Consider the following 57671-nt stretch of genomic DNA (forward strand, 5'->3'; position numbering starts at 1 on the left):
GGAGCTAAATTTAGCGGGTTCCAACGGAACTGACCATCATTTATTTCACTAATTTTACCAATACCCGGAAATGGTAAATGTGCAAATGCAACGAAGGTTTGCTCTTGAGCAAAACGTTTAAAAATTGCTAAACGAGTTTCACTGGCTTTGACCGGATCGACATCAAAATCAACAGATAACTTGGGTTGTTCAAACTGTAAATGATATGAATGAACCACATCCCCGAGGATAGCAAAACTTTTAGCTTGCGACTTTAAGATAAAAGAATAATGCCCCGGTGTATGCCCAACACTCGGTAGTACTTCTAATCCATTAATCACAGAACCAACGCTAAAAGTCTTAAAACTCCGCATGGTCTGATAAGGCGCAATCGCAGCTTTAATTTTTGCAACGGTTGCTAAATAACCGTCACGTTTTTCGGCAGCTAAAGTGTCAACGGTGTTTTCACTTAACCAATACTGACTTTCTTGTTCATTGACGTAAACCGTTGCATTTGGAAACACGGCCTTGCCTTGTTTCGCAATGCCACATGCATGATCTGGATGTAAATGGGTTAAGAATACACTGCGTACACGATTAAGCTTATAGCCAGCTGCTTCAATATTTTGTGCAATAGAACCTAAGTTCGGACCAAAACAACTGGCTGCACCACTATCGACAAGACTGATGCCGCCTTGTCCATCATCAATCAGGTAGGCATTGACACTGGTTTGTATGCCTTTGCTCTGATCAACCGCAAGCTTTTGAAATAAGGCACTGACTTCTTCTGGAGTTAAGTTTTGTTTAAACAAATCAGGACTTAATTCGAGTGTCCCATCTTTTAAAGCAATGACTTTATACGCACCCACTTGGAAAGAATAAAATCCCACGGGCTGAGTCACATTCGTTTTGATTTCCGTTTGAATAAATGCCGGCTCTGCACTGACAAACTGGCTGGTTAAAAGTGTTGCTGCAAGCACAGCAAAACTAAAGTTTTTCATTGTTGACCTATATCACTTTTATTATTTCATGCAATGAAGCAAATGCTTCAAAATTAAAAATTTTAAACGTCTGTATTGTGCCTGAAATTCAGGCAAATTTTAAGTCTCATACTGGATAAACATAGCACTAACTTGATACAGGCATATGTAAATCATCCTAAACTTTTAGGCCTAATAAAATAAAAGCTGAATGCAAGAAAACTTTAAGCTTGGCATGCTATATTTTCGCCAGTTTTTAAATCTATACGTCTGTACAGTACTATGAGTGAAATTTCCCCGTTTAAAGGTAAATCTGGACTTAAACGAATTTTTAATGCAACGCAATATTCCCTCGACGGATTCAAAGCTGCTTATCAAAATGAAGCTGCATTTCGACAAATTGTCTGGATGAATATTGTGCTTATTCCCACCAGTTGCTTACTCGATGTGAGTCGTGTTGAACATGTCCTTATGGTAGTGGTGTGTTTATTTGCCTTAATTGTTGAGTTATTCAATTCTGCTATTGAAGCCGTGGTCGACCGGGTATCTTTAGACAAGCATCCACTTTCTAAAATTGCCAAAGATATGGGAAGTGCAGCTCAATTTGTCGCTTTAGCAATTATTTTTTTTACTTGGTTAATTATCCTTTTGCCTTAAATAAAGGGGGTCTCATTATATTTGCAGGGTTATGCCCTGCTTTTTTATATCGACACACTTCAATAAATGGATTTAAGAAGATTTTAAAGCCATAAAAAAAACCCAGCTTTCGCTGGGCTTTTTTTCGAATCAGTTCAATGCTTAGTGAGCAGCGAATTGGTTCATTGTGTTTTTCGCATCGTCACCCGCTTTAAGCGCGTTGTCACCAGCGAAGATTTCTTTGTGGTCGTCACCGATGTCTGAACCAGCCATTGCTTGGTGTTTCACACATGCAATACCACCGCGGATTTCTTTACGTTGTACGCCAGCAACATAAGCCAACATACCTTCAGAACCGAAGTAACCTTGAGCAAGTTCATGTGTAGAAAGCGCAGCTGTGTGGTAAGTCGGAAGTGTAATTAAGTGATGGAACACACCCGCTTCACGAGAAGCATCTGCTTGGAATGTACGAACTTTTTCGTCAGCTTCAGCAGCTAATTCAGAGTTATCGTACTCAGCGCTCATTAATTTAGCGCGGTCGTATGCAGATACGTCTTTACCTTCAGCAACCCAACGATCGTACGCTTGTTGACGGAAGTTTAATGTCCAGTTGAATGATGGAGAGTTGTTATAAACAAGTTTCGCATTTGGAACAACTTCACGTACACGGTTAACCATGTGAGCAATTTCTTCAACGTTTGGAGTCGCAGTTTCGATCCAAAGAAGGTCAGCACCATTTTGAAGGCTAGATACACAGTCAAGTACAACGCGGTCGATTTGCGTGTCTGGACGGAACTGGTACAAGCCAGAAGCAAGACGTTTTGGACGGTGAAGTTTACCGTTACGTTTGATTAGGATTTCGTCTTCTTGAGCTTCTGAAATGTCAATTTCAGTTGTGTCTAAGTAGCTGATGTATTGAGAAGCGATGTCGCCTGGCTCTTTAACCACTGGGATTTTTTGAGTCAAGTCAGCGCCTTCAGAGTCAGTACGAGCAACGATGATACCGTCATCAAGACCCATTTCTAAGAATGCATAGCGAAGAGCGTGGATTTTCGCAATGAAGTCTTCGTGTGGAACTGTAACTTTACCAGCTTGGTGACCACATTGTTTAGCGTCAGATACTTGGTTTTCGATTTGTAGTGCACAAGCACCCGCTTCGATCATTTTCTTAGCTAGTAAGTAAGTCGCTTCTTCGTTACCGAAACCAGCGTCGATGTCCGCAATAATTGGCACAACGTGAGTTTGGAAGTTGTCGATTTGAGCAGTGATTTCTGCAGCTTTAGCAGTATCACCTGCTTCGTTTGCTTTTTTAAGCGCACGGAATAAGTCGTTTAATTCTTTCGCATCAGCTTGGCGAAGGAAAGTGTAGATTTCTTCGATCAATGCAGGAACTGAAGTTTTTTCGTGCATAGATTGGTCAGGAAGTGGACCGAATTCTGAACGAAGAGCTGCAACCATCCAACCAGAAAGGTAGATATAACGACGTTCAGTTGTACCGAAGTATTTTTTGTTCGCAATCATTTTTTGTTGTGCGATAAAACCGTGCCAGCAACCTAATGATTGAGTGTATTTGCTAGAATCAGCATCATAAGCAGCCATATCACGACGCATAATAGCAGCTGTATATTTCGCAATGTCTAAACCAGTTTTGAAACGGTTTTGCATTTGCATACGTGCAGCATCTTCTGGGCTAATATCGCGCCAAGTGCTTCCGAATTTTGCTTTTAATTCACGGATTGCATCAATCGCTGTTAAGTATGTAGACATGATATGTTCCTGTAATAATATTAGGATTTTTCTGCAACGTAAGGCTAAAATCATACCCTCGAATGATTGTTCAGATTTAGAACACTTCGTTGCGATAGACACAGAGTAGATTGACTAAAAAAATTAATCCAATATTCTGCATTAATTTTCAGTATTTATTTAAAAAATATGTAGATTAAAGTCGTATTATAATAATTAACCAATATTTATAAGTATTTGTATTTAAATACTTTTATTAATATATTTTGCTAATTTTTTTGTCTATTTTTCAAACATTTTGATGAATTATTCTTCATTAGACTTAAGTCGACTGACCATTCACTTTTAAAAAAAACAGCATTTTTTACGCCATTTTTGCCCAAACTTACCAAACTAAATGCATGGTTATTCCGTCCTCAAATGATCATGTAAATGAGATATTTCATCTTACTTTTGAGTTTTATGAACATCACTTCGCATAATCAAAATTGCTCCGTATTTTTATTATATTTATTTAAAAATATCGGTCTAAACAGGTAATAAGTATTTAAGAAATATGCGCTGGGACTTCAACAAATTTGTCTTAAAACTGCCGAATTTTAGTACAAAAGTACACGTCATTTTTTCATCCATTTTTTACACAAGCCTTAGTAGTTATGGCATAATCAGATAAATTTCATGATTTTATTGTCGGTATTTATTTTATGAATCTGGAGCGGGTCGATCTCAATCTATTAATTTATCTTGATGTACTTCTTCGTGAAAAAAATGTGACTCGTGCTGCCGAGCAACTGGGTGTAACTCAGCCCGCGATGAGTAATATTTTACGTCGTCTACGCAACTTATTTAATGACCCACTTCTTATTCGTTCTTCAGAAGGTATGACACCTACAGAACGTGCGCTTGAATTACAGCCACGTATCCGTGACGCACTTTCTGACCTTTCGATGATTTTGGAACCCCGTACCGAGTTCCGACCTTACACTTCAAATCGTGTTTTCCGCATCATGACTTCAGATTATGCTGAAGCAACACTGGTGCCGCGCCTAGTAAAAGCTTTGCGCTCCGAAGCGCCAAATGTGGTTCTGGACTTTTTAACGCCTAGTGATGTGTCTTATCGAGATATGGAACAAGGTAAAGTCGACTTGGCGATTAACCGCTTTAATGAAATTCCGCAAAGTTTCCACCAAGTTTTGGTCTGGCGTGACAGTTTTTCATGCCTTTTAAATGCCAAGCATCCTGCTGCAAATAATTTAAACCTGAAAAGCTATCTAGATGCACAACACATTTGGGTATCTAAAACAGGTATGGGTGTCGGTTTTGGTGTCAATCCTGAAAAACAAGCGGGTCTAGGTTGGATTGATCAGGCTCTAGAACGTATTGGCCAAAAACGTAAAATTTCAGTTTTTACTCGTCATTATCAAATGCCTGGCTTATTGGCCTCGAATGTTGATTTGGTTGCGACTCTGCCAAGCCGTATCGCTCGCCTTCAAGCCAAAAGTCAAAACCTGTTACTTCGCGATCCACCATTCTATATTCCTGAATTTGAATTAAAAATGGCTTGGTGTCCATTACTTCATCATCACCCTGCTCATCGCTGGTTACGTCAACTTATATTGTATGTTGCACGTCAAATGATTGAAGAAGAAAACCGCGAATACTTAATGAATAACTCTCAGTTTTCACAGTATCAGTAATTAATTCTTTAATTCCTTATTAATTCAAACGTATACTGTCACTATATAGGTAGTAGTTAAGACTACTACCTTGCCCATTTTTGTGTTAGAAATACAGAAAAATAGAATGAATCACAAACAGGTGTATTCGTGAGCCTTTTCCAAAATATTGTCATTATTATTCTCCTGATCGTCGGTGCAGGTTTTCTTTCATTAACAGAAATTGCCCTTGCGGGTGCACGAAAAGTAAAACTTAAAATTTTGGCTGAATCTGGAGATTCACGTGCACAACGTGTGCTTGACTTACAAGCCAACTCAGCAGACTTTTTCGCCGCATCACAAATTGGCTTAAATGCTGTGGCAATTCTTGGCGGTATTTTGGGTGAAGGTGCTTTTCGTCCTTACTTCATTAGCTTAGTCACTCGTTTTTATCAGGGCCCGTGGACTGAAACTATCGGTTTCACCCTGTCGTTTACTTTAGTCACATCCTTATTCATTCTATTTGCTGATTTGATGCCAAAACGTTTGGCGATGATCGCACCTGAAAAAATTGCCGTTGCTGTTGTTGACCCGATTCAAATCTTTATTAAAGTGTGTAAGCCAATGGCGTGGGTGATTAATGCCATTGCCAATTTGTTGTTTCGTTTATTCAAAGTGAATACAACACGTGATGACAATATTACCTTTGACGACATTTCAGCCGTGATGGATGCCGGTGCTCAAGCTGGTGTACTACAAAAGCAAGAACACCACTTTATTGAAAACGTATTTGAGCTGGAAGAACGTAACGTCCCTTCAAGTATGACTACACGTGAAAACGTGGTGTACTTTACCCTCAAAGAATCTGAAGCCAGTATTCGTCAAAAACTCGCTGAATTTCCATATTCGAAGTTTTTGGTCTGTAGTGAAAATATTGATGACGTGATTGGCTATGTGGATGCCAAAGATATTTTGGTTCGTATCCTCAACAATCAGTCACTTTTACAACTCAACGAAAATACTATTCGTAATGTTCTCACGATTCCAGATACCTTAACACTGTCTGAATTACTCGATCGTTTCCGTTCAACCAAAGAAAAATTTGCCGTTGTAATTAACGAATATGCATTGGTTGTTGGCGTTATTACCCTCTCCGACATTATGATTACCGTGATGGGCGACTGGGTAACACCGATTGAAGCAGAACAACAAATTATTAAACGTGATGCGGATTCTTGGCTTATCGATGGCAGTACACCAATTGAAGATTTAAAGCATGCCCTCGCTTTAGATGAAATGCCCGATGAAGAAAACTATGAAACCCTTGCGGGCTTTATGATGTTTAAACTACGTAAAATTCCACGTCCAGCGGACTTTGTTACCTATCATGGCTACAAATTTGAAGTTGTGGATGTAGACCACTTTAAAATTGACCAATTATTAGTGACCCGCTTACAACAGACTGAAACTGAACTTGATACACCAGAAGAATCGGATTAATTCGATTCTTCTTTTTTCTAAAACAATAAAATATAAATACGATGGAATACGAAGATGTCTTTTTCACTTAAAGCGATTTTGACTTGCTTTAGTTTTTATACTGGGGCTTATCTAATCTATTATTTTTTCAAAGCTCATCCACAACCTTTATTTCTATTGCTCGGTGTTGCACTGATCGTCACTGCTTGGTTTTTAACGCCTTATCCTTATGAACGCGGTCGACAACAATATGACGAAACCATGCGTTTTGGTCTGTTTTTTTATAATCCCTTAATTTTTTGGTTCCGATTTTTTAGTTGGCCGATTCGGACGCTACTCTCTATTTTTGCTTAAGACTTATTGTGATTAAACTGGATCTGCACAGCATTTACAGTTCTCTACAGATGTTGAATATATGTAAACAGACCACTTTTTGAATAAAAATTAAAATAAATCGAAAAAGTACCCCTCCTTAATACCTTCATTATTAATGACTATTTTTCATCAAAATAGTGATGTATTTCACATTTTCTCACCTTTGTTTTGACTGATAAAATTTCTCTTTATGCTCTGCCCTTGGATTTAAAAACAGCTTTATATTTCAAAGGAATGAACCATGTTAACCGTACTCGGTTTGGGCATGATCTTGTGCTTTATGTATTTGATCATGTCGAAACGCTTAAGCCCACTTGTCGCACTGACTTTAATCCCCCTACTTTTTGCCTTGATTGCGTGGTTACTTGGTTTTTATTTTGACAGCTTGTCACACATACAAATAAATGAAATTGGCGACATGATGATTGAAGGTGTAAAAAAACTTGCACCGACTGGCATCATGCTGCTTTTTGCGATTCTGTATTTTGCCATCATGATTGATACCGGATTGTTCGACCCTTCGGTGAAATTTATTTTAAAAATGGTCAAAGGTGATCCCTTAAAAGTCGTTCTTGGAACCATTACCCTGACGTTAATTGTCTCTTTGGATGGAGATGGTTCTACAACATATATGATCTGTGTTGCGGCCATGCTGCCACTCTATAAGCGCTTAGGTATGAGCCCACTGATTATGGCATGTTTGATTATGCTCTCTAGTGGAATTATGAATCTTACACCTTGGGGTGGGCCTACAGCCCGCGCCGCCAGCGCACTTCATGTCGACCCAAGTGATGTTTTTGTTCCGATGGTTTTACCGATGCTATTTGCCATCGGCTGGTTGTACTTTTTGGGAACCATGTATGGTCGAATGGAAAGAAAGCGTCTGGGAATTGTCCAATTGGATATCAGTCATGGTGAAAACATTCAAATCTCCGATAATCCAGAAGCCAACCGCGCAGATCTACGTTGGTTTAATGCACTGTTAACCGTCGTTCTGATGATTTGTCTGGTTTTTAGTATTTTACCTATGCCTATTTTATTCATGGTGGCTTTATGTATTGCGCTAGTCGTCAACTACAAAAATGTCGACTTGCAAAAAAAGTTAATCGCACACCATGCAGGTAGTGCTTTAAACGTGGTCGATATTATTTTTGCTGCAGGTATTTTTACGGGAATTTTAGCCGGAACAGGTATGGTAGAAGCCATGTCAAAAGAGCTTGTGGCGATTATCCCTCAAAGTATGGGTCCCTATTTAGCACCGATTACCGCTGTCATCAGTATGCCGATGACTTTCTTTATGTCGAATGATGCTTTCTATTTTGGGGTTTTGCCAATTCTTTCAGATGCAGCAGCTCATTATGGAATTGCACCTGTAGAAATGGCACGTGCCTCCATCGTAGGGCAACCTGTACACCTACTCTCTCCACTTGTCCCTTCGACCTATTTACTCTGTGGACTTGCGGGTATCGAGTTTGGACAACATCAGAAATTTACCATTATCTGGGCTGTAATCACGTGTTTTGTCATGTTAGCAGCGGGTCTAATCTTTGGAATGTTTCCGTTTTATTCGAGCTTAACTTAAAAAGTTAAAGATAAAAAAAGCACCTGATGGTGCTTTTTTTATGCTTAACATTACGAAACTGGCAAGTGTTTTACACTCACAGGTTCATTTGTAGTGATTAATGCTTTGAAATTAATGCTTCTAGAACAGCTTCATAATGAATACGAATGTCATCTTCTAAAATTTTATAGACATTGTCGAATTGCACCATTGGCCAGCCTTCTTTCCAAAATGGGAAAATATTATGCAGGTCATGAGTCACCGTTGCGTCTTCACGTACAATTGCTTGTGCAACTTGTGACAATACTTGTGCAGTTTCAGCACCATCAATCGCTAAATAATCGATACCACGAACTTTCAAAATACGGATACGGTCTTTCTTATAGCGAATTTTTTTACTTTGGCCTTCATTTAAGCCTAAAGCCAAAGTCACAGCTTCAACAAATTTATCTTCAAATGCTTGATTTAATTTCACCAAAGCTTGTTTATGAGCCTCTTGACGACCAGCTTTCCCCCCACTACGAATCACTTCATTTGCTTCAGTATTTAAAACATCTGATTTCATCGACTGAAGAAAGTCTAGAATTTCGATATCGCTTAATGTTTCAGGAGAATGATCAGTCATAAACTGCCTATAAAAACTTAATATTCAATAATCATATATTTTCGCATAAAAGCAGCATGAAAACTGCGACCTTCACTATAGAAATTGCGTTTTCTCTTATAATGTTCAGATATACAACATGATTTAGAAAAAAATTCTGTCAAAAATATCGAAATCAACTATATTATTTTCACGCTTTAATATTAACGTCACAATATGACTCAAAAGAAACAGGCTGCGCTTTACCTTCAACAACTGAAACAGCAATATCCAGCAGCCTTTAAACATAATTATTTATTTTATAGCCAACTGAAAACTCAAGGCATTTTAGACGAACTCAAAGAGCTTATTCCTTGGGTTTTGGCGGCGATGATTTTTATTTCTTTGAGCATGAGTATTGGTCATGCAGTGCAACTGTATTTTCCTGATATGAGTGAGTTTCGAGCTCATGGTATTGCTGTACTGAGTATTATGCTGTTTTTCATGCTGGTTGTGCCCTTAGTCATCAAGCAAATCAAACACAGTTCAATGTCCCTGTATCAAAGTTTGAAGAATACGCCGTTCAGACTTGCGATCGTGATTTTATTACAATTACTCAATATCGCCTTTTTACAAAGCACCTTCGTTCAATCTGTATTGTTCTTTTTCGCCATGAGTTTCGGCTTTGTGCGTTTTTATAAAGAAAATCTATTCAAAGGTGGAAGTAACACCCAAGAATACTATTTTCTGCAAGAGACACGTCGTATTGCTTATTGGTCGTATAAACAAATGCTTAAAGCAAAATTACGTTTAACACTCAGCAATCCAAATCAAGCAAATCATAAACAGTTATCTGAGCGCTTTACCCATTTCCAAAATTTACACATACAAATGCTGCACCAGGAAAATCAGCTGTGTAAAAAGCTAAAGCACCAAAATGTTGAACATTATCTTGATGAGTTAATGAAATAAGTCGACTTTGGTGTATTGAAAAAAACTTTAATTCACTGCTCAAAATGTCATTCCATACATCAATATTTTTGAATATTTTCAACTTATATGCATGAATTGATTGATTTTAAAACAAACACCATCAAATACACTTGCCAAGCTTCATTTCGTCCTCTATTATTGCGCACATGCCCGAGTGGTGAAATCGGTAGACACAGGGGATTTAAAATCCCCCGCCCACAAAGCGTGCCAGTTCGAGTCTGGCCTCGGGCACCATTCTTATACTTCTAAGATTGGTGCAATAAAAGATCCAGCAATTTGCTGGTTTTTTTATGCCTAAAATTTATAAATCTATTATTATTCAATGCCAATACCTTCAGATTTTGATTTCCCTGCAATACAACTCAAGCATCCCGATGCCTTTTATCAACGATTGCTGTTTGCGCATTTCAAAATTATCAATCTCACACCCACTGCACCTATTTTAATCTTTAGCTTTTGCCTGATACTTTTAATCTCGCTTGGCAGCGCTGTACTTGGCCAGATGCTATCAACGGCACTTTCAATTCACGACACAAACATGGCGTTCAATCTTGGTATATTGATTATTCTTCCTTTGAACTATTGCTATGTCTGGTATGCACATTATCAAGCACGTTTTAGCAGCAAGTCCGCAGTTCAACGTCTGCAAATACAACTGTATCTCCTTGGGGGATTCACACTTATCCTCGCTATTAACTTTAAATATCTACAAACAGATGTATTAAACCTCATCAGTCTCTGTGGACTTTTTTTCAGTCTGTTTTTATGTGTATTTACTGAATTATTTTATAAACCTGAGAGCAGCGCCATTGAACGGGTAAAACTACAAAAGCTTCGCCAACTGGCATTTTGGTCTTATCAACAATCCTTAAAACAAAAAGTGCATCAAACGTATTTCTACACACTACACTTACAAGCCATGCAAGAAGAACAAAAACTATCAGCATCCATCAAATCATCCTTTAAAGATTTTTTAGACAATGCTGAATGACTTTTTAAAACTCTAGTCACAAAAAAGCCCTGTCACTACAGGGCTTTTTTTAAAGTTCAATTACCATTCTCGGTTAGCAACCAACTCTTCCATTTCAATATCCATATGGCCTTCATCTTGCAGCACCATCATCATGGCTTCTGCAATATAATCTGCAGCCGTATCATCCAAAGACGAATCTAAATCTTCAAATTGAGGTTTCATCTTATTGAGCTGTGCAACCGTTTCATTGGCAAAATGGTAGATATCAGTTGAACTTAAATCTGCTTTTGCAATTTTCTTCGCAAATTGAACAACCAATAACTTCACCTCTGCAACCAACACATCTGGGTAATATTCATCATCAAACATGGGTAGCAGTAAATCTGCAAACATACGAAACTCTATCACAAAACATTCAGGGCGCTTATATAACACAAATACTACAATTCACCAAATTTATTGGGATTTAGTATTTTCAAATCAGTCTACATTCTGCATGGCTTGCCAAACACGTATCGCATCTACTGTTGCTTTGACGTCATGTGCGCGAACCATACATGCACCTTGTTGAATGCTGAGTAAATGCGCTGCAACCGATCCTACAGCGCGATTTTGTGCATCTGCACCGCCAAGTGCTTCACCGATAAAACGCTTACGAGATAATGCCGAAAGGATCGGATAGCCCATGTCATTCAATTGATAGAATTGCTGTAAAAGCTTTAAGTTTTGCTGCGCATTTTTTGCAAAACCAAAACCCGGATCAATCATAATATTTTCTGCACGCACGCCTGCGTCCAATGCATTTTTCACGCGTTGCTTTAATTCATCAATGACGTCAGCCACAACATCTTGATACTGATCTAGATTATTCATCGTGGTGGGTTCGCCGCGCATATGCATAATGATCACTGGAATATTCAGTTTTGCAGCTGTTTCTAAGGCATTCGGCCGAGTTAATGCACGTACATCATTCCAGATATGCGCACCTGCCTGAACCGCTGCCTCAATCACCTCAGGTTGTGAGGTATCGATAGAAATCACTACATTGTGTTTAGATAAGGCTTCAACGACTGGTACGACCCGTCGAATTTCTTCTTCAACCTCAACAACAGATGCGCCTGGACGTGTTGACTCACCACCGACATCAATCACTGTCGCGCCATCCACTATCATTTGTAAGGCATGTGCTATAGCTAGGTCTTTACCATTATGTTTGCCACCATCACTAAAAGAGTCCGGTGTGACATTTAAAATCCCCATCACATGTGGCTCTGATAAATCTAATTGCAAATTACCACAGTTTAAAATTTTATTAGGCAAAGACACCAACTTCATAGTACACATCCCAGATTTTGCTGCGCTTATTTTAACGCTAAGTTTGCTCAGCATTGCGCTCACATGCATTTATTTTCATATAAAAAAACCACCCGAAGGTGGTTTTAAAATTTTATGCTTTTGGCAATGACGGTAATGGTGGTGGAACATCTGGACCATCCGTTGGTGTAACATCAATCACTGGATTTTCAGCGATGTACACTTTTGGTGGTTGAGGTTCACGACCTTCCATAATGTCACGGATTTGATCACGATCAATGGTTTCCCATTCAAGCAATGCTTTCACCATGGCATGTGCAATATCTTTGTTATTTTCAAGAATATCGCGAGCAACTTTATATTGCTCATCTAAAATACGGCGAACTTCACGGTCAACTTCAAGCTGCGTTGCTTCGGAAATCACACGACTTCCTAAACCACCCATGAATGACTGCTGTGAATCATCTTCGTAAACCATGACGCCCATTTTATCGGACATACCATATTTAGTAACCATTGCTCGTGCCATTTTCGTTGCACGTTCAAAGTCATTTGAAGCACCAGTCGACATTTGGTTAATGAAGACTTCTTCTGCAATACGACCACCAAACAAAATTGAAAGTTCATTCAACATTTTGTCTTTGTAATGGCTGGTTTGGTCATGTTCAGGCAACTGCCAAGTCACACCCAGTGCCCAACCACGCGGCATAATTGTCACTTTATGCACAGGGTCTGTACCCGGCAATATTTCAGCAACAATTGCATGACCTGCTTCATGATAAGCCGTCGCACGACGTTCTTCTTCGCGAATCACCATCGATTTACGTTCAGGACCCATGTAAAGCTTATCTTTTGCATCTTCAAAGTCATGCATATCGACCGTATTCTTGTTACGACGTGCAGCAAACAGTGCCGCTTCGTTTACAAGGTTAGCCAACTGTGCACCCGAGAAGCCCGGTGTACCACGTGCTAAGACTTTGACATCTACACCAGTCACAGAAGGTAATTTTTTCAAATGTACATTCAGGATTTGCTCACGACCTTTAATATCAGGTAGAGACACCATCACTTGACGGTCAAAACGACCTGGACGAAGTAAAGCTTTATCCAATACGTCAGCACGGTTTGTTGCAGCAATGACGATAATACCTTCGTTGCCTTCAAAACCATCCATTTCAACCAACATTTGGTTTAATGTTTGCTCACGCTCATCATTACCACCACCTGTACCTGAACCACGGTGACGACCAACGGCATCGATCTCATCGATGAAAATGATACATGGTGCATGACGCTTTGCTTGTTCAAACATGTCACGGACACGAGACGCACCCACACCCACGAACATTTCAACAAAGTCAGAACCCGAAATACTAAAGAACGGTACTTTCGCTTCACCCGCAATCGCTTTAGCAAGTAAAGTTTTACCTGTACCCGGAGGACCAACCATAAGCACACCTTTCGGAATGCTTGCACCAAGTCGTTTGAACTTAGATGGATCTTTTAGGAAGTCAACGATTTCAACAACTTCTTGTTTAGCTTCATCACAGCCCGCAACATCAGTAAATGTCACTTTGATTTGGTCTTCAGAAAGCATTTTTGCTTTTGACTTACCAAAACTCATTGGGCCATTCTTACCACCAGCTCCACCACCCATGTTGCGCATAAAGAACATGAATAACAGAATGATTAAAAGAACAGGGAAACTTGCAATCAGAAGTTGCATCAAAATACTTTGACGCTGTGGCGCTGTACCTTCAACAACAACATTGTTCTTGATTAGGTTCGGCATAAGTTCAGGATCTTGAACCGCAGGACGGATACTTTCAAACTCAGAACCGTTTGATTTTTCGCCACGAATTCTTTCGCCATCAATGGTGACTTGTTTAATCTGACCCGCATTTACGGCTGCCACGAACTCAGAATAGTTCATCGCGGTCGGTTGATTGCGGTCACTGACGTTGCTGAAGATTAAAACCAGCACGCCTAGGATAACCAGCCACAACACGGCATTCTTAAAAAGATCGCTCAAAGCTTTATTCCCATTTCTATCTAATTCGTTCAATCCCATTTACATGGGTGACTCTAATACTTACGCTGCAGAGTAGCTTCGCAATAATTTAAAAACGTACAAAATGCACAATTTTTAACGAGTTGGCAAGTAAACTTTACTTGAAAGCTTTCTTACGTCCCTGCCCGATTAAAAACACTTCTTTAGATCGAGCACGTGAAGCCGCCGGTTTTGCTGTTTTCAGCACATCAAATGTGTCTACAACTTGCTTACGGTATTCATCAAATCCAACACCTTGGAACACTTTAACAACAAATTGTCCATTTGGTCCAAGAACCTTTTGAGCAAAGTCGATTGCTAATTCACAAAGATAGATCTGACGCGGTTGATCTACAGCCTTATTACCTGATGTATTGGGGGCCATATCTGAAATTACAACGTCTACAGTACGTCCATCTAAAATTTTTAACAATTCATCGAACACTTCTTGTTCACGAAAGTCACCTTGCAAGAAGGTCACATCGGGTAAAGCATCCATGGGTAAAATATCAGAAGCAATTACCAAACCTTTGTCGCCAACAAGTTTACCGGCAATTTGCGACCAACTACCTGGTGCAGCACCTAAGTCGACAACGGTCATGCCTGGCTTGATCAATTTGTATTTTTCTTGAATTTCAAGCAATTTATAAGCGGCACGCGCACGATATCCTTCCTTTTGTGCTTTTTTCACAAAGGGGTCATCAAGATGCTCACGCATCCAGTCACGACTACTTTTGGATAATTTCTGGTTAGTAATGCGGGTAGCCATAACTCTCTAAATAAAAAAAACTTCTCAGTCTTGATTGTACGTGAAATTCAGCACTTTTGCAGTAGACATGTGTATCTAAAAAGCATCTTAAATCATGTTTTTTTCAATAATCTTCATCGAGAAAATGCCGATTAAATACAGCGCTTCAACTTTGATTTTGCTATACTAGGTCGTTTTTAAAATTAGGTTATATTTATGGCGGCTTTATCTATTCAAGAACGTAAACGCTTACGTCAAATTGGTCACACCCTAAACCCAGTTGTAATGGTTGCGGACAAAGGCTTATCAGAAAGCGTTGTTGAAGAATTAAACCGTGCGTTAAACGACCATGAGTTAATTAAAGTGAAAGTTGTGGCAGAAGACCGTGAAGCTCGTGCTGCAATGATTACTGAAATTGCGACTGTTTCAGGTTCTGAAGTTGTTCAAACGATTGGTAAGATTGCTTTGATTTACCGCAAAGCGGCAAAACAAAATGCAAAACTGTCTAACCTTGTTCGCTACGCACACCTGTCTAACTAAGCATTTATGGCAAGTTTCGAACTCAGCGCTTTTGATCGTCGCTTTCAGGCTGTATCAGTCGTTGGTGCTATCGAACAACAAAGCCCATATACTTTAAATGTGGGTTATTGGATTCGAGACCCAAACCAACTGATTCAATGGCCAGAATTGGTATCATCTCACCCACGAATCGATTTTTTGTGGGAACATACCTGCTTAGAAGTTTTTATTGGTGTACGCAACGAAGACTTTTATCGTGAAATCAACCTCTCCCCTTCACAAGCTTGGCAGGTTTACCAGTTTGAAGAATATCGCTATCCAGAAGATATGCCGCCACAAGCTGCTTACGATATCGAACTGAATCAGTTGAAACGGACGCACTATGGCTTAAATGTCAGTCTTGATCTGACAGAATTTTTGCTGAAGTACAAACTTAAATGGGAAGATCTCTATATTGGTCTAACTGCTGTACTGAAAACCCCTCAAGGTAAACAGTACTATGCCATGCAGCATAGTAGTCCAAATGCTGACTTTCACAACAAACGTGATTGGCTACATCAGTTCTAAACTTTTTAATGTTTTGATCTTCGATAAAAAGCAAAAGTACGATCTTTTGCTTTTTTATTGCCTGCTTATTTTTAAATAAGTGCTTTGTACTTAAATGTACTATTCACAATAAGGGAGCCATTAATGGCTCCCTTATGCATATATAGCGTTAACTTTAAGTTTAATTCGCTCTCACCCAATCCAGCTCCGGAATGACTAGACTTAGCTTAAGCGCTTTAAAATTCATGTCATTCACAATTAACTTTTAAGATCTGTGGTTTGATCCGTAACTTCAGCTTTTACTGGTGAAATTTTTTTCCACGCTTCCAAAGTATGTTCCTTAGAACGCTTAAATGTTTCTGTTAGATGATCTTTGTGTTTTCCTGAAATTTGGGTCACATCTTCTTTCAGCTCTTTTCCAAGTTTTGAAAGATCATCAATAACCGTATTAAACTCAGTTTTCACAAATTCTTTGAGTTCACTAAAATCTTTTTGCGATGAACCAAATTGAACTTTTAGCTGATCAAGTTTATTCAACACATCTTGCTTCAACTGACGCAATTGATCTTGCACACTGGCATTCAACTGCTTTGCCTCTGCTCCGATCTTTTCTTTGCTTTCAGTGACCGCTTCTGTGGCTTGGACACTCGCTTCTTTTGCAACTTGTTCAAGCTTTTCAGCACCTTCGATAACGACTTCTTTCAGGGAGGATTTAGCCGCTGTTTGTTTTTGTTGTGTTGCCATGACTTTGTACCTATAGTTTTTGCTGACCGAACCACAATAGCGCTTATTGATAAATTTTAATTTATGATTTGTCTGACAATAATTAATTGCTTACATTTTTCTACGATTTTGCAAAACCAAACTTTATTCTAAAATGCAAGCGCTTTATCTGCTTTATTCCTAATATTTACAATGGACTTTCAGTGGCTTTCTGCGTATAATGCCGTGTTAAGTTCAAGCGAGCAGATGTAAGGAGGGTAGGTTTTTAAGCAGCCTTCCTTTTTTTTCGTCTTCTCGCTTTTTTACAGCCTAAATTTCAGGAGCTTTGGTTTGAGCACCCCAGCAATTTTAGCCCTTGCCGATGGTACTATTTTTAAAGGTACTTCAATTGGCGCATCGGGTAGTACGACTGGTGAAGTCGTTTTCAACACTGCCATGACTGGCTATCAAGAAATTTTGACTGACCCAAGTTATGCACAACAACTTGTGACCCTAACTTACCCACATATCGGTAACACAGGTTGTAATGATGAAGACGCTGAGTCAGGTCGAATTCATAAAGTATGGGCCAACGGATTGATCATTCGTGACCTACCTTTATTGCATAGCAACTTCCGTGCTGAGCAATCACTAAGTGATTACCTTAAACAACACAATGTTGTTGCTATCGCAGATATTGATACTCGTAAATTAACGCGTATTCTGCGATCAAAAGGTGCGCAAAACGGTTGTATCCTTGCTGGTGAAAACGCGACTGAAGAAGAAGCGTTAGCTAAAGCACGTGCTTTTGGTGGTCTTAATGGTTTAGACCTTGCAAAAGAATGCTGTGATCCGACCGGTTTCGAGTGGACTGAAGGCTCTTGGGCGCTTGGTAAAGGTTTCGCTCAACCAGAACTTAAATTCCATGTTGTAGCATACGACTACGGTGTCAAAACCAACATCTTACGTATGCTCGCAGACCGCGGTTGTAAATTGACTGTCGTGCCTGCGCAAACTCCTGCTGCTGATGTACTTGCGCTGAATCCAGATGGCGTGTTCTTATCGAACGGCCCCGGCGATCCAGCAGCATGTGATTATGCAATTGAAGCTGTAAAAACAATTGTAGAAGACGCACGTAATGTACCTGTATTCGGTATTTGCTTAGGTCACCAAATTCTTGCACTTGCATCAGGTGCAAAAACTGTGAAAATGCCTCACGGTCACCACGGTGCTAACCATCCTGTACAAAACTTAGAAAATGGTACAGTGATGATTACTTCTCAAAACCACGGCTTCGCAGTGGATGCAGAAACTCTTCCTGCAAACTTGAAAGCTACGCACAAATCGCTGTTCGACCAAACCCTTCAAGGGATTCATCGTACAGACAAACCTGCGTTCAGTTTCCAAGGTCACCCAGAAGCAAGCCCTGGTCCACATGACTGCGCACCACTGTTCGATCATTTCATCGAACTTATCGAAGCATCTAAGAAGTAATTAAGGAAGCATCATGGCTAAACGTACAGACATTAAAAGCATCTTAATTATTGGTGCTGGTCCGATTGTGATCGGTCAGGCATGTGAGTTTGACTACTCAGGTGCGCAAGCATGTAAAGCCCTTCGTGAAGAAGGCTACCGTGTTATTTTGGTGAACTCTAACCCAGCGACCATTATGACTGACCCTGCGATGGCAGACGCAACTTACATCGAGCCGATCACTTGGCAAACTGTAGCTGCAATCATTGAGAAAGAACGTCCAGACGCAGTTCTTCCGACAATGGGTGGTCAAACAGCATTGAACTGTGCCCTCGCCCTTGATGAGCACGGCATTTTAGAAAAATACAATGTTGAATTGATCGGCGCGACTAAAGAAGCAATTGAAAAAGCCGAAGACCGTAAACTCTTCGACCAAGCAATGCGTAAAATTGGTCTTGAATGTCCAAAAGCTGACATCGCTGAATCAATGGAAGAAGCGTTAGAAATTCAAGCACGCTTCGGTTTCCCTGTGATTATCCGTCCATCATTTACGATGGGTGGTTCAGGCGGTGGTATCGCATACAACAAAGAAGAATTTATCGAGATCTGTGAACGCGGTTTCGACCTTTCTCCTACTCACCAACTTTTAATTGATGAATCATTGATTGGTTGGAAAGAGTACGAAATGGAAGTTGTTCGTGACAAAAACGACAACTGTATCATTGTATGTACCATTGAAAACTTTGACCCAATGGGCGTGCACACAGGTGACTCAATCACTGTTGCCCCTGCACAAACATTAACAGACAAAGAATTCCAACTTTTACGTAATGCCTCTTTAGCAGTACTTCGTGAAATTGGTGTAGAAACGGGTGGTTCGAACGTTCAGTTCGGTATTAACCCGAAAGATGGCCGTATGGTTGTGATCGAGATGAACCCTCGTGTTTCTCGTTCATCTGCTTTGGCATCTAAAGCAACCGGTTTCCCAATTGCAAAAATTGCAGCGAAATTGGCAGTCGGTTATACCCTTGATGAATTGAAAAATGACATCACTGGCGGTACAACTCCTGCATCATTCGAACCTGCGATTGACTATGTTGTGACTAAGATTCCTCGTTTCAACTTCGAGAAATTCCCACAAGCTGATGCAACTTTAACTACACAGATGAAATCTGTGGGTGAAGTCATGGCAATTGGCCGTAACTTCCAAGAGTCAGTACAAAAAGCGCTTCGTGGTCTTGAAGTGGGTGCTGCTGGCTTTGATGAAAAAATCGAAGTGGGTACTGAAGGTGCGAAAGAGAAAATCCTTCAAGAACTTAAAGTGCCTGGTCCTGAGCGTATTTGGTACGTTGGCGATGCATTCCGTCATGGTTTCACGTTAGATGAAGTGTTCGCTGCGACGAATATTGACCGTTGGTTCTTGATCCAAATCGAAGACATCATCAAAACTGAAGAGAAAATCAAATCTTTAGGTTTTGGTGACTTAAACGCTGACAACATCCGTTCGTTCAAACGCAAAGGTTTATCTGACCTTCGCATTGCGGACTTGATGGGCATTTCACAAAAACAATTCCGTAAACACCGCTGGAACTTGGGCGTAACTCCAGTTTACAAACGTGTAGATACATGTGCGGCTGAATTCGAATCTGATACAGCTTACATGTACTCAACTTACGATGAAGAATGTGAAGCAAACCCATCGAACCGTGACAAAATCATGGTCATCGGTGGTGGTCCTAACCGTATTGGTCAAGGTATCGAGTTCGATTACTGCTGTGTACACGCTGCCCTTGCAATGCGTGATGACGGCTATGAAACCATCATGGTGAACTGTAACCCTGAAACGGTTTCTACAGATTACGACACATCAGATCGTTTGTACTTCGAACCAATTACTTTGGAAGATGTACTTGAAATCGTGCGTATCGAGAAGCCTAAAGGCATTATCGTTCAGTACGGCGGTCAAACTCCGCTTAAATTGGCTCGTGCTTTGGAAGAAGCTGGTGCGCCAATTATTGGTACATCACCTGACGCGATTGACCGTGCAGAAGACCGTGAACGTTTCCAACAAATGATTCAACGTCTACAACTTCGTCAACCAAACAACAGCATCGTAAAATCTGCTGAAGAAGGTATGGCTGAAGCAGCAAAAGTTGGCTACCCACTTGTGGTACGTCCATCTTATGTACTTGGTGGCCGTGCGATGGAAATCGTGTACAACGACGAAGAATTGAAACGTTACTTACGTGATGCGGTTCAAGCATCTAACGAAGCGCCTGTACTTCTTGACCACTTCCTTGACGATGCGATTGAAGTTGACGTGGACTGCGTATCTGACGGTAAAGACGTTGTGATCGGCGGTATCATGCAGCATATCGAACAAGCGGGTATTCACTCAGGTGACTCAGCATGTTCTATTCCTCCTTACTCTTTATCTCAAGAAGTACAGGACGAAATGCGTCGTCAAACCATCGCTATGGCAAAAGAGCTTGGCGTAATTGGTTTAATGAACGTACAGTTTGCTGTTAAAGGCACTGACGTATACATTCTAGAAGTGAACCCACGTGCATCACGTACTGTTCCGTTCGTTTCTAAGTGTATCGGTGAATCTTTAGCGAAAGTTGCTGCGCGTTGTATGGCAGGTCAATCTCTAGAATCTCAAGGATTCACTACAGAGATTATTCCTGAACACTTCTCTGTAAAAGAAGCAGTGTTCCCATTCAACAAATTCCCTGGTGTTGACCCAATTCTTGGCCCTGAGATGAAATCTACAGGCGAAGTGATGGGTGTAGGCAAAACATTTGGTGAAGCGTTCTATAAAGCTGTGTTAGGCTCTAATGACCGTTTACCAGGCCTACCAACGGAAGGCGAAGTAAAACATGCATTCTTATCTGTTCGTCATTCTGACAAGCCTCGTGCTGTTGGTATTGCGAAACAGTTGACTGATCTTGGCTTCAAAGTCATCGCTACTGGCGGTACTTATGATGTGATTAAAGATGCTGGTATTGAATGTGAACGTGTGAACAAAGTGACTGAAGGCCGTCCTAATATCGTAGACCGCTTGAAAAATGGCGAAGTTCACCTCATTATCAATACAACTGAAGGCAAACAGGCTCAAGAAGATTCATTCTCGATCCGCCGCTCTGCATTACAAGGTAAAGTGTATTACACAACTACCCTTAACGGTGCTGATGCAGTATGCCAAGCTTTAGCAATCAAATTGCCAATGGATGTATACCGCTTACAAGACCTTACTAAAGGTTAATTAAGTTACCGAGAAGTCCCGCCACCTCTCGGTGGCGGGCTTTTTTTCATTTCTAGGTCAGTAAAAATTTTACTGATTTTTTCTTTTACAAACATGAGGGACAACAATGCAACGTTATCCTATGACTCCCGAAGGCAAAATTGCCCTAGAGAAAGAATTACAGCAACTTAAAAGTGTTGATCGTCCACGTATTACTGCAGCAATTGCTGAAGCGCGTGAACATGGGGATTTGAAAGAAAACGCTGAATACCACGCTGCTCGCGAGCAACAAGGTTTCTGTGAAGGCCGTATCCAAGATATCGAAGGTAAACTGGGTGCTTGCCAAGTGATTGATGTTAAATCACTTGAGCAAAATGGCCGTGTGGTTTTCGGTGTGACAGTGACCATTGAAAACTTAGATACTGAAGAACAAAAGACTTATAAAATCGTTGGTGATGACGAAGCAGATTTTAAAATCAACAAAATCTCTGTGAACTCTCCAATTGCGCGTGGTCTTTTGGGTAAAAACGAAGGCGACGATGTAAAAATCAACACCCCACAAGGTGAAGTTGAGTATGAAATTTCTAAAGTTGAATATCTTTAATCATTAAGATGAGCAATTTTAAGCCCCTCTTTTGAGGGGTTTTTTATTATTGTATGTTTTCCTTAGCCCAATGTATGCTATCGAGTGACCAAAATGTACGTTCAGCAACAATAGTCGACTGAATACGTCATTGTTCAAATGGCTTATTTCATTAAAGTGTTATCTAAAACAAAAAGAGTCATAACACACGATGAAATTTGGACATGCAAGCCGAACGGCACAAGCTGCCGCTGCCATTCGCGCAAATCATTATTTATATGCGAACCAACCTGTTTTTTCCGACCCTTATGCCTTTCATTTCACCAGTCCAATTTGGCGTCGACTGCTTTCAAGTCGTGCATGTATAAAAGCGTTAAATAGTAAAATTCCTAACCAAACATTTGGATTACTCACCGCACAGGTGGTGGCACGTTCACGCTATGCCGAAGATCAATTAGAAAAGGCAGTACAACAAGGAATTAAACAATATGTGCTGATTGGTGCAGGTTTAGATTCTTTTGTCCTCCGATTAGCGCAGAAATACTCAGATATTAAAATTTTTGAGGTTGATCACCCTGATACTCAAGCATTAAAAATACGAAGTTTACAGAAACTCGGACATATTCCAGACCATGTTGATTTTGTTTCGATTGATTTTGAGAAAGAAAATTTAGCGCATGCCTTAAAACGGAGTTCCTATGATACAAAGCAACCAACTTTCTTTTCTTGGCTTGGAACGACGCATTATTTAAAACCAGAAACAACTTTTAGCACCTTGCAAACTATTGCCGAATTTGTAGCCTCAGGTAGCGAATTGGTTTTAGATTATTCCATTCCCTATCAAGATTTAACTGGTATAGAGCGTGTCGGATCATTTGCTGTTTCCAAATTTACCTATTTTTTAAGTGAACCCATTATTGGGACATTTCACAGTAATGAGTTACACCGTGCCGTGACAAAACTGGGTTATGTAGTCTTAGAAGATTTATCTGCACATGACATTACACAGCGTTATTTTGCGAATCGTAAAGATGGAATACGACATACTCAAGCCACGCATTTGCTGCATTTAAAACGTGCTTAAGCATTTATCTGTAGTCGACATTTATAGTGAGTCAGCTAAAATAGTCACGCGAATCATTATTGCTATTAAACCTTATGTCTGAAAAATTGATTAATTCACCTGTCAATCATTGGTGTGAGTTTGAGTTCATCTCTAAAACAGTGAAGAACCCAAATATTCACATCAAAGGTAATTATTCATATTATTCTGCATATTGGGATCAGGGTTTTGAGCGCTGTGTGGTGCGTTATCTACACGATAAACCTGCAACAGCTGAGAAGCCGATAGACCAGCTATATATCGGTAATTTTGTCTGTTTTGGCGCAGAATGCGTGATTATGATGGGTGGTAACCAACTCCACCGAACCGACTGGATTTCGGCATTTCCGTTTGATACACGGAGTTTTGTCCCTGCGGGTGACACCATCATTGGTGATGGCTGCTGGATCGGCTCACGCGCCATGATTATGCAAGGCGTTACACTCGGTGAAGGTGCTGTGGTGGCTACAGGCGCTGTGGTAACTAAAGATGTGCCACCTTATGCAGTTGTCGGCGGAGTACCTGCTAAAGTCATTAAATATCGCTTTCCTGAAGAAGATATCAAAAAACTACTTTCCCTCAAACTCTATGATTTAGATGAAAAGCAGTTTTTAAAGATGCGGGAACAGTTGCAGATGGATGATTTGCAAGGATTATTAAATCATTTTAGAAACAAAAGTTAGATGCCCCGCTTAATATAATTTTCCCAATCCGAAGCAAATTCACTAGAGTGCGTAAAATTAATAATAGAGAAGTTTTCCAAACCTTCTCTCAGGTAATGCTCTTTTGTAGTTTTATCTTGTGATTTCTCTGAATCATTATAAGCAGCAATCACTTTATTCAATAATGGGTTATCAACTTTAAGTTCTCTGATCAAAATCAACTTGTACCACTCACTGTTTGTTATTTCATCATAACGACCACTCCATGTAGAAAGACCATGCTTACGTGCAAATACATAGACATCTCCTCTTAAATCATTGATTAATTTATCAGTGATTTTCTCTAAGAAGGTTTTAAAATTACATTCTTTGATAGAGCCTATCAAAAACATTATTAAAATTAGATTTTTCGAATTACTTTCAGTTCGAAGTAACGCATATTGATTAATACGTTTTACTAATTCTCGGCTATTTAATTTGAGATGCAATTGTAAATACAGTAAACAATAATAAAGTTCTGTTAGCTCATCTACTGACTTAAGTTCTCCAATTTTAAATAGCTGTTCTTTTATAATAAGCTCAAAGTTTTCAGTATCTTTTGCATGTTTTAATTCGATCGTAAAATCAATAAACTTTGTTAAATATTCTTCACCAAGACTTTCATCATAACCATAGTTATGGCATATCACTTTCGAAAATTGAGTTTTATCCATGACCAATATAAAAACAATTTTAGGAATATCAAAAAAATGTTTAATCCGCTCAATCAAACGTATAGCAAAATCAGGGCGGCAACGGTCTAATTCATCAATAATAAAAACTAAAGGCTTATCTAATTTTTCTGCTAATTCAGCAAGTTCTTTCTTAAAGTCATGAATTGTTTGTTTCTCAACTTGATGATTCTCTATTTTCTTTTCGATTTTCTCCTTAACTTTTGCAGCTATTTCCTCACTTGCTGTGTCATACAACTCTTTGCCTTCTTCATATACCTCTTTAAATGCTTCTCCAGCTCCACCCAAGCCAATCCAATGCATCCCCGCTTTAGCCGCAATTATTGGTATGACAGCCGCCAGCGATATTAATACTGAAGCAGTCTTAGCATTAAAATCTTTAATTTCATCATCATCAATTTCTTCTGATTCTTTAAAAGTTTGACTTATTTCAGCGGCAATCGTTAAAAATGGATCTTCCAAATAATCATTAGCAAATGCATCCAAATAGATCACGTTATGCTGAGTATCATCTAAATGTTTCGCCCAGTGACGAACAAACCACGTTTTTCCCTCACCCCATCGTGCATCCAAAGCAAGAACAGCTCCGCAATTTAAGCGATCGACGTAATTTGTAAGTTGCTCTCCTAAGCGACGGCGATCCCAAAGATCGCCTTCCCATGCAGTTTCAATATTCTCAAAATTATCTTTAGCCCAGTTTAATTGATTATCCATCATTTCTATTTATATTCATCAAGTTAACTATGTATTGAGTATAGCAGTAGCGCTATAAATTAACATTTAACCCATAAGCATCTCGTAACTTGTCATAGCCTTTACCTCAAATTCAGACTATAAAGAACTCATAAAATAAAAAGACCCCACTTTTCAGGATGAATGATGACGAGAACCACTCAATTCTCAGGCATATTTATACTTGCCCTGCTGGCAGCAGTCGTCGCAACTTTTTGCGATGCGATTCATGTCTATACCCAGACACTTAGTTATCCCAACCCATTATTTTTCTATCAAGCTTGGTGGGTATTCCCTGGCTTTTTTATTGCCTTTGCTTTCATGGCATTTAGCTATATTCAATTTACACAACTACTCAAACACTATGTGATGACTCAGCTCAGTTGCCATCACGACGGTACATCTCCATTAGTTGAGGCTTTAGTACTCTTTGCGATTGTCTACATACTCAGTGGTTTTGGTAACTTCCACCCTGAAGCATTGTGCTGGATTTTCTATATTAGCTTTTTTATTCGCTGGTTATTTAGCTATGAGCGTACATGGCTACTGATATTAGCCATTATGCTTGCCATTGGCGGCACGTTCTTTGAAGGACTATTGGCTGAGTTTGCTTTAGTTAAATATCGCCATGAAGATATTTACAATGTGCCATATTGGCTCGGTGGCTTATATATGCATGGCGCATTTGCCTTACGTGCAGGTATGCGTCGTTTTGTTTATCGTTAATTTTTTAAATTTGGAAAATTGAGACATAAAAAAAGACCACTCAATCGGAGTGGTCTTTTTTTGAATATGGTGGCTATGACGAGACTTGAACTTGTGACCCCCGCATTATGAGTGCGGTGCTCTAACCAACTGAGCTACATAGCCTTAAACTGTGCGCGCATTATGGAGGGATATTTAAATATCGTCAAGCCCATAATGCGCGTATTTGATCAAAATTTGTTGAAGTGAACCGATAAGCCGGGTTCTGTCGAGGACGATCATTCCTCTAGGCGTACAATCACTCATACGCTCAAGCGACCTACCCGGATCCAGCATGGGCCATGCCTAAAGGATCCCTATTTGGTCTTGCTTCCGGTGGGGTTTACCATGCCGTGAACTGTTACCAGACACGCGGTGCGCTCTTACCGCACCCTTTCACCCTTACCTCCGATTTCGATTGCTCGAAACCATAATGAAGGCGGTCTACTCTCTGCTGCACTTTCCGTCGGCTCACACCGCCCAGGCGTTACCTGGCACCTTGCCCTATGAAGCCCGGACTTTCCTCCCCTGCTTTAGTCACGGAGACCTATACACAGCAGCGATCGTCTGGTTCACTTCGGGACGCATTCTAACAAATCTGACAACTAATTGCTTGATGTTTTTTGAGCAGTTAGTTTTTCGTACTTTTGTTGAAGCTGTTCCTGAGTTTCAGGATGTGCCGGATCCAATGGAATACAGTCTACCGGACAGAACAACTGACACTGCGGTTTATCGTGATGCCCAACGCATTCCGTACACAAATCAGGGTTAATCTCATAAATGAGTTCCCCCATGAAAATCGCCTCATTGGGGCATACAGGTTCACAGACATCGCAGTTGATGCATTCATCAGTGATATATAAAGACACTCTACCAACCTTGCTGTTGTTTACGCTTAAAGGCTTCCACAACAGCTTGTGGTACAAACTGAGTGACATCACCATTTAAACGTGCAATTTCACGCACGAGCGTAGATGAAATAAACGAATATTGCTCTGATGGGGTTAAGAACACGGCTTCAAATTTACTGTCCAAACGGCGATTCATATTTGCCAATTGAAATTCATATTCAAAATCTGAAACTGCACGTAAACCACGTAACACGGCTGTTGCTTTTTGCTCGTTAAAGAAGTTGACCAACAGCCCATCAAAACCTACAAACTCAACATTTGACAAATGACTTAAAGACTCTTGCGCTAGTGCAACACGTTCTTCCAGACTAAACACAGGGTTTTTGTGATGTCCAATTGCAATTGCCACGACAACTTCGTCAAACATGCGTGATGCACGTGTCACTAAATCGATATGACCATTAGTAATTGGATCGAATGTGCCCGGATAAATTACACGAGTTTTAGACATCCAGTTGTACTCTGTTATTTTGTAGATGGGTATTTTAACAAAATCTTGATTTATAGGTGAAGTCAGCTTGTAAATTTAAAAACTTCATCTTATTCAAAGTTCGGGTACAATAGTGCTAAGTTTGGAAGTTTTTGATTATGACGAAAGCAGTAGTTAAAAAAAATAGTAGCAGTACGATTGCCCTAAATAAGCGTGCGCGTCACGATTATTTCATTGAAGAAAAATTTGAAGCGGGCCTTTCATTACAAGGCTGGGAAGTCAAATCAATGCGTGCGGGTCGAATGACTATCGTAGAGAGCTATATTACGTTTAAAAATGGTGAAGCATTTTTATTCGGCGCTCAAGTGCAACCTTTACTGAGTGCTTCGACACATGTAGTGCCTGAAGCAACACGTACTCGTAAATTATTGCTGAACCGCCGTGAAATTGAAAAACTACAAGGTGCAATTAACCAAAAAGGTTATTCATGTGTGCCTTTGGCATGTTACTGGAAAGGTCCTCATGCCAAACTTGAAATTGCCCTAGTAAAAGGTAAACAGCTTCACGACAAGCGTGCAACGGAAAAAGACCGTGATTGGCAGCGCGATAAAGCCCGTATTTTTCATAAATAAGTTCAATAAAAAAACCTCCATCTTGGAGGTTTTTTTATTTTTAAATTGCAGATTTAGCAGAATTTCAACCCACCAAAACAGTTAGTCCGAACTTCCTGATTCCCCAAGACCTGATTTTTTAAAGTTAAATTGGCCGCACCTGCATTACTGAGGTTAATTGAACCGACATTTTTATAAATTGGCAGACCAAATGCTGCACCAACAGCAGAACCTAAGGGAATATAAATTGGTTCATTGGTTAAAATTTGCGATACTTTTTGAGCAACTTGTGGCAAGACGCCTGAGATATCCACTTCAGATGTTGGATTCAATTTGCCAATATTGATCGGATCTTTAAATGACATCCACCAACCTGTACGTGCAATATCATCTGCATTGGCATCTGGCCAACTGATATCTTGAGATTGAAGTGATAAATAACCAGCTGTACCATTTAGTGGAATGTTATGAATCATATTTAAGGCTTGCTCAAAGGTAATGTTCATTTTCAAACCATCAATTGATGAGCCAGAATCCATAAAGAACTGCGCCCCTTCTACCCATAACAAATTACGGTCAAGTTTGACCTGTAAACTACCACTATCACGGTTGAGTTGAATCGATGGCACTGTCGCACTGATATTTTTGGCAACGGCTTGAGTTTGTCGTTTTCCGTTGATAGTAATTTCAGGGACAGTAAACGGCACATTCATTGAAGGAATTTTTAAACCCTTACTATTTTCGGGTTGGCTGACAAAGCTACGATCATTGTTCCAAATCGTATTAATCACCAAGTTACCCGATAAAGTCTCACTGCTGCTATCCCCAAAGATCGCGGCTTGGGTCTTTGCTGTCCCTGTAGTCGGTGCAATTTTCATATAACCGCTCAGTGACTTAATTCCATCTGTCGGCGCACCCGTGTTTTGAATACCAGTGGTCAATAAACCTGTAATTGATTCAGCACTGACACGGAAGCCTTTAACTTCGCGTAAAGCGGCTTGTTTTGGGTTTTTAATTGCAAATTCAATAAACGGATTTTTCAGTTCGGCACTTGTTGACGCTCGATCACCATTAAAGACGGGATTACCGTTGGCATCGGTCGACGTTGCATTACCACTCAACGCTAGATGACTAATATCAATATCACAGCCATTTGACCCATTTACCCCACCACAGCCGAGTTGCAAACTTTTGACATTGACGTTCAGATCCATGACGGCATCTAAACTGAGTTTGTAGAAACCAATATTTTCATCGACCATTTGTTGGTTGACCAAAATAGGATCGGTATAGGACATATTCATCAATGCAGCACCATTGATGGCAGACAATTCTTCATCGGCTAATCCCACCAATCCTTCTGCTGCAAAAACAACGTCAGAAACACATAAGGTCAATGCCATTGCGACTATTGTTTTTTTCACGATTATTTAATCCTTTTTAATATTCGTCACTCATCCCGAGTGAAATTTATGAGAAGATTAAATCAATAGCGTTGGCGTAAATGAATGGCAATTTGTGACACGCATCACAACTCAATTATACAAAATGCCAATTTTCACGAATTTTAGGCCAATAAAAACCCCAGTAACATTTCCATCACTAGGGTTTTCAAAGATTTATAAATGATAGTTCAAACGATTTATTTACAAATTAATTAACTTTATTTAACAACAGTCCCAGATATTCACCAAACCAAATAGCGGTTTCTAAATCACCCGCAGGTGGCGTGACTTCAACAGGCGCATTATCCGATTGTGTCATTAAACCTAAAAAACTCGACATCCGATTTAAATCTGTTGTGCTTCGTCCAGTTGGCATCAATGGAAGACCGCTCCACAACATGCCGTGCTGCATGGCGAATAAATTGATTTGCTGCAATACTGCCAATTTATCTCCACTTAAGCCGCCACCATTGGTAAAACCAGCGGCTAACTTGCCTTGCCATGTCCGTGCTAACCAGCGTTTAGATGATTGCTCCATGAATAATTTCATTGCCGCACTCATACTGCCCATATAGGTTGGGCATCCAAAAACGATGGCATCTGCACTGTCCAATTCATCCCAATCCACATGCTCTACATTCATGAGATGGACTTTTACACCGGCTTTTTCTGCACCTTGTACAATGAAATTCGCCACTTTGGCAGTGTGCCCATAGGGACTGTGGTAAACAACAGCAAGAGATTTAGCAGTCAAAGACATAACATTTAAAAGTCGATAGATTCAGTCAAGTTTAGCATTTTCAAAGCATAAAGACGAATGTTGCCATACGTCCTGTTTTCGCTTCGCGGCGATAAGAAAAATATTCTTCAGCTTGCAAAAAGGTACATTGGTCGCCACCTGTTACGGCTTTAACCCCATGTAATGCAAGAATATAACGCGCTATCGCATAAAGATCAGCATAATATTTGCCTTCCCTTACACCAGCTTTAAATGCACTTTCAAGTTCTGGGTATTTGGAACAAAAGGCAGCTTTGACTTCTGCACCAATTTCAAAACTCTCTTGGCAAATAGCTGCCCCCAACCAAGCCCATGTTGGCTGAGTGTGCATGGCTGCAATGGTGTTCTCCACAATACCGTTGGCCAAGCCCTTCCAACCTGCATGCAGATTGGCAACTTCTGTCCCGTCAGCATTACCCAAAACCACGGGTAAGCAGTCTGCGGTCATCATCATCAGGGCATGATGTTTAGACTGCGTGACCATACCATCGCCTTCGGGTGCAACAAAGTTGATCTGTTCATCAATGCGATGGCATAGCGTACTGTGGGTTTGGTTCATCCAGCTGATTTTATTCACGCCATATTCAGCAAAGTCTTTGAGCAATTGCATCCGGTGCTTTTGCACACGCGCTGCATCATCTCCCACATGCAATGCCAGATTAAATCCTGTCAGTTCAGGTTGTTCAGCAGGTTGCGTCTGATCATGATGAACTCGAGTTTGTCCCACAAAAACACCCTGTGGAAGTCCCTGAACAAATTGCATGTTGCCGTCCTTTTCTATCTATGGCGTGTAAATCAGTTTAAAACTTAATAAGCTTTGTTTTCGCTACGTAATACTTCAACCAATTGATTAAAGTCTTCAGGCCATGGTGCTTCAAACATCATGTCTTCACCTGTACGTGGATGAACGAGACCCAATTTAACCGCGTGTAAAGCCTGACGTTTAAAGCCACGTAAAGTGTCATCTAATAACATCGACGCGCCTGCAGGCATACGTACACGTGGTACATACACTTGATCGCCCACAAGACCATGACCGATATAAGTAAAATGCACACGAATTTGATGAGTACGACCCGTTTCTAAACGTGCTTGAACACGGGTAAAGTTTTGGAAACGTTCTTTCACATTATAGTGAGTTACCGCATCTTTACCGCCCGGCAAGACAGCCATTTTGATGCGATCGACAGGATGACGTTTAATTGGTTCATCGACTGTACCGCCAGCAATAATGTTGCCATATACGATCAAATCGTAAATACGGTAAACCGATTTCTTCGCCAATTGCTTACTTAAAGAAAATTGGGATTCGAGGTTTTTCGCCACCACCAACAGACCTGAGGTATCTTTATCGATACGATGCACCAAACCTGCACGGGTCAACTCTGAAGATTTTGGGTAGTGATGCAAAATTGCATTCACCAATGTGCCTGTACTGTTTCCAGCGCCTGGATGAACAACCATACCGACAGGTTTATTAATCACCATAATATCGTCATCTTCATAGACAATATTAAGTGGAATATCTTCAGGTAAGCTACGGGTTTGTGCTTCTAACTCGACGTCTAAAGTCAGTAACTCTGTGCCTTCGCATTTGTACTTTGGTTTCACAATGTTACCATTGACCAACAAATGGCCCTCTTTGAGCCACTGTTTTAGCTTTTCGCGAGAAAAATCAGTCCAAACCAGTGCTGAAACCTGATCAATACGTTGTCCTAAATAGCTTTCATCCAATTGAAATTGCAACGATAAACGTGTTGCAGTTGAGTCTGAAGTATGGTTATCTGCATCCTCAGAATCTTCAAGTAAATTGAAATCAGTTTCAGGGAAATTAGAATTGGAAGATTGTGCTTGACTCATTTGCTCATTCAGACAAAAGTGGTTTAATAGTTCAATTGTAGCTCATTGCCCGTATTAACAGAGGAATTTTTATGTCGCTACCAAAATATAAAATGACAATGCTTGCTCTAACAATAGGCATTGCATCGGCAATGGTAGGCTGTAGCAGTAATCCAAAGAAAGAAGTGGTCGACACAGGTCCACAATCAAGCGAACAGATTTATATCGAAAAAGCACAAAAAGCGCTTGAACGTAACCAATATACAGATGCAGCAAAACACCTTGAAGCTCTAGAGACCTACTACCCTACAGGTAACTATGCGCAGCAAGCACAACTTGAACTATTGTATGTAAAGTTTCAGCAAAAAGACTATGAAGGTGCGATTGCACTTGCAGACCGTTTTATTCGTATGAACCCACAGCATCCGCAAGTTGATTATGCGTACTACGTGCGTGGTGTTTCAAACATGGAGCAAAACTACAATGGTTTGCTTCGCTATACTTCTTTAAAGCAATCGCATCGTGATGTGAGCTATCTCAAAGTGGCTTATCAAAACTTTGTCGACTTTATCCGTCGCTATCCATCGAGCGAATATGCAGTCGATGCCGCACAACGTATGAAGTTCATCAGTCAAGAATTGGCTGAAAGCGAAATGAATGCGGCACGTTTTAATGTGAAGCGTAAAGCATGGTTAGCTGCTGTTGAACGTTCACTTTGGGTGATCGAACATTATCCTCAAGCACCACAAGTTCCAGAAGCTCTAGCGACGGTTGCCTATGGTTATGACAAACTTGGTGATAAAACCACGTCTCAGCAATACATCGAAGTGCTTAAGCTAAACTATCCAAAACTTGTGAAGTCAGACGGTACGGTCAATATGCGTGCTGCACGTAGTGAAGGCAGCTTCCTTAACCGTGCAACCTTAGGTATTTTCGGTAAAGAAGCACAAACGATCTCTGAGCAAACCTCTACAGACGCGGTTGAAACTGATGAAGAAAAACGCAGTTTAACCAATCGTTTAAGCTTTGGCTTATTGGATCGTCCTCATAGCGAAAAAACTGAGTCGTCAGAATAAGCTGAATAATATAGTCGCAACGAAGGTCGATTTTTCACAAAGGGCAAGTTAGAATACTTGCCCTTTTATCTTTTCAGGATCTACAGATTCGGTTAGATTAAAAGGTATACAATAGTTCGATGGACGATGCTGTACTGCATCTCCACCTGAACTTACAGCATTGCTGATTTCAACATATTTCACGAACTACCCAAATTCAATAGATAGACAGATAAAACAGCATGGCCATTCCTCAACATACAATTGATCAAATTTTAGATCGCACCGATATTGTCGATGTGATTGGTCAATTTGTGAAATTGAAAAAGACTGGACGCACCTACTCAGGATGCTGCCCATTCCATCAGGAAAAATCGCCATCTTTCCATGTCTATCGTGATAAACAATATTTTCACTGCTTTGGTTGTCAGGCCAATGGTAATGCCATCCGTTTTTTAATGGATATTGGTAGCCGTAACTTCATCGAAGTAATGAAGGATTTATCAAGCCAAACGGGTATTGAACTACCGAAAGACAATAACGATTCCAATAAACTCAAATATAAACGCGAATCTAAACCCAAACCTGTACAAAAACCTCCAATCGAAGCAAAAGCTCTGCCGCCCAAAACAGGCGAAACCGACATAAATCCTGCTGCAGTAAATTTCGAACACGACCCATTTACTGAGTTTCAAAACAACGAAGACGCCTTTTATGGGAACGATCCATTTGCTCACTTTGACCAAGTTGCAAATGCTTTTGAAGATGTGCCGCAAGATGGAAACTTATATGACTTGCTGGAAAATGTCGCACAGTTTTATGAGCAACAACTGCCGCTCAGTCCAATTGGGCAAGCTTATTTTAAACAACGGGGTCTCAGTGCAGACACCATTGCCTATTGGCGTTTAGGCTATGCTCCCGAAGATTGGCAACATCTGGAAAAAGCCTTTCCACAAGATATCGAAGGACTCAAACTTCTCGGTTTGATTCGAACCAGTGACAGTGGTCGTGACTTTGACCTACTGCGCGAGCGGGTGATTTTCCCGATTCGAGATGCGAAAGGTCGTGTGGTCGGTTTTGGTGGTCGTGCCCTAAATGATGAAATCAAACCGAAATACATCAACTCCCCAGACTCTGAAGTTTTCCATAAAAACCAGTTACTTTATGGTTTGTATGAAGGCCGTAAACAAAAAGCCCAAGATTGGTTAATGGTCGAAGGTTATATGGATGTGATTGCCCTACAGCAATATGGCATTCATGGCGCTGTAGCGACTTTAGGGACTGCCAGTAATACTGAACATTTAAACATTTTATTTAAGCAAAATAGCCGTATTACCATTGCATTTGATGGAGATGCCGCAGGTCAAAAAGCAGCTCGACGTACGCTCGAAATTGCCCTCCCACTGCTGAATGATGGTCGTGAACTTAAATTCTTTGTTTTGCCGAATGACCACGACCCAGATTCATTGATCCGTCGTGAAGGTATTGAAAATTTTCGACGGTTACTGCACACCTCACCGCTTCTTTCTGAATTTGTTTTTGCACATTTAACGCAAAATCATGATGTCAGTTCACCTGAGGGTAAAAGTCAGGTGATGGGTGAACTCAGACAGCTCACTGAACTGTTGCCGAAAGGTGGTTCATATCGTTATTTGCTACAACAATATTTCCGTGAAAAATTAGGGTTTAGCCGAAAGTGGCAGCCTCAAGTCAATAATGATGCATCATTGAGCTTTAGTACAAAAATTGATGCTGAAGAATATGTGATTGCGATTTTGATCAATCATCCTTATCTTTACATTCATTTTGAGCCTTTACGCGCCTTAGTTTCACAAGATCTCTTGCTTTATCATGTGTTAAATATTTTCAATGTGATTTTTGATGAATTGCCTGATGATCCAGAGTTATCCACCTATTATGTACTCGGTGCTTGTGCAGCACATCATCATGAATTACAACATATTTTAGAGCATGCCAATATCAGCGATTATACGTCTTCACCTGAACAAGCAGATAAACTTGCGGCAGATTTATCGACAAAATTGCAATATCAATTCTTACAACTCAAGATCAAGTCGAATAAGTTTTCTAGCCTTGCAGAAATGCGTAATTTAAAACAACGTATTTATGATATTGATAAAAAAAGATCGCTCACGCTCCTTGAAGATTAAGTTTTAACTTCAAATTCAAGCTGTGAATGACCGTTATTCAATGAATAGCTTTATTTATTTCTTTGGTTTACGGCGATTTTCAGCCACATTAACTAAATCTTGTTCTATCATTTCAAAATAAGCGGGATCTTCCGCCATCGCAGCATTGCGCAGCACGATAGAGGTCGGATGCAATAGTTTTTGGGTTAAACGATGCGACATTTCTTGCATAATCTTCGCAGCATCTTCGCCCTTTTGTAGACGATTCAGGGCTAAAGCCAGTTCTTCTTGACGCAATGACTCCCCATGTTCACGGTATGCATGAATTGTCGAGCCAGCCAAATTCACTTTTTGCTGTGTGATTAAATCTGTCGCAAGCTGATTGACCATCACTTCGGCTTCAACTGCCGCCTGACGACGCTGAGCCAAATTTTCTTCAATGACAGTTTGCAGGTCATCTACACCATATAAATAAACGCCATCTAAACTTTCGACTTTGGCTTCAATATCTCGTGGTACAGCCAAATCAACCAACAGCATCTGTTTATAACGACGTTTTTTCAGTGCTGCTTTAACATCCGCAAAATAAATCACTTGATGCAAGCTTCCGGTACAACTTGAAATTACATCTGCTCGATGTAGATTGTCTGCCAAATCTGCAAAATCAATAATTTCAACTTCTACACGATGAGCAATCTCTTGGGATAAAGCTTCGGCACGGGCACGTGTACGGTTACAGATAATAATTCTACCCACACCCATTTCGGCCAAATGCTTTGCAACCAAGCTATTCATTTCACCAGCAGCAACAATCATGACCGTCAATTTTTCAGGCTGACTAAAAACCTGTAAAGCTAGCTGAGCAACGGCATAGCCCATCGACACCGCATGACTTCCTACCGCTGTTTCAGAACGCACTCGTTTTGCCGCATAAAAGGCATATTCAAAAATACGGTTTAAATTTGGGGAGACAGTTTCGGCATCTTTGGCTAAGGACAAAGCCGTTTTAACTTGACCTAAGATTTGAGGCTCACCAAGCATGAGCGAATCCAAGCCGCTAGCCACACGCATGAGGTGTGTCACCGCCTGTGCATTTTCATAACGATACACATGATTTGACAATTGCTTTACATCAATACCATTTGATTGGGCAAGCCAATTCAATACCATGTCTGCATTTTCAGACATCGCATAGACTTCAGTACGATTACATGTAGATACCACCACCATGTCATTGAGTTCAGGTGCATGGCTTTGCTGTTCAAGCAGCGCTGTTAACTTTTCAGGGTTAAATGCAATCTGTTCGCGCAGTTCTACAGAGGCGGTTTGATGGTTGACACCCAATGCAAAGAAAGACATATCAGATCATCATTTCGCTAAATTTATGCTATTGTGCATTATCGGCGTCATAAAAAGCATTACTTGGATCAAGAAAAATTGCGTCTAACAAATAGCCGACTGAACGGCCAGACAATAAAGCAGTATTCTACCACATTCTTACTTGTTGGTAGCATGGCTTCTACTGCCCCAATTCGGGCCGTGGGAGAAGTTTACCATGCAAATTCAGGATATGATGCAATTAAACAAAGTATGATTGCAGAATTTGCCTTAGCTTATAACGACATCCCAACCGCGCTTCATAATTACACCGTGCTTGCAATCAAAAGCAAATCCACCATGGTCAAACAGCGTGCTTTAAACGTTGCTATTGAGCAAAATGATTTACAAGCAGCCTTAGATATTGCTACACATTGGGTTGTGCAAGAACCTGAAGATGTACCAGCATTATTTTATTTATCACATATTGCTTTGAAAGCCCATGAATATGAGCTTGCCGCCGAAACACTTGATAAAATTTTAACCATTGACCCAAATGCAGATTTAGAACAAATTTTAGCGGGTATTTCCCCTGAATCAGAGGAAGATCGCGCTTATCTGATTCAAGCACTGACCGCTAGCAAGGAAAAAACCAACCCTTCTATTTTGGTCTTAGTCGCAGGTTTACAAGCTCAAAATGGTGCCTTTGCTGATGCCTTAGACACCATTAATTTAGCACTGAAAAAACGCCCGAAAGTGACTGGTTATATCTTAATGAAAGCCAATTTACTTATGTCGTTAGGTGATGAAGAAGAAACCTTAAAATGGTTCGAAAAATCAAGCCGTAAACACCGCAACAATATGGAAGTTCGCTTAGCAGAAGCAAAATATTTAATTAAAATCAATCAGTCAGAATTAGGTCTAAAAAAACTCGAAGATATACTAAAGAAATGGCCATCTGCTGAAGAACCGCTATTTATGGCAGGTTTGACCAGTATTGACTTAGAGCTTTATGAAAAAGCCGAAAAGTATTTGGTGGAGTTACGTTATTCGAGCAAATACCAAAATGAAGCGTATTACTATCTCGCAGTAAATGCTGAACGCAAACAGCATTATGAAACGGCAAAAGCCTATTATCGCCTTGTTGATGGCAGTCTTTATACAGTTTCACGGCGCAATATGATCAGCATTTTTAGCCAGCAAAATAAGCTGCATGATGCACTGCGCTTTTTAACCCAAGAGCGGGTTAATTATCCTCAACATGCCAGTTTCTTATATCTTGCTCAGGCAGATATTTTAAAACGCATGAACAATAAAAAAGCAGCAGTCCGTTTGCTTGATGAAGCGGTAAAAAACTTGCCCGAAGATCCTGAGCTCATTTATGCCGAAGTTCTACTGCTCGACGCCCATCAAGATAAAGATAGACTCGACCAATTACTAAAACAATTACTTGAAATTGAACCCAATAGCCCGACCTATTTAAATGCATATGCCTATACCTTGGCGGTACAAAATAGACGCTTAGATGAAGCCCGAAAATACGTCGAACATGCCTTAGAATATGCTCCTGAGCAGGCCTCAATTTTAGATACGTTCGGTTATATTTGTTATTTGCAAAATGATTTTAGTACATCTGCATCTGTTTTGGCCAAAGCGTATGAACTGAGTAATAGTTTAAAAATTGGCATTCGCTATGCACGATCAGTCTTCATGCAAGGTGATATGAATAAATTTGACGCGTTGTTACAACAACTCCAACAAAAACATCCGAATGATCCGCAATTAGAGCAACTACATTCGTTATTGTTACCCCAACCCATGAAAAAGAGTTAGAAAGACTTTATGCAAGTATCTTCAAAATTTGGGGTATCTGCCCTGACCTGCTGCGCTTTATTTTTTACCGGTTGTCAGCAATATGTTAAAACACCCGATCAACCCAGCCCTGAAGAAGTCGCTGCAAATCAATTCAACTTACAAGGTAAGATTGGTGTGCGCACGCCACAACAGTCAGGAAGTGCTTTTTTTACTTGGGTTCAAGACCGCAATGAATATGATATCGAACTGAGTGGCATATTAGGTGTTGGAAAAACTCAAATCAGCGGTAAACCCGGTCAAGTTCAACTTAATAGTGCAAAAACCGGTTTGATTGAAGCAGCAACACCAGAAGAATTACTCGAACGTGCTACGGGTTGGCAAGCTCCCATTACCCACCTCGTCGACTGGGTACAGGCGCGCCCTGCAACCACACAAGCAAAAATTCAACGCGATACTGCGCAGCGTCCACAACAGATTATTGAAGATGGTTGGACGGTTGACCTGAGTTATAATGAAACTGAAACGGTACCGAACAAGTTAATTTTAAAACAAGCACTTGAATCCGGTCAGGAAAACCGTATTACAATGGTGATTCAAAATCGTTAATTTGCCTAAAAGCTGAGCTATGACTTCCATGATTCGTGTACCTTCTCCTGCAAAACTCAATTTGTTTTTGCACATTACTGGCCGACGTCCGAATGGATATCACGAATTACAAACGATTTTTCAGCTCATCGATTTATCTGATTGGATGGAATTTCATCCACGCGCAAATTCAGCTGATGAAGATTTTATTCAAATTGAGGGCTTAAACAGCGTCAATCTAGAGCAAAATTTAATTTATCGTGCTGCTCAAATACTCAAACCGTTTGCTAAAGCACTAACTGCACAAAAAATCCACATTGAAAAAAATATTCCGATGGGTGCAGGGCTCGGCGGTGGTTCATCCAATGCAGCCACCACCCTAATCGTGCTCAATCAACTATGGAAATGTGGTCTAAATACCGAACAACTTGCAGAACTCGGATTACAACTTGGGGCAGATGTTCCCGTGTTTGTACATGGTCTAAATGCATGGGCAGAAGGCATCGGTGAACACTTAACATTCATAGATTTAGCTCAAAAACAGTACATTGTGTTAAAACCTGACTGTTTTATCAGCACTCAACTGCTTTTTTCACAAAAAACGTTGACAAGAGACTCAAAGCCCACTAAATTTTGCGGCTATCAGGAAACGCCATCTGATTTTGGAAATAACTTTGAGCCTGTGGCACGAAGCTTATATCCCGAAGTCGATGAAGCAATGCGGTACTTAGATCAGTTCGGTACAGCAAAGCTTACAGGTACAGGTGCTTGTGTATTTACTGAAGTGACTGAAAATATGAATATTGATGACATATTGAAAAATGCACCATGTAAATCTTACTTGGTTCGCAGTTTGCAAGAATCACCATTACGTCATTTTGAAGTTTGATATAGGGGCGTCGCCAAGTGGTAAGGCACCGGGTTTTGATCTCGGCATCCGTTGGTTCGAATCCAGCCGCCCCTGCCATCATTTTTCACCTGTAGATGTAATTGCTGTAAAGTATTAGGGGCGTCGCCAAGTGGTAAGGCACCGGGTTTTGATCTCGGCATCCGTTGGTTCGAATCCAGCCGCCCCTGCCATTTACTTTATTCGCTATTTCATCAATTTAGGGGCGTCGCCAAGTGGTAAGGCACCGGGTTTTGATCTCGGCATCCGTTGGTTCGAATCCAGCCGCCCCTGCCATTTACTTCAAAAAAGACAGAGCATAATTTGCAGTATCTTTGTTGTTTCAACTTGACAAAATACTGTAAAAATATTAAAGTTCTGCCGCATTAGGGGCGTCGCCAAGTGGTAAGGCACCGGGTTTTGATCTCGGCATCCGTTGGTTCGAATCCAGCCGCCCCTGCCATCTAATTCTCCAATTTGCCAACCGCCAAGGGTGCTTCATGCCCAATCTTGTCGTTTTTAGTGGATCTGCACATCCACAATTCGCCCAAAAAGTCGTTAGCCACCTTCACATCCCTCTAGGTGCTGCATCTGTAGGTCAATTTTCTGACGGTGAAATCGCTGTCGAAATTACTGAAAATGTTCGTGGTAAAGACGTATTCATCGTACAACCAACTTGTGCTCCAACTAACGATAACCTTATGGAAATCTTAGTTATGGCTGATGCTTTGCGTCGAGCAAGTGCTGGTCGTATCACTGCTGTCATTCCTTATTTTGGTTATGCTCGTCAAGACCGTCGTCCACGTTCAAGCCGCGTGCCAATTACAGCAAAAGTTGTTGCAGATATGCTCACAACTGTTGGTATTGACCGCGTTGTCATGATCGACCTTCATGCTGACCAAATCCAAGGTTTCTTCGATATTCCTGTAGACAACATCTACGGTACTCCTGCACTTTTAGCAGATCTTCGTCAACAGTCACACGACAACTTAATGGTTGTTTCTCCTGACGTTGGTGGTGTAGTACGTGCGCGTGCTGTAGCTAAGCAAATGGGTGATATCGATCTTGCGATCATCGACAAACGCCGTCAAAAAGCGAATGAATCTCAAGTAATGCACTTGATCGGTGACGTTAAAGGCCGTGACTGTGTCATCGTTGATGATATGGTGGATACAGCAGGTACATTGTGTAAAGCTGCTGACGCACTAAAAACTTTTGGTGCTCGCAAAGTTGTTGCTTACGCAACTCACCCTGTACTTTCTGGTAAAGCTTTAGAAAACTTGAAAAACTCTGTGATTGACGAATTGGTTGTAACAGACACTATTCCGCTTTCAGAAGAAGCTCAAGCTCTTGGTAAGATTCGCCAAGTTTCAGTTGCAAGTATGGTTGCTGAAACAATTCGTCGTATTAACAACGAAGAATCTATTAGCGCAATGTTCGATTCTTATCTATAATATAGCGCTAAATTTAAAAGCCCTGCCTTTTGGTGGGGCTTTCTATCACTAGACTGGTCGAAGGTCTAGTCAATTAAACTTAAATAGGAATGTCTATCATGGCAAACTTCGTATTAAATGCAGTAGCACGTGAAGAAGCAGTACAAGGGAAAGGTTCGAGCCGCCGCCTTCGTCTTCAAAATAAAGTACCAGCAATCATCTACGGTGGTGCAGCTGAACCTGTAGCAGTTACTTTGGAACTTCGCGAACTTGTTAAAGCTTTAGAAAACAACGCATTCTTTGAAGAAGTTGTTGAAATCAACATTGACGGTAAAGCTGAAAGCGTTAAAATCCAAGCTTTACAACGTCACCCAGCTAAAAACACTCCTATGCACGCTGACTTCAAACGCGCATAAGTGTTAAATGGTGTAAATGAGTGAGTAAACTTTCACTGATTGTTGGTTTGGGTAACCCAGGTTCTGAGTATGCCCAAACCCGCCATAATGCAGGCTTCTGGTTCGTAGAACGCCTTGCAGAACAATATGGCATCCAACTCAAAGCTGATCCTAAATATAAAGGCATCAGTGGTCGTGGTAATATCGAAGGTCAAGACGTTCGTCTGCTGTTACCTACAACCTTTATGAACCTCTCTGGTCAAAGTGTTGTTCCCTTCGCCAAATTCTATCAAATTGCTCCCGAAGCAATGCTTATCGCACACGATGAACTTGATATGAACCCTGGTGTCATTCGCCTGAAAACTGGCGGTGGTCATGGTGGCCATAATGGTTTACGCGATATCGTCCCGCATATTGGTCCAAATTTCCATCGTTTACGTATTGGTATTGGTCACCCTGGTTCTAAAGAACGTGTCTCAGGCCATGTCTTAGGTAAAGCACCAAGTAGTGAACAAGGCTTAATGGATGATGCTATTGCACATGCCTTATCACGTACTAAATTGTTGGTAAGTGGTGAGATTCAGCAAGCCATGAACCAGATCAACGCTTACAAATAGAACTGACAATTCCACAAATTGTTGAACAATACTTATTGCCATCTGAATGATTTCAGAGCAAAATGCGCTTGCATTTGACTGCTGACCCAGCATTCAAGAGATTGTTCCACCATAAGATACGATCTTAGGTCTACCAAGGAGACGCTAGCCATGCTATCTCGTTTATTAAAAGCTAAAATCCACCGTTGCGTCGTTACACAAGCAGAATTACACTATGAAGGTTCTTGTGCAATTGACGGTATTCTTCTAGATTTAGCCGGTATCCGTGAATATGAAGAAATTCATATGTGGAACGTGACTAATGGTAAGCGTTTTACCACTTATGCCATTCGTGGTGAAGAAGGTTCTGGCATTATCTCTGTAAATGGCGGTGCTGCTCACCAAGCAGATATTGGCGACTTGATGATTATCGCAACTTTTGGCGATTTCACAGAAGCTGAAGCAAATGCACATAAGCCACGTTTAGTCTATGCGAACCCAAACAACACTGTGAACCACACAGCGAACTGTATTCCAGTTCAAGTTGCTTAATTCAAGCATTTAAAGATTCTAAAAAGCCCGCAAAATTTGCGGGCTTTTTTATGGCTGAACTATGCATTATTGACTGCAAAAATTCAGTATTAGACGCATATCACTACATACAACTCAACAGCTCAACTTATCTCCCCTGCTCTCGGGCCCTTCCACCATGCTTGGTTTTGTTTACAATCAAAGGGCTGTAAATGCTCTCCGACCAAACCCACCAACAAAGGCTGACCATTTTCTTGTACCTTTAGCTCTGCATATTGCGCATCGCGATAGCACGACTCCAAGCCTTCAGCAAATAAAAAGCTGCTCGCAGCGGGATATAAACCCTCAAATCTATTGTCAGGATTTTTGAGCACCAGTTTTGTGGATGAGCTTGGATACTGCGCTAACAACTCTGGGTTGAAACTGGTTCGAATCACCCTACGCTGTGCATCAAGCTGCACATAACTCACAATACTTTTTTGATCGACAAAATAGTCACGGTGTACATTTTCTTCTGTGTTCGCTTTGGCAGCCTGCCCATTGGCAGATTGCTCTTTTGATGACTGACCCCCAAAATAGAGCTGATAATTCAAGGCCATATAATCCCCTTGAATCAAAGAGCGAGGATCGACAGGTTGCAACTTTACATAAATACTCTGACTGTTTGCCAAATGCCATTCATGACGTGCAATCATCAGCACAAATAAAAGAATACTGAGTACAGCCAAACCAATAGGAAGTATTTTTTTATTGAGTATGTTCATCATGCTCCTCCCCCTTGTTTAAGCTGTATCGCAGATAACATCTTGGTAATGCCAAGCAGCAAAAGACCAGAGATCAAAATCGTTAAACTTTTTAATAAAAAACTCAGACCTAAATTGTAATACAGCATCCATAAGCTAAAAATGATCAACACGATGCTCAGGGCTTTAACCAAAGATTGCTGATAGACCTGCGCCCATGCCAATAAAACCAATAGCAAGAAAATTTCAAAATAACCCATCGCAATCAGTACAAGGCCCAATAGCAGTAAAAGCCATTTTTCGCTCCCCGCCTGTTTTTTCTGATTTGCGATGTAAAGGCCAAGCCAAACCACAGGCAGCAGGTAACCGACAAACAGGTCAAGAACACCATTTTGGGTCTGTTCAAACTGTAGAATGTTATTTGACAACGTCTGCAACACCACACCCACCAATACGATGCATAACATCCACAACACAATGCTTTTTCGATACATCGAGTGCAACCAAGCTGTTGCATTCCCGAGCAAGAAAATCAGTAGAATATAATTCAATCCAATCACAGCTAAGATGACATGTTCATTGCTCATAAAAAGATCGGCATCAAATAGTGTGGCCACTGCAAGGCCGTATCCTGCAATGAGTTGAATAAAAACAATAAACCAATGCATTCGACTAAACAAACAGAGCAATATAACGCCAATTTGCAACACTAAAATAAACGAAATGCTATTGGTTAAGCTCTCTGTATGAATGAAGACCGCAGATTGGCCACATACCCATAAGCAGTAAGCAAATTGGCGACTAAAGATACTTTTAGCTCGTCGAATCAACCACCAAGCCACAGCTACAAAAACTAAGCCCATGACGATCGAAAACGCCTTCCAATAGGTCAGCAATAAGCTCGATAAAATAATTCCTGCCAACCATGCCCCAATCGCTAAAGGAATAACCGCAAATTTAGTCTGTGGCAGAAATTTCATCAGTGCCCAACTGATCACCGCAAACCAAGCAAATATCAGCAAAGCAAAAACCAACAATCCTGCACTCGAGTCAGATAAAATATGTTCTGCCCATTGGAAAATCAAAATACTGAAACTCGCGGCAAGACCCGCAGTTTGTAAACTGGTTTCTAATGCACGCTGTTGTCGATAAAAATAGATAATCAGATAAATTGGAAGCAACAAGGCAAAAATTAAATATTGCCATTGATACTGATCTACCCCATTTCCACAGTATAAAAACATGCAATACATCGACATTAGTGTAATAAATGCAATAAATACTAAGCGCAGTGCAGCATAATATTTCAAACAATAGGTCACACAAATTGCCGTCAATACATTCATACAGAGTAAATACCCCCAAGAATGATCAACGATTAAATAGCTTTGTTTAAAATATAAAAATAATGCCAATTGACTGATCAAACACAGTAACGCAAAGACTCCGATATTCGGTCGATATAACCAAGGTAAAAGCAGCAAAGCCCAGACTAAAAATAACAGATAACTGTCTGCACCTGTTTGATAGACCTGTCCAATCACAGCCAAACTCAATCCGAGCAACAAAGCACTTAAAGCATCTAAACTTTGCTGAATCCAAGCATGCCTTGCAAAATATACACTCGTCACAGCACTCAGTAGCAACAGCAACATTGGAATTGCCAATTGAATGAATTTTGGCAACATCAACCAGTTTGCCGCGATCAAATACACGAAACTGGCAGCTATCAGTGCAACACCAATCACTTGCAGATACCGAATAACCTGTACATCTTGAAACAGATCTGTTGAAAACTCTTGATCTAACTGTGAACGATGCAGCTTTATATTCTGCTGCTGAGAATGCTGAGGAACGGTCATTTTTTATCATTATGCAATCATGGTTGATTTATCGGCACGATAGCATGCTTTGACACACTTTATATAAATGCTTACAAATCCAATCTTATAACTTTACTTATCTAAAATTTTGCAAATGATTCTAAGCAATAATCCCCCCATCATCACTCAAACAGGTCTATACTAAAGACACATCGCTTCAGGGCGGGGTGAAATTCCCCACCGGTGGTAAATTTGCTGGGTTGAAAGCCCTGAAAAAAGCCCACGAGCCAATCGTTTAAACGCGATTCGCAGATCAGGTGCAATACCTGAGCCGACGGTATAGTCCGGATGAAAGAAGACGACGTCACATCTCTATATCATTGATCATTTTCAATATATATCGTAACGCCACTATTTCACATGTCCTGAAATGTTCAACCGTATCTAAAATTTACGCGAGCGTTTCAATGTCTAGTTTAATTCAACCCGAAATTTTCTTTTCTGCCCTTCCACCTGCAGAACAGCGCATGCTGCAAGCCTTAGAAGACATTCGTCAAGGCAAGCCTGTTTTAGTCATGGACGATTTTGACCGTGAAAATGAAGCCGACCTGATTGTTGCTGCAGAAACACTCACTGTAGAAACCATGGCACGTATGATTCGTGACGGTTCAGGAATTGTCTGCCTGTGTTTAACCGATGCTCAAGCCAATCATTTAGAACTTCCACCCATGGTGTCTGATAACTCTAGCCATTTTAAAACTGCCTTTACTGTCACCATTGAAGCTGCGGAAGGTGTTACTACTGGCGTTTCAGCAAACGACCGAACAACTACAGTCAAAGCCGCAATTAAAGATGGTGCTGTGGCTAGTGACTTAAACCGTCCGGGTCATGTTTTTCCTTTACGTGCGCGTGAAGGCGGCGTATTGACCCGTCGTGGACATACTGAAGGGACTATTGATTTGGCACGTCTGGCCGGTTTAAAACCTGCAGGTGTTTTGTGTGAATTAACCAACCCAGACGGCACAATGGCCAATGGCGTACAAGTTTTAGCGTATGCACAAACCCATCATTTGACTGTACTCACCATTGAAGAAATTGTGCAATATCGTTTACAGCACAATCTCTAGTGCGAATTAATTAAAGCTCTACACGTTCATAAAAAGGCTGACTGAATCAGCCTTTTTATTTTTTACTGCACATTTCAAGTTAAGAATTAAACCGTGAATATGCTATAGATCCCGTAGATGGCAACTACCACTAAAATCAGCCCACACAGTGCCAACAATTTTTTATACCAGCGTGATTTCGACAATCGATGAAAAGACAAATACACCAAAGACAAAGTTGCGAAATCTAAAACGATCCAACTCAGGGTCAACACAATTAAACTCAGATTAAGATGAGGAGTAATTCCTACAAACTGCGGAAAAAATGATGCGAAAAAAATAATATCCTTAGGATTTGAAATTCCCACAATCAATCCTTTCTTAAAGCCCCCTTGTGCTGCTTTTAACTGCAGAGATTGTGCAGTGGGCTGTATAGTTACTTCTTTTAAAATATCAAATCCAATATAAGCAATATATAAACAACCCAGTATTTTGATGCCATCGAGCCAATGCGCATTAACATTTAAAATGCCTTTTAAAATACACACTGACAGCACAATCAAAATCAGTGAAGCAAAATTTGTCCCGACAATGGTTTGAAATGCCTTTTTATAGCCGCCTTGTAAACCTGCACTTGCGACCAACAGCATCACAGGTCCAGGCGTTGCAATCATCACAATGACTGCCACACAATATAAAAAGTACTCCGAATAATTCACGCTGAGATTCCTTCACTTATTTTTTTACATCACTATAAATTTCATAAATAAAAAAAGAGGACTTAGTCCTCTTCATCCATGTTTTGCAATAAATGCAAGCGAATGGCATCTGCTCTTAAAAATGCCAAATCATAGCTGGCTGTGGCGAGTGCTAAAACACGACGCTCAAATTCATCCCACAACGGTCGCACCTGTTTGTAATGTATCCCGAGTCCACTTTCATCTGTGAAATGACGGTTTTTTTCGCAGAGCTTGAGTGCGTGATACAGTTTACGGCCTTTGCTTGCATCTGGACGTAAGCGAACTCGCTTAGACAAGACAAAGCCTTCGACATGGATGATATCTGCTTGCGGCAACATCGGTATTAAAATTTGATCTAACTGTGCATCTAAACGACACCAAATGGCCGTGTGTTGCTCTGCTGTATAGGTATTCCATTTTATGACTTCATGGTTAAAGCGGCGGCAACCACGACAGACTGAATCACCAAATACCGTAGAACAACGCCCTGCACATGGGGTTAACGAGGCAATTCGACGATCAGTACTCAAAACCGGCTCCATTCAATCAATATTTATGGGATAAAAACAACTCGGCATGACTATACACGCTAAAACTACTGAAATGAAGCTATGATCAAATGTGTGGTTAAAAGCCATCGCTTTACTCGCTTATTCATCCAAATCACGGTAGAATGTGCGCCTTAATTTTTATCCTGTTTATTCATTTGGAGTACTCCATGAACGCTACTGTAGAACAGCTTGCACCTGTAGAACAGCAAGCGACCTCTGGTTGGGTTGTTGCCGCACTTTATCAATTCAAAGAAGTTCAAGATCCTGCCGATCTTCAACAACGTCTTTTAGACTTGGTAAAAACCATCAACCTTTGCGGTACTCTAATTGTGGCAGGTGAAGGTATTAACGGTACTGTTGCCGGTGACCGTAAATCTGTAGATATCATCCATCAATTCCTTCTCAATGAAGGCTTTAATGCGATGGAATACAAAGAATCGCATAGTACGGATAAACCATTCCGTAAAATGAAGATCAAACTGAAAAAAGAAATCGTGACTTTAGGTGTGGAAGTGAAACCACGTGATTTAGTCGGTCACTATCTTGATCCTAAAGAATGGAATGAACTAATTACACGTGATGACGTAATCCTAATTGATACACGTAACGACTATGAGTACAAAGCAGGTACATTTAAGGGTGCGATTGACCCGAAAACTGAGACTTTCCGTGAATTCCCTGAATACGTGAAAAAAGAGCTTGAGCAGCATAAAGATAAGAAAATTGCCATGTTCTGTACAGGCGGTATTCGCTGTGAAAAATCAACCTCACTTTTACTTCAAGAAGGCTTTAATGAGGTTTATCACCTTAAAGGCGGTATCTTAAAATATTTAGAAGAAACCCCTGTTGAAGAAAGCATGTGGGAAGGTGAATGTTTCGTATTTGACGGTCGTACTGCTGTCACTCACGGTATGGAAGAAGGCGAAAATATCAAATGTCACGCATGCGGTTGGCCACTGGCTCCTGCTGAAGTTGAACTTCCGAGCTACGAACACGGCGTATCATGCAAATACTGTATCGACAAAACTACAGAACAGCAAAAAGCAGGCTTCCGTATGCGTCAATCACAAATTGTGGCAGCAAAACGTAAGCGTCTCTAAGGAAAATTTGTTGTAACGATATATAAATAAAAGCCCTATTTTTAGGGCTTTTTTTACGCATTCTCAACAGTGACTTAATTTTTTTGACAAAATAACTATATCTGGTTATTTACGAGAATCAGTTCGCGCATTTATGCTTATTCTGATCAATTGATCCGAGAAAATCATTATAGATAATTGAAAAGGAAAGCATTATGCCAAAATTAATCAACTCTCCAATTGCAACCTCAAGGCGCCTTGCTTTACCCGCTCCCCGTGTAAAAGAAAGTGTAGGAGAATTAAAACACCTCCTTAACCAACAATCGCATATTTTGATAGTCAGTGTTGCTACATGCATTGGTGCAATTTTTGCCTTATTTATTGCTTATACATTGCACTTACAACCCACTATGCTCAATATTCTTGGACTTTGTGTGATTCCATTTGCTTTATCTCTGAGCTTACGCCAAGTCTATATTCACACACTGTTAAATATGGAACATGATGATTAATTTATGCACCTTGCAACGCTACTTATTGCAACTTTGTCCTACGCTGTTCAGTACATAAAACGATTTTTAAAGCTGCTAAAGCTCCGAAATCTAAATAAAATCCAAACTGAACAGCGTACACTCAATACTATAAAAACTATGATCCAAGCCTTTCAATTATTCAACCTTATATCATTCAGCATTGCTTAATGCCATCACTTATTCATACTTTTCCTTCTAATTCATCCTACGTGCTACTTAATACAAGATGAACTCAATATTTGTTGTTTTACTTAGGTAGTTTCAGGAATATTTAAAACGGAACTTTACCCACTGCGCTTTTCAACATAGGATAAATACACCTTTTCTCTGCCTTAGCTAACATGACTTTAACTGAATGGATCATTTCAATCATGGAACAATTGGGTTATCTCGGTATTGCCCTACTCATGTTCCTTGACAATGTCTTCCCCCCAATCCCCTCAGAAATCATCATGCCCTCGGCTGGCTATTCTGCCTCCCAAGGTCAACTACTCCTCATTGGTGTCATTATTTCAGGTTGTGTCGGCTCTTTACTGGCGGCTGCATTGCTATATTGGATTGGTTATAAGTTTAAGCATGAATCCATCTTTCACTTCGTCGATCGCTATGGAAAGTATTTATTTATCAAATCGGCAGATGTAAAAAAATCTCTAGCATGGTTTGAGCAATACGGTCACCGCATTGTATTTTTCGGACGAATGATTCCAGCTGTGCGTTCTCTCATTAGTATTCCTGCGGGAATGAGCCGCATGCCATTTTGGAAGTTTATGTTTTATAGTGGTTTAGGTACGATTATTTGGACTACTTTTTTAGCTTGTATGGGTTTTTATTTAGGTGAAAATCAGCAGTTAATGCAGCAAATATTTAGTAAAGTTGGCCATGTGATTATGCTGATCACAGTCATCATTATTAGTTGGATTTTGTACCGTCGACATCAACGTCGACCTCGTTAATTTTTGTTTTTGGGGCTTAAATGAAACACTATCTCCTACACTTTGCTGCTGTTTATAGCATCGCCTTGGTGCTTTTGATTACCGTATTAATTTTTGGATTAAATCTTGGTGGTATTACATTAATTCCTACATTGGTGGCATGTGCATTAATCAGCGTTGGGCATTTTGTAAAGAAAGAACAACGTGTGCCTAGCAACCATGAAAAGATCCAACTGGTTTGGGGCTCCAGTGCCGTTGCAATCATCATTGGTAGCTTTTTTGTGCTGTTCTTGGTGCTAATGAATCCCAATGCCGAAAGCATTATGAAGTCTGTAGATCATGCAGGCATCGGGCTAACTGCTGTGGTTATGCTTTGTTTGGTCGCCATTCATGGCACAATATTTCATATTGCCTATGGTTGGTATGCAGACTACTGCGCTAAAAAATTATAAATTTTTTTAAATTATTCCGTTAGAATTTGAATCAATACCCTTCACTAAAACTTAAAATTCAGTGAAGAAACTTCGGGTAAGTTATACTCTCCCTTTATATAACGAAAATATGAACATTGAATAATGAAAAAATACATCATCACATTTAGCATTGCTTATGCCCTCGCCATGGTTGCTGTCGCAGCCATCGAATCTTTCTTTGATTTACCTGGTGGTTCATCTATTACCTGTCTCATCGTGGGCGGTCTTGCTGCAGCATCTAGCTTTGTTAAAGACCATCAGCGAGTGCCAAATAAGTTAGAAAAGCGAACTTTGATTTGGAGCTGTATTTTAGCTTCCGTACTGATTAGTGTCGTCGCGACTGTCATTTGTCTCTTGATCTTCCCTGAAACCCAAGCCTTTATTCAAATGGCGCTAACGCAATTACCCGCTTGGGTCTGGCTGCTTGCTATCAGCTTTACCTTATTCATCCATTATCTCATGTTGGCTTTATCTTTTGGATGGATGGCAAAGAGCTTCTTAAAAGCCAAACGTAGTTAAGCCTTTAGACTAACTTTGAATTGAAAAGGTATAGCGCTAAAAAAAGCACCCCAAGGTGCTTTTTTTAAATTTCGTCGAAATTAATTTGGTGTGTGATACATCAAATATAATTCGTTCAAATTGGTTGGGATTTCTTCTGCAAGTTCATCCATCAACTGACCATTACGACGGAAAGATTCCATTTGTGGATCTTCTTCATCAATGCCGCTGAACACCATGATTGGCAAAGTTAAATCTACCAATTGTTCTTCAAACTCGTCGGTGAACCATGCATCTTCGTTTAGGAACATGGCATCAACGAAGCCAACACTCCAGTCACCAAGACTTGATTCAACATCGGCTTCTTCAATTTCAAATGGAAATTCAATACCATCTTCATTGGCAAGATTCTGACGAATCGATTCGAGCCATGCTTTTACTTGTGCTATAATTTCAGCAGGTACTTTTTTCTGATTGTTATCAAAAAGTTCGTCTAGCCATTTATCAAAAGCTGGGCCTACTGCAATTGCACATAAAAAACCATGAGTCGCTGCAAAATCTAGACCATGCTCGTTGTCATCGCCGTCTAGATAGTCACTCAAAAGGTCTAAATCTAAAGCACTCATTTCAAATCCAGAGTTAGAAACTTAATGCGTAAGCATAGCATTTTCAAGCGCTATGCTAAATCGCTATTTAGTCTTCTTCGTCATCAAAATCATCGTCATCGTCGATGTCGTAATCAAAATCTTTAAGCTCACGTTCAAGACGGCGCTGAGCCAGAAGGTCATCAATAAGTCGGCGCTTTTCTAACGATTCTTTCGCGCTAGTTTTTGCACTGGCCTCATCGAAATTCACATCATCATCACCGTAGTTATCATCTAGTTCAAAATCTGTAGAAGACACCAAAACTACCTCATAATGAAAAAAATTGAAGGGGTCTAGCCGCTATTTATATGGGATATAAAATATTGTCAAGTTTTATTTGTTTTTTTAACAACTAAACTTTAAAAATAGGTCTTTTTTTCTTACCAAAACCTGTGGCATGATATAATCCACCCTGCATCCTTCATTTTTATGACAGTCAAAGATGACTCGTAAAATAATCGATGCATGGGATGAACTTGAAAACAACAATTTCAGCCCCACCTAAATTACTGAATTTAAATTTTTAATATCTCATTGGACAGCTTGATGCTGTACCGTCCTAATGGGATAAGCCAGCTATTAACAAGATTTAATGAGACGATCGTGCTAAAATGCACGGTTTTTTTACTGCCACAGATTCAACGAAGAGTAAGCAAAGATGAGCGATATGACTTCCCCTACTTCTCAAGTAGCGGCTCTGATTAGCCGAGGCAAAGAGCAAGGTTACCTAACTTTCGCCGAGGTTAACGATCATCTCCCGGACTCAATCACTGAAAGTGAACAGATTGAAGACATCATTCAGATGTTGAATGACGTGGGTATTCCGGTACATGATCGTGCACCAGAAACTGACGATACAATGTTTGAAGGTGGCAGCGAAGCGACTGACGAAGTTGCTGAAGAAGAAGCCGCTGCTGTACTTGCATCTGTTGAAAATGAACCCGGTCGTACCACTGACCCTGTGCGTATGTATATGCGCGAAATGGGTACAGTTGAGCTTTTGACACGTGAAGGCGAAATTAGCATTGCAAAACGTATCGAAGAAGGTATTCGTGACGTTTTACATTCTATTGCTTATTGGCCAAATGCAGTCGAAGTTGTATTGCAAGAATATAAAGATTATGAAGCGGGTGAACGCCGTTTAGCTGATATTCTTTCTGGTTATTTAGATCCAGAATCTGACGAAGCCATCCCAGAAGTGATCGATGAAGATGATTCTGAGATCGATGAAGATGAAGCGTCAACCAACAAGCCAACTAAAGATGTCAAACTTGATGATGACGATGAAGAAGAAGAGTCTGAAGGTGATGATGATTCTGAAGGCGAATCTGGTCCAGATCCTGAAATTGCTAAAGCACGTTTCACTGAGCTTGAACAAGCATGGTTAGTCACTAAAGCTGCAATTGAAAAACATGGGCGTAACAGTAAAGAAGCTGCTGCTGCACTTGAAGCACTTGCAACTGTGTTCATGATGTTCAAATTCACACCACGTTTATTCGACATCATCTCTGATTTGATTCGTAATACCCATGACCAAATCCGTACTTCTGAACGTGAAGTTATGCGCTATGCAGTACGTCGTGGTCGTATGGACCGTACTCAATTCCGTACGTCTTTCCCAGGTCAAGAATCTAACTTTGCTTGGTTAGATGAACAAATTGCTAAAGCACCTGCAGAAATGAAAGGCTATCTTGAAAAAGTCCGCCCTGACGTTCTGGCATTCCAACAAAAAATCGCTGACATCGAGAAAGAACTTGGTTTAGATGTTAAAGGCATCAAAGACATTTCTAAACGTATGTCGATTGGTGAAGCGAAAGCTCGCCGTGCGAAAAAGGAAATGGTTGAAGCGAACTTACGTTTGGTAATTTCGATTGCGAAAAAATACACCAACCGTGGTTTGCAATTCCTCGACTTGATCCAAGAAGGTAACATTGGCTTGATGAAAGCGGTGGATAAATTCGAGTATCGTCGTGGTTATAAATTCTCTACTTATGCAACTTGGTGGATTCGTCAGGCGATTACGCGTTCGATTGCCGACCAAGCACGTACTATTCGTATTCCAGTACACATGATCGAAACCATTAACAAGATCAACCGTGTATCTCGCCAACTTCTTCAAGAAATGGGTCGTGAACCGACACCAGAAGAATTAGGTGAACGTTTAGAAATGGACGAAGTGAAAGTTCGTAAAGTGCTTAAAATTGCGAAAGAACCAATTTCAATGGAAACACCAATTGGTGATGATGAAGATTCGCATCTTGGTGACTTCATTGAAGACGGTAATATCACCTCTCCAATTGATGCTGCAACATCTGAAGGTCTGAAAGAAGCTACACGTGAAGTACTTGAAAACCTAACTGAACGTGAAGCGAAAGTCTTGAAAATGCGTTTCGGTATCGATATGCCAACCGACCATACCTTGGAAGAAGTGGGTAAACAGTTTGACGTAACACGTGAACGTATTCGTCAGATTGAAGCGAAAGCATTACGTAAATTACGTCATCCATCACGTTCAGAGCATTTGCGTTCATTCCTTGAGAATGATTAACCTATAACTAGGACAATGCAGGCTTGAATATGGGGTTTTCCGCCCCATATTATGAGCATGTAGCAAATGATTCCAAATACCTGCTCATTGCAGGTATTTTTAAATAATGAGGTGTCCCATGACTGATATGACTAATCGCGCTCCTTCACGTGAATTGCAAGAGCATCTTTGGGTCTTCCCTATGGACTACCCTATTAAATTGATTGGTAATGCAGGTGAAGAACTTCGCCTTGCAGTGAATGAAATTTTTGTTAAACATTTTCCTGATTTTGATGGCAGTAAAATGACTGTGACTCCATCTCGTACAGGTAAATATCATTCAATTACTGCTCAATTACGTTTCGAAGAGTTAGAACAAGTACATGCGGTCTATGCGGATTTAGCAGCTTGTAAACACATTCGTACCGCGCTGTAATTCTGTTGATTTAAATAAAAAAGCACGCTTTAGGGCGTGTTTTTTTATGTCTAAGTATAATAGTAATACCCTCAAGTAATTCAGTATTTACCCCCCCTTTTGTACGTCTAATTCATTATAATCCATACATGACTTTGATAGAAAAGGACACGAAATACGTGACTGAAACTGTTCAAAAACCCGAATTAATCATTCGTCAATATAACCACCTTACCCCTTATGCAGACCGCTTTTTAGAGATGAAAACTCTCACTGAACAGCGAGATGAAAACTCACCTGATGAGCTGTGGATATTGCAACATCCCGATGTATTAACTCAGGGGCAAGCCGGTAAACCTGAACATATTTTGGTGCAAAGTAACATCCCTGTGGTACAAACAGACCGTGGTGGACAAGTCACTTGGCATGGACCGGGTCAGTTGGTCGCTTATTTCATGTTTGACTTAAATCGCTTAGGTTGGAACGTGCGTACGCTGGTTTCCTATGCAGAAAACTTGATGATCGAACTGCTGAAAAAGTACGGCATCGACGCTTATGCCAAGCCTGATGCACCCGGTGTTTATGTTGCAGAACGCAAAATTGGTTCTCTCGGTTTTAAAATTCGTAAAGGCCGCAGTTATCACGGTTTGGCACTGAATATCGATTGTGATCTATTTGGTTTTCATACCATTAATCCATGTGGCTATGCTGGATTAGAAATGGTTCGTATACAAGATTTAGTACAGGATTACCCTAAATTTGAAAACTTATGCGTCGATATCATTGATACTTTGAAAAACAGTGGTTACTTTAAAGACGTAACAGTCAAACAACTATAAAAGACTTTGCTTTCTCAAATAAAATAATTTAGAGTAAAAGCTCTAAATTGATAATTATAGATAAGGGATGTACACGTGATTGCAACTAAATCCGTTAAACCCGCGCTCCAGCAGGCCTATGTCAAACTCATGATGGATGTGATTGGCAGAGGTCTGGTCATGGCGAGCCAGGTCGATGAAGAAATTAAACAAGAAGTTGCTAAATTTCCAGTTAATTTTATTTTATCTATGAATGTTTTTCCTAATGGTGCTGCATTTGTCGCGCAAGTCACGGAAGACCACCAACTCAAACTCCTCACACCCGGCACTCAAAAGCCTGACTTAACCATTACGTTTAAGCATTTGAATCATGCCTTTTTGGTATTCTCATTTCAAGAAAGTACCGCACAAGCCTTTGCCAATGACCGCATGATCGCCGATGGTGATTTGTCTTATGCCATCCGACTGGTGCGTTGTCTCAACAAAATGGAAGCGTTAATTTTACCTAAATTGGTGGCTGAATTGGCTGTCAAAGAATATCCAACACATTTAAGCCTAAAAGAAAAACTGAGCGGTGCTGCAAATATTTATTTAAAAGTAGCCCAGTCTTATTTAAAACGGAGCGCATAACACATGGCTAAACCATATTACGAATTTTTCTGTCCTGTAAAAGTGATTGCTGGCCATGCTGCTTTAGAACACATTCCATTCGAACTGTCTACTTTGGGTGCTAAACGCCCCATGATCATTACTGACAAAGGCGTTCGCAGTAATCAATTACTTGCACCGATTGAAGCGGCATTTGAAAGTACCGAGACGGTGATTGGCTATATTTTTGATGATGTTCCGCCAGACTCAAGTCTAGAAACCGTACGTAAAGCGGCTCAACTTTACCGCGACAACCAATGTGATGCCATTATTGCCGTCGGTGGCGGTTCAGTGATTGATACCTCTAAAGCAACCAACATCTTGGTATCTGAAGGTGGTGATGACTTACTGAAATACTCAGGTGCGCACAACTTACCAAAACCTTTAAAACCATTTTTTGTGATTCCAACAACCTCAGGGACAGGTTCAGAAGTGACTATGGTCGCTGTGGTTTCTGACCCTGAAAAGAATGTTAAAATGGCCTTTGCATCGAATTATTTGATGCCTCATGCGGCAATTCTTGACCCACGTATGACGCAAACTTTGCCACCTCATCTTACGGCTATGACAGCGATGGATGCGATGACGCATGCCATTGAAGCCTATACGTGCATGGCGGCGAACCCTATTTCAGATGCCTATGCTACTGCCGCAATCAAGAAAATTAGCAATAGCTTATTTGGTGTCTTAGATAATACCAGTGATGCGCATGGGCGCTTAGAACTTGCACAAGCCTCAACGATGGCAGGAATTGCATTTTCGAATTCTATGGTTGGATTGGTGCATTCATTAGGTCATGCGCTGGGTGCAGTCGCTCACCTGCCCCACGGCTTATGCATGAATTTATTCTTGCCGTATGTGTTGGAATACAACAAAGAAGTGAATGGCGATAAGATTGCTGAATTGCTATTACCACTGGCTGGCCCTGATATTTATGCCCAAACGCCGGCCAACCTCCGCGCTGAAAAAGCCATTTCAACGCTTTTAGCCATGCGTGACCGCTTGTATAGTTTGACCAAATTACCTCGTACTTTGAGTGAAACTGGCAAGGTGACAGAAGCTCAATTAGATGAAGTGGCAGAGAAAGCACTGAATGATGGATCGATTATTTATAATCCTAAAGAAGCCAGCTTAGAAGACCTTAAAACTATTCTAAAAAAAGCTTGGTAATTGCTGAAAAATAAGCGAATATAGCGAAAAATTAAGCCTGATGTTTTTTTAAACATCGGGCTTTTCACTTGCAGAACACAATA

General features: G+C 40.5%; 58 protein-coding genes, 6 tRNA genes, 1 other RNA gene and 1 riboswitch. Of the genes, 41 read left to right on the forward strand and 24 right to left on the reverse strand.

Annotated features, from left to right (window positions below; genetic code table 11):
* On the reverse strand, positions 1-980 hold a 980-nt coding region (locus FTT99_RS02210), incomplete at its 3' end, for an MBL fold metallo-hydrolase (protein WP_180161206.1).
* 261 nt (positions 981-1241) lie between these two features.
* On the opposite strand from FTT99_RS02210, the gene FTT99_RS02215 reads away from it, so the two are divergent.
* Positions 1242-1616, forward strand: a complete 375-nt coding sequence (locus FTT99_RS02215; RefSeq protein ID WP_078192151.1) for a diacylglycerol kinase — start codon at positions 1242-1244, stop codon at positions 1614-1616.
* Positions 1617-1757: 141 nt separating this feature from the next.
* On the opposite strand, the gene FTT99_RS02220 is transcribed toward FTT99_RS02215, so the two are convergent.
* The gene (locus FTT99_RS02220; RefSeq protein WP_078192152.1) at positions 1758-3362 is read right to left on the reverse strand and encodes an isocitrate lyase; all 1605 of its coding nucleotides are present in this window, start codon (positions 3360-3362) and stop codon (positions 1758-1760) included.
* Positions 3363-4045: 683 nt separating this feature from the next.
* Between FTT99_RS02220 and FTT99_RS02225 the strand changes: the two genes are divergently transcribed.
* The 4 genes from FTT99_RS02225 (at position 4046) to FTT99_RS02240 (ending at position 8432) form a co-directional block, all read left to right on the forward strand.
* Positions 4046-5038, forward strand: coding sequence for a LysR family transcriptional regulator (locus tag FTT99_RS02225; protein ID WP_078191331.1), 993 nt, complete (start codon positions 4046-4048; stop codon positions 5036-5038).
* 129 nt (positions 5039-5167) lie between these two features.
* Positions 5168-6496 carry a hemolysin family protein gene (locus FTT99_RS02230; protein WP_180023248.1) on the forward strand — a complete coding sequence of 443 codons (1329 nt, stop codon included), beginning with the start codon at positions 5168-5170 and terminating at the stop codon, positions 6494-6496.
* A 54-nt stretch (positions 6497-6550) separates the two neighbouring features.
* Positions 6551-6829: a hypothetical protein gene (locus FTT99_RS02235; protein ID WP_078191333.1), complete on the forward strand. Its 279-nt coding sequence runs from the start codon at positions 6551-6553 to the stop codon at positions 6827-6829.
* A gap of 262 nt (positions 6830-7091) precedes the next feature.
* Positions 7092-8432, forward strand: coding sequence for a CitMHS family transporter (locus FTT99_RS02240; protein ID WP_180129239.1), 1341 nt, complete (start codon positions 7092-7094; stop codon positions 8430-8432).
* Between the two features lie 97 nt (positions 8433-8529).
* Here FTT99_RS02240 and FTT99_RS02245 read toward each other — a convergent pair whose 3' ends face one another.
* On the reverse strand, positions 8530-9036 hold the full coding sequence (locus FTT99_RS02245) for a hypothetical protein (RefSeq protein ID WP_180114843.1): 507 nt from the start codon (positions 9034-9036) through the stop codon (positions 8530-8532).
* A 195-nt stretch (positions 9037-9231) separates the two neighbouring features.
* Here FTT99_RS02245 and FTT99_RS02250 point away from each other — a divergent pair, with 195 nt between their 5' ends.
* The 3 genes from FTT99_RS02250 (at position 9232) to FTT99_RS02260 (ending at position 10978) form a co-directional block, all read left to right on the forward strand.
* A complete protein-coding gene (locus FTT99_RS02250; protein ID WP_180114841.1) occupies positions 9232-9966 on the forward strand; it encodes a hypothetical protein in 735 nt (244 codons plus the stop codon).
* A 169-nt stretch (positions 9967-10135) separates the two neighbouring features.
* Positions 10136-10221, forward strand: a tRNA-Leu gene (locus FTT99_RS02255).
* 304 nt (positions 10222-10525) lie between these two features.
* A complete protein-coding gene (locus FTT99_RS02260; RefSeq protein ID WP_180129238.1) occupies positions 10526-10978 on the forward strand; it encodes a hypothetical protein in 453 nt (150 codons plus the stop codon).
* 60 nt (positions 10979-11038) lie between these two features.
* Here FTT99_RS02260 and FTT99_RS02265 read toward each other — a convergent pair whose 3' ends face one another.
* The 4 genes from FTT99_RS02265 to rlmE all read right to left on the reverse strand — a co-directional run bounded on the left by FTT99_RS02265 (position 11039) and on the right by rlmE (position 15093).
* Positions 11039-11353 carry a DUF5713 family protein gene (locus FTT99_RS02265; protein WP_078191338.1) on the reverse strand — a complete coding sequence of 105 codons (315 nt, stop codon included), beginning with the start codon at positions 11351-11353 and terminating at the stop codon, positions 11039-11041.
* Between the two features lie 87 nt (positions 11354-11440).
* Positions 11441-12295, reverse strand: a complete 855-nt coding sequence (folP, locus tag FTT99_RS02270) for a dihydropteroate synthase (protein ID WP_218954480.1) — start codon at positions 12293-12295, stop codon at positions 11441-11443.
* A 112-nt stretch (positions 12296-12407) separates the two neighbouring features.
* Positions 12408-14306: an ATP-dependent zinc metalloprotease FtsH gene (gene ftsH, locus FTT99_RS02275; protein ID WP_078191443.1), complete on the reverse strand. Its 1899-nt coding sequence runs from the start codon at positions 14304-14306 to the stop codon at positions 12408-12410.
* A 136-nt stretch (positions 14307-14442) separates the two neighbouring features.
* Positions 14443-15093, reverse strand: a complete 651-nt coding sequence (rlmE, locus tag FTT99_RS02280; RefSeq protein WP_078192159.1) for a 23S rRNA (uridine(2552)-2'-O)-methyltransferase RlmE — start codon at positions 15091-15093, stop codon at positions 14443-14445.
* A gap of 195 nt (positions 15094-15288) precedes the next feature.
* On the opposite strand from rlmE, the gene FTT99_RS02285 reads away from it, so the two are divergent.
* Positions 15289-15612, forward strand: a complete 324-nt coding sequence (locus tag FTT99_RS02285; protein WP_078191340.1) for a YhbY family RNA-binding protein — start codon at positions 15289-15291, stop codon at positions 15610-15612.
* A 6-nt stretch (positions 15613-15618) separates the two neighbouring features.
* The gene (locus FTT99_RS02290) at positions 15619-16158 is read left to right on the forward strand and encodes a DOMON-like domain-containing protein (protein WP_180129236.1); all 540 of its coding nucleotides are present in this window, start codon (positions 15619-15621) and stop codon (positions 16156-16158) included.
* 237 nt (positions 16159-16395) lie between these two features.
* Here the strand turns inward: FTT99_RS02290 and FTT99_RS02295 are convergent, their stop codons facing one another.
* A complete protein-coding gene (locus FTT99_RS02295) occupies positions 16396-16881 on the reverse strand; it encodes a hypothetical protein (RefSeq protein ID WP_078192161.1) in 486 nt (161 codons plus the stop codon).
* Between the two features lie 309 nt (positions 16882-17190).
* On the opposite strand from FTT99_RS02295, the gene carA reads away from it, so the two are divergent.
* From carA to FTT99_RS02320, 5 genes are all read left to right on the forward strand, one after another.
* On the forward strand, positions 17191-18333 hold the full coding sequence (gene carA, locus FTT99_RS02300) for a glutamine-hydrolyzing carbamoyl-phosphate synthase small subunit (RefSeq protein WP_078192162.1): 1143 nt from the start codon (positions 17191-17193) through the stop codon (positions 18331-18333).
* A gap of 13 nt (positions 18334-18346) precedes the next feature.
* Positions 18347-21577, forward strand: coding sequence for a carbamoyl-phosphate synthase large subunit (gene carB / locus FTT99_RS02305; protein WP_111883889.1), 3231 nt, complete (start codon positions 18347-18349; stop codon positions 21575-21577).
* Between the two features lie 106 nt (positions 21578-21683).
* Positions 21684-22160: a transcription elongation factor GreA gene (gene greA, locus FTT99_RS02310; protein WP_078192164.1), complete on the forward strand. Its 477-nt coding sequence runs from the start codon at positions 21684-21686 to the stop codon at positions 22158-22160.
* A 190-nt stretch (positions 22161-22350) separates the two neighbouring features.
* Positions 22351-23223, forward strand: a complete 873-nt coding sequence (locus FTT99_RS02315; RefSeq protein ID WP_180129235.1) for a class I SAM-dependent methyltransferase — start codon at positions 22351-22353, stop codon at positions 23221-23223.
* Positions 23224-23297: 74 nt separating this feature from the next.
* The gene (locus FTT99_RS02320) at positions 23298-23924 is read left to right on the forward strand and encodes a CatB-related O-acetyltransferase (RefSeq protein WP_180129233.1); all 627 of its coding nucleotides are present in this window, start codon (positions 23298-23300) and stop codon (positions 23922-23924) included.
* Here FTT99_RS02320 and FTT99_RS02325 read toward each other — a convergent pair.
* On the reverse strand, positions 23921-25351 hold the full coding sequence (locus tag FTT99_RS02325) for a P-loop NTPase fold protein (protein ID WP_180129232.1): 1431 nt from the start codon (positions 25349-25351) through the stop codon (positions 23921-23923). The genes FTT99_RS02320 and FTT99_RS02325 overlap by 4 nt on opposite strands.
* Positions 25352-25510: 159 nt before the next feature.
* Between FTT99_RS02325 and FTT99_RS02330 the strand changes: the two genes are divergently transcribed.
* Positions 25511-26092, forward strand: coding sequence for a hypothetical protein (locus tag FTT99_RS02330; RefSeq protein ID WP_257230536.1), 582 nt, complete (start codon positions 25511-25513; stop codon positions 26090-26092).
* Between the two features lie 67 nt (positions 26093-26159).
* Here the strand turns inward: FTT99_RS02330 and FTT99_RS02335 are convergent.
* The 4 genes from FTT99_RS02335 to coaD all read right to left on the reverse strand — a co-directional run bounded on the left by FTT99_RS02335 (position 26160) and on the right by coaD (position 27472).
* Positions 26160-26236, reverse strand: a tRNA-Met gene (locus FTT99_RS02335).
* Between the two features lie 73 nt (positions 26237-26309).
* Positions 26310-26689, reverse strand: an RNA gene (rnpB, locus tag FTT99_RS02340) — RNase P RNA component class A.
* A 26-nt stretch (positions 26690-26715) separates the two neighbouring features.
* Positions 26716-26979, reverse strand: coding sequence for a YfhL family 4Fe-4S dicluster ferredoxin (locus tag FTT99_RS02345; protein ID WP_078191349.1), 264 nt, complete (start codon positions 26977-26979; stop codon positions 26716-26718).
* 1 nt (position 26980) lies between these two features.
* Positions 26981-27472, reverse strand: a complete 492-nt coding sequence (gene coaD, locus FTT99_RS02350) for a pantetheine-phosphate adenylyltransferase (protein ID WP_078191350.1) — start codon at positions 27470-27472, stop codon at positions 26981-26983.
* 137 nt (positions 27473-27609) lie between these two features.
* Here coaD and smpB point away from each other — a divergent pair, with 137 nt between their 5' ends.
* A complete protein-coding gene (smpB, locus tag FTT99_RS02355; RefSeq protein ID WP_078191351.1) occupies positions 27610-28083 on the forward strand; it encodes an SsrA-binding protein SmpB in 474 nt (157 codons plus the stop codon).
* 53 nt (positions 28084-28136) lie between these two features.
* On the opposite strand, the gene FTT99_RS02360 is transcribed toward smpB, so the two are convergent.
* The 4 genes from FTT99_RS02360 to rluD all read right to left on the reverse strand — a co-directional run bounded on the left by FTT99_RS02360 (position 28137) and on the right by rluD (position 32145).
* Entirely contained in the window at positions 28137-29486 is a 1350-nt protein-coding gene (locus FTT99_RS02360) for a hypothetical protein (RefSeq protein ID WP_373684532.1), read from the reverse strand.
* Between the two features lie 229 nt (positions 29487-29715).
* Complete coding sequence (locus FTT99_RS02365; protein ID WP_078192171.1) at positions 29716-30267, reverse strand: flavodoxin family protein; 552 nt, start codon at positions 30265-30267, stop codon at positions 29716-29718.
* Between the two features lie 40 nt (positions 30268-30307).
* Positions 30308-31048, reverse strand: coding sequence for a peptidoglycan editing factor PgeF (gene pgeF / locus FTT99_RS02370; protein ID WP_180129229.1), 741 nt, complete (start codon positions 31046-31048; stop codon positions 30308-30310).
* A gap of 44 nt (positions 31049-31092) precedes the next feature.
* A complete protein-coding gene (gene rluD, locus FTT99_RS02375) occupies positions 31093-32145 on the reverse strand; it encodes a 23S rRNA pseudouridine(1911/1915/1917) synthase RluD (protein WP_180129227.1) in 1053 nt (350 codons plus the stop codon).
* A gap of 71 nt (positions 32146-32216) precedes the next feature.
* Between rluD and FTT99_RS02380 the strand changes: the two genes are divergently transcribed.
* Together FTT99_RS02380 and FTT99_RS02385 are read left to right on the forward strand one after the other, a co-directional pair.
* Entirely contained in the window at positions 32217-33200 is a 984-nt protein-coding gene (locus tag FTT99_RS02380) for an outer membrane protein assembly factor BamD (protein WP_180129226.1), read from the forward strand.
* Positions 33201-33421: 221 nt separating this feature from the next.
* Positions 33422-35350 (forward strand): DNA primase, encoded by a 1929-nt coding sequence (locus FTT99_RS02385; RefSeq protein WP_180129224.1) that lies wholly within the window; start codon positions 33422-33424, stop codon positions 35348-35350.
* A 54-nt stretch (positions 35351-35404) separates the two neighbouring features.
* Here the strand turns inward: FTT99_RS02385 and hemA are convergent, their stop codons facing one another.
* Positions 35405-36688, reverse strand: coding sequence for a glutamyl-tRNA reductase (hemA, locus tag FTT99_RS02390; RefSeq protein WP_180039557.1), 1284 nt, complete (start codon positions 36686-36688; stop codon positions 35405-35407).
* Between the two features lie 78 nt (positions 36689-36766).
* Here hemA and FTT99_RS02395 point away from each other — a divergent pair, with 78 nt between their 5' ends.
* From FTT99_RS02395 to panD, 11 genes are all read left to right on the forward strand, one after another.
* Positions 36767-38479 (forward strand): hypothetical protein, encoded by a 1713-nt coding sequence (locus FTT99_RS02395; RefSeq protein WP_180129222.1) that lies wholly within the window; start codon positions 36767-36769, stop codon positions 38477-38479.
* Positions 38480-38488: 9 nt separating this feature from the next.
* Entirely contained in the window at positions 38489-39067 is a 579-nt protein-coding gene (gene lolB / locus FTT99_RS02400) for a lipoprotein insertase outer membrane protein LolB (protein WP_180129221.1), read from the forward strand.
* A 28-nt stretch (positions 39068-39095) separates the two neighbouring features.
* Positions 39096-39935, forward strand: a complete 840-nt coding sequence (gene ispE, locus FTT99_RS02405; RefSeq protein WP_180129246.1) for a 4-(cytidine 5'-diphospho)-2-C-methyl-D-erythritol kinase — start codon at positions 39096-39098, stop codon at positions 39933-39935.
* 3 nt (positions 39936-39938) lie between these two features.
* Positions 39939-40013: transfer RNA gene (locus tag FTT99_RS02410), tRNA-Gln, on the forward strand.
* A 38-nt stretch (positions 40014-40051) separates the two neighbouring features.
* Positions 40052-40126, forward strand: a tRNA-Gln gene (locus FTT99_RS02415).
* 28 nt (positions 40127-40154) lie between these two features.
* Positions 40155-40229: transfer RNA gene (locus FTT99_RS02420), tRNA-Gln, on the forward strand.
* Between the two features lie 91 nt (positions 40230-40320).
* A tRNA-Gln gene (locus FTT99_RS02425) sits at positions 40321-40395 on the forward strand.
* A gap of 37 nt (positions 40396-40432) precedes the next feature.
* Positions 40433-41386 carry a ribose-phosphate pyrophosphokinase gene (locus FTT99_RS02430; RefSeq protein ID WP_078191360.1) on the forward strand — a complete coding sequence of 318 codons (954 nt, stop codon included), beginning with the start codon at positions 40433-40435 and terminating at the stop codon, positions 41384-41386.
* A gap of 98 nt (positions 41387-41484) precedes the next feature.
* A complete protein-coding gene (gene rplY / locus FTT99_RS02435; protein ID WP_078192179.1) occupies positions 41485-41781 on the forward strand; it encodes a 50S ribosomal protein L25 in 297 nt (98 codons plus the stop codon).
* Positions 41782-41801: 20 nt separating this feature from the next.
* Positions 41802-42377: an aminoacyl-tRNA hydrolase gene (gene pth / locus FTT99_RS02440; protein ID WP_168378106.1), complete on the forward strand. Its 576-nt coding sequence runs from the start codon at positions 41802-41804 to the stop codon at positions 42375-42377.
* Between the two features lie 150 nt (positions 42378-42527).
* A complete protein-coding gene (gene panD, locus FTT99_RS02445) occupies positions 42528-42908 on the forward strand; it encodes an aspartate 1-decarboxylase (RefSeq protein ID WP_078192181.1) in 381 nt (126 codons plus the stop codon).
* Positions 42909-43030: 122 nt separating this feature from the next.
* On the opposite strand, the gene FTT99_RS02450 is transcribed toward panD, so the two are convergent.
* Positions 43031-43654: a GDYXXLXY domain-containing protein gene (locus FTT99_RS02450; protein ID WP_257229235.1), complete on the reverse strand. Its 624-nt coding sequence runs from the start codon at positions 43652-43654 to the stop codon at positions 43031-43033.
* Positions 43651-45492, reverse strand: a complete 1842-nt coding sequence (locus FTT99_RS02455) for a DUF2157 domain-containing protein (protein ID WP_180129219.1) — start codon at positions 45490-45492, stop codon at positions 43651-43653. The genes FTT99_RS02450 and FTT99_RS02455 overlap by 4 nt, the downstream gene beginning before the upstream one ends.
* A 171-nt stretch (positions 45493-45663) precedes the next feature.
* Positions 45664-45817, forward strand: a riboswitch (FMN riboswitch).
* Between the two features lie 103 nt (positions 45818-45920).
* Here FTT99_RS02455 and ribB point away from each other — a divergent pair.
* Positions 45921-46580 carry a 3,4-dihydroxy-2-butanone-4-phosphate synthase gene (ribB, locus tag FTT99_RS02460; protein WP_180129217.1) on the forward strand — a complete coding sequence of 220 codons (660 nt, stop codon included), beginning with the start codon at positions 45921-45923 and terminating at the stop codon, positions 46578-46580.
* Between the two features lie 86 nt (positions 46581-46666).
* On the opposite strand, the gene FTT99_RS02465 is transcribed toward ribB, so the two are convergent.
* Complete coding sequence (locus tag FTT99_RS02465) at positions 46667-47278, reverse strand: LysE family translocator (RefSeq protein WP_078192184.1); 612 nt, start codon at positions 47276-47278, stop codon at positions 46667-46669.
* A gap of 62 nt (positions 47279-47340) precedes the next feature.
* On the reverse strand, positions 47341-47829 hold the full coding sequence (locus FTT99_RS02470) for a DUF1289 domain-containing protein (protein ID WP_168378110.1): 489 nt from the start codon (positions 47827-47829) through the stop codon (positions 47341-47343).
* A 188-nt stretch (positions 47830-48017) separates the two neighbouring features.
* Here FTT99_RS02470 and FTT99_RS02475 point away from each other — a divergent pair, with 188 nt between their 5' ends.
* The 5 genes from FTT99_RS02475 (at position 48018) to FTT99_RS02495 (ending at position 51386) form a co-directional block, all read left to right on the forward strand.
* Positions 48018-48950 (forward strand): rhodanese-related sulfurtransferase, encoded by a 933-nt coding sequence (locus FTT99_RS02475; RefSeq protein ID WP_111885306.1) that lies wholly within the window; start codon positions 48018-48020, stop codon positions 48948-48950.
* Between the two features lie 194 nt (positions 48951-49144).
* The gene (locus tag FTT99_RS02480; protein ID WP_180023226.1) at positions 49145-49441 is read left to right on the forward strand and encodes a hypothetical protein; all 297 of its coding nucleotides are present in this window, start codon (positions 49145-49147) and stop codon (positions 49439-49441) included.
* A gap of 362 nt (positions 49442-49803) precedes the next feature.
* The gene (locus tag FTT99_RS02485; RefSeq protein WP_180129216.1) at positions 49804-50415 is read left to right on the forward strand and encodes a DedA family protein; all 612 of its coding nucleotides are present in this window, start codon (positions 49804-49806) and stop codon (positions 50413-50415) included.
* Positions 50416-50435: 20 nt separating this feature from the next.
* Entirely contained in the window at positions 50436-50846 is a 411-nt protein-coding gene (locus tag FTT99_RS02490) for an ABZJ_00895 family protein (protein WP_111885304.1), read from the forward strand.
* 123 nt (positions 50847-50969) lie between these two features.
* Entirely contained in the window at positions 50970-51386 is a 417-nt protein-coding gene (locus tag FTT99_RS02495) for an ABZJ_00895 family protein (RefSeq protein WP_180089143.1), read from the forward strand.
* 80 nt (positions 51387-51466) lie between these two features.
* On the opposite strand, the gene FTT99_RS02500 is transcribed toward FTT99_RS02495, so the two are convergent.
* Positions 51467-51991 carry a YecA family protein gene (locus tag FTT99_RS02500; RefSeq protein WP_078191372.1) on the reverse strand — a complete coding sequence of 175 codons (525 nt, stop codon included), beginning with the start codon at positions 51989-51991 and terminating at the stop codon, positions 51467-51469.
* Between the two features lie 67 nt (positions 51992-52058).
* Positions 52059-52268, reverse strand: a complete 210-nt coding sequence (locus tag FTT99_RS02505) for a PA3496 family putative envelope integrity protein (protein WP_078191373.1) — start codon at positions 52266-52268, stop codon at positions 52059-52061.
* 400 nt (positions 52269-52668) lie between these two features.
* On the opposite strand from FTT99_RS02505, the gene rpoD reads away from it, so the two are divergent.
* The 5 genes from rpoD to FTT99_RS02530 all read left to right on the forward strand — a co-directional run bounded on the left by rpoD (position 52669) and on the right by FTT99_RS02530 (position 57588).
* The gene (rpoD, locus tag FTT99_RS02510) at positions 52669-54558 is read left to right on the forward strand and encodes an RNA polymerase sigma factor RpoD (RefSeq protein WP_078192191.1); all 1890 of its coding nucleotides are present in this window, start codon (positions 52669-52671) and stop codon (positions 54556-54558) included.
* A gap of 127 nt (positions 54559-54685) precedes the next feature.
* Positions 54686-54973: a YbeD family protein gene (locus FTT99_RS02515; RefSeq protein ID WP_078191448.1), complete on the forward strand. Its 288-nt coding sequence runs from the start codon at positions 54686-54688 to the stop codon at positions 54971-54973.
* A 158-nt stretch (positions 54974-55131) separates the two neighbouring features.
* Positions 55132-55791 carry a lipoyl(octanoyl) transferase LipB gene (gene lipB / locus FTT99_RS02520; protein ID WP_180183115.1) on the forward strand — a complete coding sequence of 220 codons (660 nt, stop codon included), beginning with the start codon at positions 55132-55134 and terminating at the stop codon, positions 55789-55791.
* Positions 55792-55866: 75 nt separating this feature from the next.
* Positions 55867-56400 (forward strand): hypothetical protein, encoded by a 534-nt coding sequence (locus FTT99_RS02525; protein WP_180011534.1) that lies wholly within the window; start codon positions 55867-55869, stop codon positions 56398-56400.
* A gap of 3 nt (positions 56401-56403) precedes the next feature.
* Positions 56404-57588 carry an iron-containing alcohol dehydrogenase gene (locus FTT99_RS02530; protein WP_078191377.1) on the forward strand — a complete coding sequence of 395 codons (1185 nt, stop codon included), beginning with the start codon at positions 56404-56406 and terminating at the stop codon, positions 57586-57588.
* Positions 57589-57671: the final 83 nt, after the last annotated feature.

The sequence above is a fragment of the Acinetobacter sp. YH12040 genome, assembly GCF_013420005.1.
Taxonomy (GTDB): Bacteria; Pseudomonadota; Gammaproteobacteria; order Pseudomonadales; family Moraxellaceae; genus Acinetobacter; species Acinetobacter amyesii.

Excerpts from the sequence above, each read along its gene's own strand:
- FTT99_RS02325 (WP_180129232.1), bottom strand. The coding sequence starts at position 25,351 with ATGATGGATAATCAATTAAACTGGGCTAAAGATAATTTTGAGAATATT.
- greA (WP_078192164.1), top strand. The coding sequence starts at position 21,684 with ATGCAACGTTATCCTATGACTCCCGAAGGCAAAATTGCCCTAGAGAAA.
- ribB (WP_180129217.1), top strand. The coding sequence starts at position 45,921 with ATGTCTAGTTTAATTCAACCCGAAATTTTCTTTTCTGCCCTTCCACCT.
- smpB (WP_078191351.1), top strand. The coding sequence starts at position 27,610 with ATGACGAAAGCAGTAGTTAAAAAAAATAGTAGCAGTACGATTGCCCTA.
- lolB (WP_180129221.1), top strand. The coding sequence starts at position 38,489 with ATGCAAGTATCTTCAAAATTTGGGGTATCTGCCCTGACCTGCTGCGCT.
- FTT99_RS02515 (WP_078191448.1), top strand. The coding sequence starts at position 54,686 with ATGACTAATCGCGCTCCTTCACGTGAATTGCAAGAGCATCTTTGGGTC.
- FTT99_RS02295 (WP_078192161.1), bottom strand. The coding sequence starts at position 16,881 with ATGGCAACACAACAAAAACAAACAGCGGCTAAATCCTCCCTGAAAGAA.
- FTT99_RS02485 (WP_180129216.1), top strand. The coding sequence starts at position 49,804 with ATGACTTTAACTGAATGGATCATTTCAATCATGGAACAATTGGGTTAT.
- pgeF (WP_180129229.1), bottom strand. The coding sequence starts at position 31,048 with ATGCAATTTGTTCAGGGACTTCCACAGGGTGTTTTTGTGGGACAAACT.
- FTT99_RS02455 (WP_180129219.1), bottom strand. The coding sequence starts at position 45,492 with ATGACCGTTCCTCAGCATTCTCAGCAGCAGAATATAAAGCTGCATCGT.
- rluD (WP_180129227.1), bottom strand. The coding sequence starts at position 32,145 with ATGAGTCAAGCACAATCTTCCAATTCTAATTTCCCTGAAACTGATTTC.
- FTT99_RS02285 (WP_078191340.1), top strand. The coding sequence starts at position 15,289 with ATGGCGGCTTTATCTATTCAAGAACGTAAACGCTTACGTCAAATTGGT.
- FTT99_RS02260 (WP_180129238.1), top strand. The coding sequence starts at position 10,526 with ATGGCGTTCAATCTTGGTATATTGATTATTCTTCCTTTGAACTATTGC.
- FTT99_RS02225 (WP_078191331.1), top strand. The coding sequence starts at position 4,046 with ATGAATCTGGAGCGGGTCGATCTCAATCTATTAATTTATCTTGATGTA.
- FTT99_RS02240 (WP_180129239.1), top strand. The coding sequence starts at position 7,092 with ATGTTAACCGTACTCGGTTTGGGCATGATCTTGTGCTTTATGTATTTG.
- hemA (WP_180039557.1), bottom strand. The coding sequence starts at position 36,688 with ATGTCTTTCTTTGCATTGGGTGTCAACCATCAAACCGCCTCTGTAGAA.
- FTT99_RS02315 (WP_180129235.1), top strand. The coding sequence starts at position 22,351 with ATGAAATTTGGACATGCAAGCCGAACGGCACAAGCTGCCGCTGCCATT.
- carB (WP_111883889.1), top strand. The coding sequence starts at position 18,347 with ATGGCTAAACGTACAGACATTAAAAGCATCTTAATTATTGGTGCTGGT.
- panD (WP_078192181.1), top strand. The coding sequence starts at position 42,528 with ATGCTATCTCGTTTATTAAAAGCTAAAATCCACCGTTGCGTCGTTACA.
- ispE (WP_180129246.1), top strand. The coding sequence starts at position 39,096 with ATGATTCGTGTACCTTCTCCTGCAAAACTCAATTTGTTTTTGCACATT.
- rpoD (WP_078192191.1), top strand. The coding sequence starts at position 52,669 with ATGAGCGATATGACTTCCCCTACTTCTCAAGTAGCGGCTCTGATTAGC.
- FTT99_RS02265 (WP_078191338.1), bottom strand. The coding sequence starts at position 11,353 with ATGTTTGCAGATTTACTGCTACCCATGTTTGATGATGAATATTACCCA.
- FTT99_RS02290 (WP_180129236.1), top strand. The coding sequence starts at position 15,619 with ATGGCAAGTTTCGAACTCAGCGCTTTTGATCGTCGCTTTCAGGCTGTA.
- rplY (WP_078192179.1), top strand. The coding sequence starts at position 41,485 with ATGGCAAACTTCGTATTAAATGCAGTAGCACGTGAAGAAGCAGTACAA.
- FTT99_RS02530 (WP_078191377.1), top strand. The coding sequence starts at position 56,404 with ATGGCTAAACCATATTACGAATTTTTCTGTCCTGTAAAAGTGATTGCT.
- FTT99_RS02500 (WP_078191372.1), bottom strand. The coding sequence starts at position 51,991 with ATGAGTGCTTTAGATTTAGACCTTTTGAGTGACTATCTAGACGGCGAT.
- FTT99_RS02475 (WP_111885306.1), top strand. The coding sequence starts at position 48,018 with ATGAACGCTACTGTAGAACAGCTTGCACCTGTAGAACAGCAAGCGACC.
- FTT99_RS02220 (WP_078192152.1), bottom strand. The coding sequence starts at position 3,362 with ATGTCTACATACTTAACAGCGATTGATGCAATCCGTGAATTAAAAGCA.
- FTT99_RS02490 (WP_111885304.1), top strand. The coding sequence starts at position 50,436 with ATGAAACACTATCTCCTACACTTTGCTGCTGTTTATAGCATCGCCTTG.
- FTT99_RS02380 (WP_180129226.1), top strand. The coding sequence starts at position 32,217 with ATGTCGCTACCAAAATATAAAATGACAATGCTTGCTCTAACAATAGGC.
- FTT99_RS02450 (WP_257229235.1), bottom strand. The coding sequence starts at position 43,654 with ATGATGAACATACTCAATAAAAAAATACTTCCTATTGGTTTGGCTGTA.
- FTT99_RS02320 (WP_180129233.1), top strand. The coding sequence starts at position 23,298 with ATGTCTGAAAAATTGATTAATTCACCTGTCAATCATTGGTGTGAGTTT.
- FTT99_RS02495 (WP_180089143.1), top strand. The coding sequence starts at position 50,970 with ATGAAAAAATACATCATCACATTTAGCATTGCTTATGCCCTCGCCATG.
- FTT99_RS02235 (WP_078191333.1), top strand. The coding sequence starts at position 6,551 with ATGTCTTTTTCACTTAAAGCGATTTTGACTTGCTTTAGTTTTTATACT.
- rlmE (WP_078192159.1), bottom strand. The coding sequence starts at position 15,093 with ATGGCTACCCGCATTACTAACCAGAAATTATCCAAAAGTAGTCGTGAC.
- FTT99_RS02365 (WP_078192171.1), bottom strand. The coding sequence starts at position 30,267 with ATGTCTTTGACTGCTAAATCTCTTGCTGTTGTTTACCACAGTCCCTAT.
- FTT99_RS02250 (WP_180114841.1), top strand. The coding sequence starts at position 9,232 with ATGACTCAAAAGAAACAGGCTGCGCTTTACCTTCAACAACTGAAACAG.
- FTT99_RS02215 (WP_078192151.1), top strand. The coding sequence starts at position 1,242 with ATGAGTGAAATTTCCCCGTTTAAAGGTAAATCTGGACTTAAACGAATT.
- coaD (WP_078191350.1), bottom strand. The coding sequence starts at position 27,472 with ATGTCTAAAACTCGTGTAATTTATCCGGGCACATTCGATCCAATTACT.
- FTT99_RS02245 (WP_180114843.1), bottom strand. The coding sequence starts at position 9,036 with ATGACTGATCATTCTCCTGAAACATTAAGCGATATCGAAATTCTAGAC.
- FTT99_RS02430 (WP_078191360.1), top strand. The coding sequence starts at position 40,433 with ATGCCCAATCTTGTCGTTTTTAGTGGATCTGCACATCCACAATTCGCC.
- folP (WP_218954480.1), bottom strand. The coding sequence starts at position 12,295 with ATGAAGTTGGTGTCTTTGCCTAATAAAATTTTAAACTGTGGTAATTTG.
- FTT99_RS02330 (WP_257230536.1), top strand. The coding sequence starts at position 25,511 with ATGATGACGAGAACCACTCAATTCTCAGGCATATTTATACTTGCCCTG.
- FTT99_RS02385 (WP_180129224.1), top strand. The coding sequence starts at position 33,422 with ATGGCCATTCCTCAACATACAATTGATCAAATTTTAGATCGCACCGAT.
- FTT99_RS02480 (WP_180023226.1), top strand. The coding sequence starts at position 49,145 with ATGCCAAAATTAATCAACTCTCCAATTGCAACCTCAAGGCGCCTTGCT.